Annotated in this window: 55 protein-coding genes (1 of these 55 running past the window's edge); 30 read left to right on the top strand and 25 right to left on the bottom strand. The window is 64.8% G+C overall.

The window, feature by feature from the left end; all coding sequences use genetic code 11:
- The first annotated feature begins 300 nt into the window (after positions 1–300).
- Together dbpA and OKB81_RS02035 are read left to right on the top strand one after the other, a co-directional pair.
- On the top strand, positions 301–1,680 hold the full coding sequence (gene dbpA, locus OKB81_RS02030) for an ATP-dependent RNA helicase DbpA (RefSeq protein WP_039039771.1): 1,380 nt from the start codon (positions 301–303) through the stop codon (positions 1,678–1,680).
- 86 nt (positions 1,681–1,766) lie between these two features.
- Positions 1,767–2,057: a YkgJ family cysteine cluster protein gene (locus OKB81_RS02035; protein WP_039039772.1), complete on the top strand. Its 291-nt coding sequence runs from the start codon at positions 1,767–1,769 to the stop codon at positions 2,055–2,057.
- Between the two features lie 9 nt (positions 2,058–2,066).
- Here OKB81_RS02035 and OKB81_RS02040 read toward each other — a convergent pair whose 3' ends face one another.
- Positions 2,067–2,459, bottom strand: a complete 393-nt coding sequence (locus OKB81_RS02040; protein ID WP_200164893.1) for a hypothetical protein — start codon at positions 2,457–2,459, stop codon at positions 2,067–2,069.
- Positions 2,460–2,743: 284 nt separating this feature from the next.
- Here OKB81_RS02040 and OKB81_RS02045 point away from each other — a divergent pair, with 284 nt between their 5' ends.
- Positions 2,744–4,138, top strand: a complete 1,395-nt coding sequence (locus OKB81_RS02045; protein WP_134997424.1) for a PepSY-associated TM helix domain-containing protein — start codon at positions 2,744–2,746, stop codon at positions 4,136–4,138.
- A gap of 206 nt (positions 4,139–4,344) precedes the next feature.
- Here OKB81_RS02045 and OKB81_RS02050 read toward each other — a convergent pair whose 3' ends face one another.
- Positions 4,345–5,250 carry a 1,4-dihydroxy-2-naphthoate polyprenyltransferase gene (locus OKB81_RS02050; protein ID WP_029313608.1) on the bottom strand — a complete coding sequence of 302 codons (906 nt, stop codon included), beginning with the start codon at positions 5,248–5,250 and terminating at the stop codon, positions 4,345–4,347.
- A gap of 210 nt (positions 5,251–5,460) precedes the next feature.
- Between OKB81_RS02050 and OKB81_RS02055 the strand changes: the two genes are divergently transcribed.
- The 8 genes from OKB81_RS02055 (at position 5,461) to OKB81_RS02090 (ending at position 16,530) form a co-directional block, all read left to right on the top strand.
- A complete protein-coding gene (locus OKB81_RS02055; protein ID WP_043154006.1) occupies positions 5,461–6,792 on the top strand; it encodes an isochorismate synthase in 1,332 nt (443 codons plus the stop codon).
- Positions 6,793–6,825: 33 nt separating this feature from the next.
- Complete coding sequence (menD, locus tag OKB81_RS02060; protein ID WP_160836792.1) at positions 6,826–8,571, top strand: 2-succinyl-5-enolpyruvyl-6-hydroxy-3-cyclohexene-1-carboxylic-acid synthase; 1,746 nt, start codon at positions 6,826–6,828, stop codon at positions 8,569–8,571.
- Positions 8,561–9,325, top strand: a complete 765-nt coding sequence (gene menH, locus OKB81_RS02065) for a 2-succinyl-6-hydroxy-2,4-cyclohexadiene-1-carboxylate synthase (protein WP_160836794.1) — start codon at positions 8,561–8,563, stop codon at positions 9,323–9,325. The genes menD and menH overlap by 11 nt, the downstream gene beginning before the upstream one ends.
- On the top strand, positions 9,318–10,178 hold the full coding sequence (gene menB, locus OKB81_RS02070; RefSeq protein ID WP_039039779.1) for a 1,4-dihydroxy-2-naphthoyl-CoA synthase: 861 nt from the start codon (positions 9,318–9,320) through the stop codon (positions 10,176–10,178). Before menH ends, menB begins: the two co-directional genes overlap by 8 nt.
- Positions 10,178–11,107 carry an o-succinylbenzoate synthase gene (gene menC / locus OKB81_RS02075; protein ID WP_041212276.1) on the top strand — a complete coding sequence of 310 codons (930 nt, stop codon included), beginning with the start codon at positions 10,178–10,180 and terminating at the stop codon, positions 11,105–11,107. Before menB ends, menC begins: the two co-directional genes overlap by 1 nt.
- A 3-nt stretch (positions 11,108–11,110) precedes the next feature.
- Positions 11,111–12,511 (top strand): o-succinylbenzoate--CoA ligase, encoded by a 1,401-nt coding sequence (gene menE, locus OKB81_RS02080; RefSeq protein ID WP_160836796.1) that lies wholly within the window; start codon positions 11,111–11,113, stop codon positions 12,509–12,511.
- Positions 12,512–12,687: 176 nt separating this feature from the next.
- Positions 12,688–15,435 (top strand): collagenase, encoded by a 2,748-nt coding sequence (locus OKB81_RS02085; protein ID WP_160836836.1) that lies wholly within the window; start codon positions 12,688–12,690, stop codon positions 15,433–15,435.
- Positions 15,436–15,591: 156 nt separating this feature from the next.
- A complete protein-coding gene (locus OKB81_RS02090) occupies positions 15,592–16,530 on the top strand; it encodes a SanA/YdcF family protein (protein WP_160836798.1) in 939 nt (312 codons plus the stop codon).
- Between the two features lie 53 nt (positions 16,531–16,583).
- On the opposite strand, the gene OKB81_RS02095 is transcribed toward OKB81_RS02090, so the two are convergent.
- Both OKB81_RS02095 and OKB81_RS02100 read right to left on the bottom strand, forming a co-directional pair.
- The gene (locus OKB81_RS02095) at positions 16,584–17,198 is read right to left on the bottom strand and encodes a superoxide dismutase (RefSeq protein ID WP_160836838.1); all 615 of its coding nucleotides are present in this window, start codon (positions 17,196–17,198) and stop codon (positions 16,584–16,586) included.
- A 23-nt stretch (positions 17,199–17,221) separates the two neighbouring features.
- Complete coding sequence (locus OKB81_RS02100) at positions 17,222–17,647, bottom strand: hypothetical protein (RefSeq protein WP_029313599.1); 426 nt, start codon at positions 17,645–17,647, stop codon at positions 17,222–17,224.
- A 293-nt stretch (positions 17,648–17,940) separates the two neighbouring features.
- On the opposite strand from OKB81_RS02100, the gene OKB81_RS02105 reads away from it, so the two are divergent.
- Together OKB81_RS02105 and OKB81_RS02110 are read left to right on the top strand one after the other, a co-directional pair.
- Positions 17,941–18,852: a lipase family alpha/beta hydrolase gene (locus OKB81_RS02105; protein ID WP_039039783.1), complete on the top strand. Its 912-nt coding sequence runs from the start codon at positions 17,941–17,943 to the stop codon at positions 18,850–18,852.
- A complete protein-coding gene (locus OKB81_RS02110) occupies positions 18,849–19,595 on the top strand; it encodes a lipase secretion chaperone (protein ID WP_160836800.1) in 747 nt (248 codons plus the stop codon). The genes OKB81_RS02105 and OKB81_RS02110 overlap by 4 nt, the downstream gene beginning before the upstream one ends.
- 54 nt (positions 19,596–19,649) lie before the next feature.
- On the opposite strand, the gene OKB81_RS02115 is transcribed toward OKB81_RS02110, so the two are convergent.
- From OKB81_RS02115 to sgrR, 3 genes are read right to left on the bottom strand one after another with little or no spacing between them, the layout of a single operon-like run.
- Positions 19,650–20,363 carry a hypothetical protein gene (locus tag OKB81_RS02115; RefSeq protein WP_160836803.1) on the bottom strand — a complete coding sequence of 238 codons (714 nt, stop codon included), beginning with the start codon at positions 20,361–20,363 and terminating at the stop codon, positions 19,650–19,652.
- A gap of 30 nt (positions 20,364–20,393) precedes the next feature.
- A complete protein-coding gene (locus OKB81_RS02120; RefSeq protein ID WP_103858697.1) occupies positions 20,394–20,789 on the bottom strand; it encodes an acyl-CoA thioesterase in 396 nt (131 codons plus the stop codon).
- Between the two features lie 50 nt (positions 20,790–20,839).
- Positions 20,840–22,558 carry an HTH-type transcriptional regulator SgrR gene (gene sgrR, locus OKB81_RS02125; protein ID WP_161957711.1) on the bottom strand — a complete coding sequence of 573 codons (1,719 nt, stop codon included), beginning with the start codon at positions 22,556–22,558 and terminating at the stop codon, positions 20,840–20,842.
- A 100-nt stretch (positions 22,559–22,658) separates the two neighbouring features.
- On the opposite strand from sgrR, the gene OKB81_RS02130 reads away from it, so the two are divergent.
- From OKB81_RS02130 to OKB81_RS02140, 3 genes are all read left to right on the top strand, one after another.
- The gene (locus OKB81_RS02130; protein WP_080988754.1) at positions 22,659–22,835 is read left to right on the top strand and encodes a hypothetical protein; all 177 of its coding nucleotides are present in this window, start codon (positions 22,659–22,661) and stop codon (positions 22,833–22,835) included.
- A 139-nt stretch (positions 22,836–22,974) separates the two neighbouring features.
- A complete protein-coding gene (locus OKB81_RS02135) occupies positions 22,975–24,243 on the top strand; it encodes an O-acetylhomoserine aminocarboxypropyltransferase/cysteine synthase family protein (RefSeq protein WP_052815620.1) in 1,269 nt (422 codons plus the stop codon).
- Between the two features lie 108 nt (positions 24,244–24,351).
- Positions 24,352–24,981, top strand: a complete 630-nt coding sequence (locus OKB81_RS02140; RefSeq protein WP_160836805.1) for a glutathione S-transferase family protein — start codon at positions 24,352–24,354, stop codon at positions 24,979–24,981.
- Positions 24,982–25,322: 341 nt separating this feature from the next.
- On the opposite strand, the gene OKB81_RS02145 is transcribed toward OKB81_RS02140, so the two are convergent.
- Entirely contained in the window at positions 25,323–26,498 is a 1,176-nt protein-coding gene (locus OKB81_RS02145; protein WP_270805115.1) for an iron-containing alcohol dehydrogenase, read from the bottom strand.
- Between the two features lie 185 nt (positions 26,499–26,683).
- Between OKB81_RS02145 and OKB81_RS02150 the strand changes: the two genes are divergently transcribed.
- Positions 26,684–27,268, top strand: coding sequence for a hypothetical protein (locus OKB81_RS02150; protein ID WP_041212267.1), 585 nt, complete (start codon positions 26,684–26,686; stop codon positions 27,266–27,268).
- Positions 27,269–27,368: 100 nt separating this feature from the next.
- On the opposite strand, the gene OKB81_RS02155 is transcribed toward OKB81_RS02150, so the two are convergent.
- The 4 genes from OKB81_RS02155 to OKB81_RS02170 all read right to left on the bottom strand — a co-directional run bounded on the left by OKB81_RS02155 (position 27,369) and on the right by OKB81_RS02170 (position 29,514).
- Complete coding sequence (locus OKB81_RS02155) at positions 27,369–27,794, bottom strand: hypothetical protein (protein WP_160836809.1); 426 nt, start codon at positions 27,792–27,794, stop codon at positions 27,369–27,371.
- A 224-nt stretch (positions 27,795–28,018) separates the two neighbouring features.
- A complete protein-coding gene (locus tag OKB81_RS02160; protein WP_052815614.1) occupies positions 28,019–28,765 on the bottom strand; it encodes an SDR family oxidoreductase in 747 nt (248 codons plus the stop codon).
- Positions 28,766–28,807: 42 nt separating this feature from the next.
- On the bottom strand, positions 28,808–29,044 hold the full coding sequence (locus tag OKB81_RS02165) for a DUF3624 domain-containing protein (protein ID WP_041212265.1): 237 nt from the start codon (positions 29,042–29,044) through the stop codon (positions 28,808–28,810).
- Positions 29,041–29,514 carry a GNAT family N-acetyltransferase gene (locus OKB81_RS02170; RefSeq protein ID WP_052815613.1) on the bottom strand — a complete coding sequence of 158 codons (474 nt, stop codon included), beginning with the start codon at positions 29,512–29,514 and terminating at the stop codon, positions 29,041–29,043. The genes OKB81_RS02165 and OKB81_RS02170 overlap by 4 nt, the downstream gene beginning before the upstream one ends.
- 187 nt (positions 29,515–29,701) lie before the next feature.
- Between OKB81_RS02170 and OKB81_RS02175 the strand changes: the two genes are divergently transcribed.
- Together OKB81_RS02175 and OKB81_RS02180 are read left to right on the top strand one after the other, a co-directional pair.
- On the top strand, positions 29,702–31,144 hold the full coding sequence (locus OKB81_RS02175; RefSeq protein WP_010672720.1) for a RimK family alpha-L-glutamate ligase: 1,443 nt from the start codon (positions 29,702–29,704) through the stop codon (positions 31,142–31,144).
- A 24-nt stretch (positions 31,145–31,168) separates the two neighbouring features.
- Positions 31,169–31,699, top strand: coding sequence for an MgtC/SapB family protein (locus OKB81_RS02180; RefSeq protein ID WP_160836811.1), 531 nt, complete (start codon positions 31,169–31,171; stop codon positions 31,697–31,699).
- Between the two features lie 55 nt (positions 31,700–31,754).
- Here the strand turns inward: OKB81_RS02180 and OKB81_RS02185 are convergent, their stop codons facing one another.
- Complete coding sequence (locus tag OKB81_RS02185) at positions 31,755–33,371, bottom strand: alpha-amylase family protein (protein ID WP_160836814.1); 1,617 nt, start codon at positions 33,369–33,371, stop codon at positions 31,755–31,757.
- A 117-nt stretch (positions 33,372–33,488) separates the two neighbouring features.
- On the bottom strand, positions 33,489–33,767 hold the full coding sequence (locus OKB81_RS02190) for a DUF2442 domain-containing protein (RefSeq protein WP_043154040.1): 279 nt from the start codon (positions 33,765–33,767) through the stop codon (positions 33,489–33,491).
- A 257-nt stretch (positions 33,768–34,024) separates the two neighbouring features.
- On the opposite strand from OKB81_RS02190, the gene OKB81_RS02195 reads away from it, so the two are divergent.
- Entirely contained in the window at positions 34,025–35,989 is a 1,965-nt protein-coding gene (locus OKB81_RS02195) for an LTA synthase family protein (protein WP_270805116.1), read from the top strand.
- A gap of 55 nt (positions 35,990–36,044) precedes the next feature.
- Here the strand turns inward: OKB81_RS02195 and OKB81_RS02200 are convergent, their stop codons facing one another.
- Positions 36,045–36,515: an Lrp/AsnC family transcriptional regulator gene (locus tag OKB81_RS02200; RefSeq protein WP_010672715.1), complete on the bottom strand. Its 471-nt coding sequence runs from the start codon at positions 36,513–36,515 to the stop codon at positions 36,045–36,047.
- Positions 36,516–36,664: 149 nt separating this feature from the next.
- On the opposite strand from OKB81_RS02200, the gene OKB81_RS02205 reads away from it, so the two are divergent.
- Entirely contained in the window at positions 36,665–37,183 is a 519-nt protein-coding gene (locus OKB81_RS02205) for a phosphatase domain-containing protein (protein WP_010672714.1), read from the top strand.
- 6 nt (positions 37,184–37,189) lie between these two features.
- Here the strand turns inward: OKB81_RS02205 and metA are convergent, their stop codons facing one another.
- Positions 37,190–38,137, bottom strand: a complete 948-nt coding sequence (metA, locus tag OKB81_RS02210; RefSeq protein WP_010672713.1) for a homoserine O-acetyltransferase MetA — start codon at positions 38,135–38,137, stop codon at positions 37,190–37,192.
- Positions 38,138–38,281: 144 nt separating this feature from the next.
- On the opposite strand from metA, the gene OKB81_RS02215 reads away from it, so the two are divergent.
- Entirely contained in the window at positions 38,282–39,526 is a 1,245-nt protein-coding gene (locus tag OKB81_RS02215) for an HD-GYP domain-containing protein (protein ID WP_160836818.1), read from the top strand.
- 28 nt (positions 39,527–39,554) lie between these two features.
- A complete protein-coding gene (locus tag OKB81_RS02220; protein WP_160836820.1) occupies positions 39,555–40,730 on the top strand; it encodes a CinA family nicotinamide mononucleotide deamidase-related protein in 1,176 nt (391 codons plus the stop codon).
- Here the strand turns inward: OKB81_RS02220 and OKB81_RS02225 are convergent.
- On the bottom strand, positions 40,727–41,242 hold the full coding sequence (locus OKB81_RS02225; RefSeq protein ID WP_010672710.1) for a metal-dependent hydrolase: 516 nt from the start codon (positions 41,240–41,242) through the stop codon (positions 40,727–40,729). The two genes, OKB81_RS02220 and OKB81_RS02225, sit on opposite strands and share 4 nt — an antisense overlap.
- 37 nt (positions 41,243–41,279) lie before the next feature.
- Here OKB81_RS02225 and OKB81_RS02230 point away from each other — a divergent pair, with 37 nt between their 5' ends.
- From OKB81_RS02230 to OKB81_RS02245, 4 genes are all read left to right on the top strand, one after another.
- Positions 41,280–41,519 (top strand): hypothetical protein, encoded by a 240-nt coding sequence (locus tag OKB81_RS02230; RefSeq protein WP_160836822.1) that lies wholly within the window; start codon positions 41,280–41,282, stop codon positions 41,517–41,519.
- Between the two features lie 157 nt (positions 41,520–41,676).
- Positions 41,677–43,341 carry a DUF342 domain-containing protein gene (locus tag OKB81_RS02235; protein ID WP_333562677.1) on the top strand — a complete coding sequence of 555 codons (1,665 nt, stop codon included), beginning with the start codon at positions 41,677–41,679 and terminating at the stop codon, positions 43,339–43,341.
- A 113-nt stretch (positions 43,342–43,454) separates the two neighbouring features.
- Positions 43,455–44,264 (top strand): sugar-phosphatase, encoded by an 810-nt coding sequence (gene yidA, locus OKB81_RS02240; protein ID WP_160836824.1) that lies wholly within the window; start codon positions 43,455–43,457, stop codon positions 44,262–44,264.
- Between the two features lie 363 nt (positions 44,265–44,627).
- A complete protein-coding gene (locus tag OKB81_RS02245) occupies positions 44,628–45,398 on the top strand; it encodes a gamma-glutamyl-gamma-aminobutyrate hydrolase family protein (RefSeq protein ID WP_160836826.1) in 771 nt (256 codons plus the stop codon).
- A 151-nt stretch (positions 45,399–45,549) separates the two neighbouring features.
- Here OKB81_RS02245 and OKB81_RS02250 read toward each other — a convergent pair whose 3' ends face one another.
- The 7 genes from OKB81_RS02250 to lptM all read right to left on the bottom strand — a co-directional run bounded on the left by OKB81_RS02250 (position 45,550) and on the right by lptM (position 50,926).
- Complete coding sequence (locus tag OKB81_RS02250; RefSeq protein ID WP_010672705.1) at positions 45,550–45,954, bottom strand: hypothetical protein; 405 nt, start codon at positions 45,952–45,954, stop codon at positions 45,550–45,552.
- Positions 45,955–46,025: 71 nt separating this feature from the next.
- Entirely contained in the window at positions 46,026–46,736 is a 711-nt protein-coding gene (locus OKB81_RS02255; protein WP_160836828.1) for an HAD-IA family hydrolase, read from the bottom strand.
- A gap of 95 nt (positions 46,737–46,831) precedes the next feature.
- The gene (gene xerC / locus OKB81_RS02260; protein WP_160836830.1) at positions 46,832–47,809 is read right to left on the bottom strand and encodes a tyrosine recombinase XerC; all 978 of its coding nucleotides are present in this window, start codon (positions 47,807–47,809) and stop codon (positions 46,832–46,834) included.
- Positions 47,802–48,482: a DUF484 family protein gene (locus OKB81_RS02265; RefSeq protein ID WP_010672702.1), complete on the bottom strand. Its 681-nt coding sequence runs from the start codon at positions 48,480–48,482 to the stop codon at positions 47,802–47,804. The genes xerC and OKB81_RS02265 overlap by 8 nt, the downstream gene beginning before the upstream one ends.
- A 79-nt stretch (positions 48,483–48,561) precedes the next feature.
- Positions 48,562–49,392, bottom strand: a complete 831-nt coding sequence (gene dapF / locus OKB81_RS02270) for a diaminopimelate epimerase (RefSeq protein ID WP_029313578.1) — start codon at positions 49,390–49,392, stop codon at positions 48,562–48,564.
- Between the two features lie 62 nt (positions 49,393–49,454).
- Positions 49,455–50,705 (bottom strand): diaminopimelate decarboxylase, encoded by a 1,251-nt coding sequence (lysA, locus tag OKB81_RS02275; RefSeq protein ID WP_039039806.1) that lies wholly within the window; start codon positions 50,703–50,705, stop codon positions 49,455–49,457.
- 20 nt (positions 50,706–50,725) lie between these two features.
- Positions 50,726–50,926 (bottom strand): LPS translocon maturation chaperone LptM, encoded by a 201-nt coding sequence (gene lptM, locus OKB81_RS02280; protein WP_010672699.1) that lies wholly within the window; start codon positions 50,924–50,926, stop codon positions 50,726–50,728.
- Positions 50,927–50,999: 73 nt separating this feature from the next.
- Here lptM and cyaY point away from each other — a divergent pair, with 73 nt between their 5' ends.
- Positions 51,000–51,314 (top strand): iron donor protein CyaY, encoded by a 315-nt coding sequence (gene cyaY, locus OKB81_RS02285; protein WP_010672698.1) that lies wholly within the window; start codon positions 51,000–51,002, stop codon positions 51,312–51,314.
- A complete protein-coding gene (locus tag OKB81_RS02290) occupies positions 51,311–51,964 on the top strand; it encodes an alpha/beta hydrolase (RefSeq protein ID WP_103259395.1) in 654 nt (217 codons plus the stop codon). Before cyaY ends, OKB81_RS02290 begins: the two co-directional genes overlap by 4 nt.
- A gap of 186 nt (positions 51,965–52,150) precedes the next feature.
- Here OKB81_RS02290 and OKB81_RS02295 read toward each other — a convergent pair whose 3' ends face one another.
- The gene (locus tag OKB81_RS02295; RefSeq protein ID WP_109112266.1) at positions 52,151–54,670 is read right to left on the bottom strand and encodes a class I adenylate cyclase; all 2,520 of its coding nucleotides are present in this window, start codon (positions 54,668–54,670) and stop codon (positions 52,151–52,153) included.
- Between the two features lie 322 nt (positions 54,671–54,992).
- On the opposite strand from OKB81_RS02295, the gene hemC reads away from it, so the two are divergent.
- Positions 54,993–55,571 carry the 5' portion of a hydroxymethylbilane synthase gene (gene hemC, locus OKB81_RS02300; RefSeq protein WP_160836842.1) on the top strand. 351 nt of this gene lie beyond the right edge of the window, so 579 of the gene's 930 nt are visible here — the first part of the coding sequence; its start codon is at positions 54,993–54,995; the stop codon falls past the right edge of the window.

Below are 55,571 nucleotides of genomic sequence, written 5' to 3' on the forward strand. Positions count from 1 at the left end.
ATGATCTCGCACCTCGATAACTGTACGTAAGATCAGTATAGTTCGTGGTAACTGACTGCTAATCATGGGTAATCAGGAAAACGTTTTCTCGCCATTCATCATGATCTGGCCATGACCACCCTGTTCCATTGTGATCTTTTTACATACCGCAAGCCCGTCAACGCAGACAGAAGCCTCCATCGGCAACCCATGACGCCAACCGTTCAAATATTCACCGCATCCGGCGGCACATTCTGGTATGATGCGCCCCCTTGCGCACCGCGCCCCCCCATTTCTGGTTTTCCGACATAGAGTCCTTTTGTGAACAACAGCGAATTTAGCAGCCTGAACCTCTCCTCCGCCCTGCAGGACAACCTCGCCAGCCTGGGCTATCTGCAGATGACCCCGATCCAGGCCCAGAGCCTGCCCCTGGTGCTCGACGGCAAAGATTTGATCGCCAAGGCGAAAACCGGCAGCGGCAAGACCGCGGCCTTCGGCCTGGGTCTGCTGGCCAAGCTGGACGTCAACCGGCTGGCCGTGCAGGCGCTGGTGCTCTGTCCGACCCGCGAGCTGGCGGATCAGGTGGCCACCGAGATCCGTCGTCTCGCCCGCACCCTGCCCAACGTCAAGCTGGTGACCCTGTGCGGCGGCACCCCGACCGCACCGCAATCCGCCACCCTGGGCTTTGGCGCCCACATCGCCGTCGGCACCCCGGGCCGGATCCTCAAGCACCTGGAGCAGGGCACCCTTGAGCTCGACGACCTCAAGACGCTGGTGCTGGACGAAGCGGATCGCATGCTGGACATGGGCTTTGGCGAAGACATCAACCGCGTCATCAGCCACGCCCCGCGGGATCGCCAGACCCTGCTCTTCTCCGCCACCTATCCGGAAGGGATCGCCCAGATGAGCCGCGGCGTGCAACGCAACCCGGTGGAGGTGAGCGTGGAGTCCCTGCACGAAGAGAGCGCCATCGAACAGAAGTTGTATGAAGTGCCGGCCGGCCAGCGCCTCGATGCCCTCACCTGGCTGCTCAGCCACTACCAACCGGGCTCCTGCGTGGTGTTCTGCAACACCAAGCGCGCCTGCAACGACGTGGCCGATCACCTGGCCGCCAAGGGCTTCTCGGCGCTGGCGCTGAACGGTGACCTGGAACAGCGTGAGCGGGATCAGGTGCTGGTGCGCTTCGCCAACGGCAGCGCCACCATACTGGTCGCCACCGACGTGGCGGCCCGCGGCCTCGACATCAAGGAGCTGGGGGCCGTCATCAACTACGAGCTCACCTACGACCCCGAGGTGCACGTGCACCGCATCGGCCGTACCGGCCGTGCCGGCCAGCAGGGCCTGGCCCTGAGCCTCTACCAGCCGAACGAGGCCCAGCGCGTCAACTTCATCGAGGAGTACCAGCAGGCCCCCATTCCCCAGGGCGACCTGGCCGGGATCGGCCGCGACATCAAGCCGATCGCGCCGCAGATGGTGACCCTCTCCATCGATGCGGGCCGCAAGAGCAAGGTGCGTGCCGGTGACATCCTCGGCGCCCTGACCGGCGAAGGCGGTATTGCCGGGGCCGATGTGGGCAAGATCCAGATTTCCGAGCAGTACTCCTACGTGGCGGTGAAGCGCCAGGTGGCGAGCGCCGCCCTCAAGCGGTTGCAGGAAGGCAAGATCAAGGGGCGCAGCTACCGTGCCCGCAAACTGGGCTAAGGTATTTCATACGCCCCAGCCAGACCACAGGCGCCTGACAGGCGCCTGTTTCATATAATTCGCCGCCATGCGGCAAGACAGGTGACATGACCCAAGCAATCCAGAGCGATGTGAGCTGCCAGAACTGCGAAGCCTGCTGCTGCCGCCTCGAGGTGATGCTCTTCACCGACACCGGCGTGCCGGACCGCTATATCGAGGAGCGGGAAGGAGAAGTGCCCGTGATGCACAGACTGGAAGATGGCTGGTGCGCCGCCCTCGACCGCAACACCATGATGTGTCGCATCTACGAGGTGCGGCCGCTTATCTGCCGTGAATTCGAGATGGGGGAGCCCGACTGCCTCGACGAGCGGGACAAGTGGTTCATCAGGCTGGAATGAACGGGAAGTTCAACCCGTGCTGACGTGGATCTCCTTACCTTGCAGCCCCTCGAGGCGCTGTGTCAGCCAGTGGATGGCCTGTGCTTCCTCCTCGAAATAGCGCACCTCCTGAAAGGGAAGCTCGCTGAAGACGTGATCCGCCAGATAACGTTTGAAATCCCCGATCATGACCACCGCCAGAAAGGCGCAGCCATGAGTGGCGCACCAGTTGAACTGGCGACGAAAACGGGCCAGCACCTCGGGGCCGGCGGCCTCGAACTCGGTCGCGACCTCGACGATGCCCCAGGGGGCTCCCTGCAAACGGCTTATCTGCTGGCTGAACTTGCCCTCATAGGCCATGGCGCCTGCCAGGTTGAAAGGGCCGCTCGGCCGACAGATCAGCAGTTGCCCTTGTCGCTGCATCTCAAAATGGCCGTGTGCTTGCACGTTCACCTCCTGCCTTGAGTCCTTCGCTGCGGCTGATATGCCCTGTGTTGCCACAAAGTAAGAATTTATCCCCGAAAAGTCCATGAAGCTCCCCGCATTGTGAACGGAAAGCTCCATTCAACCCCCTTTTTACCCCGATGGCGGAATGTACATTTCTTCGACATGTTCTGTTGCAGTTAACAAAACGTTGCTGTTATTATCCGCGCCACTCAAAACATTCCACCTACTGAAACCTTTTGGCGTTCACCCAGGGATCAACGATGAAGCAGCAAGACGCAAGTTATTACCAACGGATCTGGCGCTGGCATTTCTATGCCGGTCTCTTCGTCGCCCCCTTCCTGATCCTGCTCTCCCTCACCGGCATCGTCTATCTGTTCAAACCGCAGCTGGACAACCTGCTCTACCCCCAGCTGATGAAGGTGACGCCCGCCACCCAGACCCTGAGTGCCGACCAGCTGCTGGCCAAGGCAACCATCGCCATGCCGGACGCCAGCCTGCGCAAATACCTGCCCCCGGTGGCAGCAGACGCGAGCGCCCAGATAGTCGTGATGCGTGAAGGGCAGGAGCTGACCCTCTTCATGGATCCCGCGAACGGCGCCCTGCTCGGCACCATGGACAACAAGTGGAACCTGCAGGCGGTGGCGCGCGCTCTCCATGCGGAGCTGATGCTTGGCACCACGGGAGATCGCCTGATCGAGCTGGCCGCAGGCTGGGGAATCGTGCTCCTCGTCAGCGGACTCTATCTCTGGTGGCCCCGCAAGGGGCCGGGTGTGGGGGGCATCCTCTGGCCGAGAATGCACCAGCGCGGCCGTCTCTGGTGGCGTGATCTGCACGCCGTGGTCGGCTTCTGGGGCGCGGGTTTCCTGCTGCTGCTGCTACTGACGGGCATGACCTGGACCGGTTTCTGGGGCGGCCAGTTCGCCGATGTCTGGAACCGCTTCCCTGCGGCCATGTGGAACGAGGTGCCCAAGTCGGCCCCCCTCACCCGCAGCCTCAACCAGGCTCACGAACAGACCGTCTCCTGGGGGGCCGAGACCCTGCCCATGCCGAGCTCCCAACCCACGGCAGAGAGCCATGATCACAGCGCCATGACCCATGGCGGCGGACACGAGGGCATGGTCATGGCCAGCCATTGCATTCCGCTGCAACAGGTGGTCGACATCGCCAGCGAGCGGGGGGTCAGCCCGGGTTACAGCATCACCCCCCCGGTCGGTGAAACCGGCGTCTATACCATCGCCATCTTTGCCGATGATCCCCGCAACGACGCCACCCTGCACATCGACCAATACAGCGGCAAGGTGCTGGTCGACGTGCGTTGGCAGGATTACGGCCCGGTCGCCAAGACGGTGGAAACCGGCGTCATGCTGCACATGGGCAAGCTCTACGGCTGGCCGCACCAGCTCGTCATGCTGCTCATCTGCCTGATGATTCTGGCAAGCTCGGTGAGCGGGCTCTGGCTCTGGTGGAGCCGCCGTCCCAGTGGTCGCCTCGCCGCCCCGCCCCTGCCCGCCAAGCTGCCTCCCATGGGCGGTGCCATCGCGGTGCTGGTCGTGCTCGGGATCTGCTTCCCGCTGGTGGGGGCCTCCATGGTTGCCATCTGGCTGCTGGACAGTCTCTTCTTCTCTCGCCGCACGGCCGTGGCCCAGGCAAGCTGACCCGTCAGGGGCAAGCACGCCTCATGCACTCGAGGGCTCCCTGTCGGGGGCCCTCGTCGTCTGCATCACCTGGCACCATCCTTCGCCTGGCGGCATGCTCCTCCCCTGGCGATCATCACATCGGTCTGATGAAACAACAACGCATCGACACATCAGCAAAAAGGGCTCCCGTTCGGGAGCCCTTTTCATTGCCAAACGCGTCGGCCTCAGGTGAGCGCCAGCCCGGCAGAGAGCAGCAGGCTGAACAGAAATGCGCTGATGGCGGTCTTCTTGAGGGCGCCGGTCAGCACCTCGCCATCGAAACTCTCTCGCAGGGTGCGGGCGGCATCGGTGAGGGGCTTCATGGCGGGCAGGAAGATCCAGGGCCAGAGGCTCGCAGGCTGAGTCAGCAGGAAGGCGATGGTCGCCAGCAGCGCCGCCCCCAGCAAGACCCAGTGATAGGCGATGGCCCGGTTGCGGCCAAGGCGCACCGCCAGGGTGATCTTGCCGCTGGCGGCATCGGTCTCGATGTCCCGCACGTTGTTGATGTTGAGCACGGCAGTCGCCAGCAGGCCGCAGGCGGTGGCGGGCAGCAACAGGTCCCACTCCAGGCTATGGGTGAAGAGGTAGTAGGAGCCGAGCACCCCCAGCAGGCCGAAGAACAGGAACACCGAGATGTCCCCGAAGCCGCGATAGCCGTAGGGGCTCTTGCCCACCGTGTAGGTGATGGCCGCGACGATGGCCGCTCCCCCCAGCAGGATGAACGTCAGGATCTGCTGCCACGCCTCCCCGAAGGCGCAGACCAGCAGGGAGAGGCCGCTCACCACGGCCGCCAGGGCGGTCAGCCCCATGGCCACACACATCTGGTGCCGGGTGATGAGGCCGGAAACCACGGCGCGCTGGGGACCGATCCGCTCCCCGTTGTCGGCACCGGAGACCGCATCGCCATAGTCGTTGGCCAGATTGGAGAGAATTTGCAGCAGGATGGCGGTCAGCAGGGAGAGCCCCATGATGGTGCCGTCGAACGCTCCCCGGCTGGCTGCCAGCCCCGAGCCCAGCAAGATGGAGGAGCACGCCAGGGGCAGTGTTCGCAAACGCGCCGCCAGCAACCAAACAGAGAAGGTATTTGTCATATTGTGATGGCCAAACAATCAGATATTGATCGTGTTAAGGGTTATCGAACCGGATTTAGGTATACTTGGCTGCGCGGGGGCGTCGGCTCCCCCGGGCAATTTACATGGACGAATGGGCAGATAATATATAGGAAATCGTCGCCCTTTGGCATCAACCTGCGCCATCCTCCCCCGGAGCGATCGCGATTATCCGGCTCAGACTAGACATCCATGTTGGCTCAGACCCACCTCAAGCAACAACTGGACGCCCTGCGTCACAGCACTGTCAGCGGTTTCGTGCGACTGCGCGTGGCCGCTCACGTCGACGTCTTTCCCGGCTGGTTGGCGGCCCAGACGCTCTACCCCCGCATCTATTGGCACGCCAGAGGGCAACAGAGCCCCGAGTACGTGGCGCTTGGCGCCATTCACGAGCTGACCCGGCCGGAGGATATCCAGCGGGTCTGCGACCTTGCCGGCACGGCCAGTGAAGACAGCCCTCGCTACTACGGCGGTCTGGCGTTCGACCCGGATCTGCCCGGCTGGCAGGGGTTTGGCCCCTGCCGCTTCGTGCTGCCCCGCATCGAGCTGGTACGCCGGGGGGAGTGCACCAGCCTCTGCCTCAATCTCTGGCTGCCCGCCCGGGAAGAGGGTCACGCATTCGAAGCCGAACTCTGCGCCGCCGAGGCGGCGCTCGATGCCCTGCAACCCGAGGCCCCCCTGCCCGCCCTGCAAAAGCGGCCATGGCAGCGCCAGGACCTGCCGGGCCCTGCCCAGTGGCAGACCCTGGTGGAGCAGGTCACGGCCCCCGACTTCCAGGCCCGCACCCCCAAGGTGGTGCTGTCGCGGGAGAGCCTGCTCCAGAGCGAGGCGCACGATGCGCCCCTCTGCCCCTGGTCCCTGCTGACACAGTGGGCCCGCCACGCCCAGGAGTGCTTCCACTTCGGCTTTCAGTTCTCCCCCGAGCAGAGCTTCATCTCCTGCTCCCCCGAGCGCCTCTACCGCCGGGAGAAGGGCCACCTCTTTACCGAGGCGCTGGCAGGCACCATTCGCCGTTCCGGGGATGAGGCGACCGACGCGGCCCTGGCTGCCGAGCTGCTGGCCGACAGCAAGAACCGGCTGGAGAACCGGCTGGTTCACGCCGACATTCTCAGCCGCCTGGCACCCCTCACGACCGATGCCACCCTGACCGAGCCGCGCATTCTGAAATTGCGGCTGCTGCAACACCTCAAGTGCGACATCGAGGCCGAGCTCAAACCCGGCGTCTGCGACTGGCAACTGCTGGCTGCCCTGCACCCCACCCCCGCCGTGGGGGGCGCCCCCCGCGAGGCGGCGCTCGCCTTCATCCGTGAATGCGAGCCCCATGATCGCGGCTGGTATGCCGGTGCCTGTGGCATGCTGAGCCGGGAGACCTCGGAGTTCTCCGTCGCCATTCGCAGCGCCCGGATCAGGGGCCCGCGCATCAGCCTGTTCGCCGGTGCCGGCATAGTGGCGGGATCGGAGCCCGCCGCCGAGTGGGCCGAACTCGACAACAAGATCGCCAACGTGCTCTCCCTGCTGGGATAGCGTTTCTCACCGACTCCTCACTGCGAGAGCTTCATGTCCGCCAGCCACGTGTCCGCGCATCACGCCTTTGCCAGCCATCACGCCACCTTCAACCATGTCTGGTCCTCCCTCTTGCTGGAAGAGCTCTTTCGCCTCGGCGTGCGCGACATCGCTCTGGCCTCCGGCTCCCGCTCGGCGCCGCTCACCATGGCCGCCGCAGCCCACCCGGGCTTTCGCCGCCACCTGCACTTCGACGAGCGGGGTCTGGGCTTCATGGCGCTGGGGCTGGCCAAGGGGAGCGGCCGCCCGGTGGCGGTCATCATGACCTCGGGCACTGCGGTGGCCAACCTCTGGCCCGCGGTGGCGGAAGCCCAGCTCACCGGGGTACCGCTCATCATTCTCTCTGCCGACAGGCCACCCGAGCTCATCGACAACGGGGCCAACCAGGCCATTGATCAGCCGGGGATCTTCGGTCGCTACCCCGTCTATCAGCAAAATCTGCCGAGCCCCACTCCCGCCATTCCGGCGGCCTTCGTGCTGAGCTCGGTGGATCAGGCCCTGGCCCGACAGGCGCACACCCCGGGGCCGGTGCACTTCAACTGCATGTACCCCGAGCCCCTCTATCCCGGCGATACCTACCTGGACTTTGCCGACTACCTGGCGCCTCTCGGCGACTGGCTGCACTCGGCCAAGCCCTGGAGCCCCTGGCTGGCTGGCGAGCCAGGCTGCCCCGCCCAGCCGGACTGGGAGGAGCTGAAGGGCAAGTGCGGTGTCATCGTCGCCGGATGCATCCAGGATCCGGGGCAAGGCAAGGCGGTGGCCGAGCTGGCCGACCGCCTCGGCTGGCCCCTGCTGGCAGATCTGCAAAGCCAGATCCGCTTCGATGATCGCAACCTCGTCCACACGGATCTCGCCCTGCAACACAGCGACTTCGTGGCCGAGCTGGCCCGCGCCGAGGTACTGCTGCAATTCGGCGCCCGCCTCATCTCCAAGCGCCTCGGCCAGTTCATCAAACAACACCCCTGGCAGGATTACTGGCTGGTGGACCCGCAGCCGGCACGCCTCGACCCCGACTACCGGCTGCGTCGTCGTCTGGTCTGCGACCCCGCCGCCTTTGCGGCCGCCCATCCAATCCCCCATTCGCAGCAGCCCTGGCACCAGTTGGCCGCGCGCCAGCAGGCCATCAGCCAGCAGATCCGCACCGCCTGTGATCGCTTCTCGGAGCTAGGGGTGTGCCACCGCCTGAATCAGCTCATCCAGGGTCAGTTGTTCGTCGGCAACAGCATGCCGGCCCGGCTGATGGACATGCTGGGCGAGGTGGGCAAGGGCCCCAGCCGGGTGATGACCAACCGCGGCGCCTCCGGCATCGATGGCCTTATCGCCACCGCATACGGCTTCGCACAGTCGGTCCCGCCTGACAGTCGCGAGCCCACCACCCTGCTGCTCGGGGATCTCAGCGCCCTGCACGATCTCAACAGCCTGGCGCTGCTCGGCAAGGGGAGCCGCCCCCTGGTGGTGATCCTGCTCAACAACGACGGCGGCAGCATCTTCCGCATGCTGCCTGTGCCCACCCAGGAAGCGCTGCTGGAGACCTACTACTGCCTGCCCCACGGCCTGCACTTCGAGCACGCCGCCGCCATGTTCGGCCTGCACTACCGGACCCCCACCACCCTCGACGCATTTGAGCGGGACTATGCCGCAGCCCTGAAAAACGGGGTAACCCTGATTGAAATCAAGGTACCGAGCAGTGAAGTCGCCGAGGATCTCAAGGCACTGGGAGCCGCTATCCGTGGTCTCTGATCCCGCCGCGCCGCTGGTGCTGCTGCACGGCCTGCTGGGGGACGCCGACGACTGGCGACCTGTCATCCAGGCCCTGCCCGGCGTCCCGTGCCATGCCCTGGATCTGCCGGGCCACGGCCGCAACCGGGCACTGCGGGTGAGCGGCTTTGACGAGGCCCATCGCTGGCTCTGCCACGAGCTGGCCGCGCGGGATATCGCCCACTACCGGCTGGTGGGGTATTCGCTGGGGGGGCGGCTCGCGCTTCATCACGCCAGCCATTCCCCGGCGGGGTTGCAGGCCCTGCTGCTGGAGAACTGCCACCCCGGGCTGCCTGCCGGTGAACGTCCGGCCCGCATCGCTCACGATGAAGCCTGGGCCCGGCGTTTCGAGTGCGAGCCCCTGACCCGGGTGCTTGCCGACTGGTACCGCCAGGGCGTCTTCGCCGACCTGGACGACGATGCCCGCACCCGCCAGGCCGCACGCCGCCTTGGCAACGACGGCAAGGCCGTGGCCGCCATGCTGAGGGCCACGTCCCTGGGGCGGCAGCCGGATCTCGCCCCCTGGCTTCGGGATACCCGGCTGCCGGTGCAGTGGGTCTCCGGCAACCGGGATCACAAATTCCATGCCCTCGCTTGCCAGTTGGTAAAGCAAGGCTGCAATATCAAACACTTGGCTCTGGATGGCGGACACAATCTGCACACAAGCCAGCCCGATACCTTTGCCCGGCTCCTGCGGGAGTGGGCTCACCAACCAGAAGAGAAGATCCATGATTGAAGCAATGACGGAAGCCGAGCTCTATGCCCCTGTCGAGTGGCACGACTGCTCCGCCGGTTACGAGGACATCCTCTATCACAAGTCCCCAGAGGGCATTGCCAAGATCACCATCAACCGTCCCCAGGTGCGCAACGCCTTCCGCCCCCGTACCGTGAAAGAGATGCTGCAAGCCCTGGCCGATGCCCGCTACGACGACAAGGTCGGCTCCATCATCCTCACCGGCTTCGGCGAGAAGGCCTTCTGCGCCGGCGGCGACCAGAAGATCCGCGGCGACTACGGTGGCTACAAGGACGATGAAGGCACCCATCACCTCAACGTGCTCGACTTCCAGCGTGACATCCGTACCTGCCCCAAACCCGTGGTGGCCATGGTGGCTGGCTACGCCGTCGGTGGCGGCCACGTGCTGCACATGATGTGCGACCTGACCATCGCCGCCGACAACGCCCAGTTCGGCCAGACCGGCCCCAAGGTGGGCTCCTTCGACGGCGGCTGGGGCGCCTCCTACATGGCCCGCATCGTCGGCCAGAAGAAGGCTCGGGAGATCTGGTTCCTCTGCCGCCTCTACGACGCCAAACAGGCCCTCGACATGGGGCTGGTCAACACCGTCGTGCCCCTGGCCGAGCTGGAGCGTGAAACCGTGCGCTGGTGCCGCGAGATGCTGCAACACAGCCCCATGGCCCTGCGCTGCCTGAAGGCGGCCCTCAACGCCGACTGCGACGGCCAGGCCGGTTTGCAGGAGCTGGCAGGCAATGCCACCATGCTGTTCTACATGACCGAAGAGGGTCAGGAAGGGCGCAATGCATTCAACGAGAAACGCCGTCCCGACTTCTCCAAATACAAGCGGAATCCCTGATGACACTCGCCCTCTACCGCTACCAACTGCCCTTTACCCAGCCCCTGGCCTTTCACGGTCAGTTGCAGGTAGCGCGCGAGGGCCTGCTGGTACGCATCGACGATGGCTGGGGGGAGATAGCCCCCCTGCCAGGATTTTCCAAAGAGACCCTGGCCGACGCCCAGGCTGAGGCCCTCGACTGTCTGGCGCAGTTGGCGCGGGGACAGACCCCGACGCCACAGCTGCCCTCGGTGCAGTTCGGGCTCGACTGCGCCCGTCGTAGCTGGCCCGAGCAGGGTGCCCCCCTGCCCGAGCCCTATCCGCTGATCCAGGGCTCCCCCCAGGAGCTGCTCAAGAACTGGAAGCAGTGGCTGCACGAGACCCCCCTCAAGGCCAAGCTGAAGGTAGCCCGCTACCCCATGCGCGACGAGCTGGCGCTGATCCGGCTGCTGCTCGATCGGCGCCCCAACCTCAAGCTGGTCCTGGACGCCAACCAGGGCTGGACCCGCGAGGAGGCCTGGGCCTTCTGCGGCCACCTGGATCCGAATCGCATCGAATACCTCGAAGATCTGTGCGCCGACTTCGAGGACATCGCCTTCGTCGCCAGCCGCACCGGCATGCCGGTGGCGCTGGACGAACTGCTGGCCCAGGGCAAGCCCTGGGAGCCCATCCCGCAACTGCGCGCCCTGGTGCTCAAGCCGACCCTGCTCGGCGCCCTGGCCAACAGCGAGGCCCTGGTGGCCCGCGCTCGCGAACTGAAGCTCAAGGTGATCGTCTCCTCCTGTTTCGAGTCTGGTCTCGGCCTCGGTCAGCTCGCCCGCCTCGCGGGGGAGTGGGCGCCGGATCAGGCCCCTGGCCTCGATACCCGCCGCTGGCTGGCCAGGGATCTGCTGGACAAGCAGGGACAACCCGATCCGGGCAGGATGGACCCCCTGTTTCACCGTGACTGATCCATGGTGACCCGTCAGATCCCACGGCAGGAAACCTGCCCGGTACGACGCTGGGCGACACTGGCCCCTCATCGTATTGCCATCCACAGCGGGGAGCCTCTTAGCTACCAGCGCCTCGACCTGCGCCTCAACAGCCTGTGCAATCAGCTCGCCCGGGCCGGGCTGGAACGGGGAGATCATCTCGCCGCCGTGGTGCGCGGCGCCCTGGAGGATGTGTTGCTGGCCTGGGCCTGCGTGCGCAGCGGCATCGTCTTCTGCCCCCTCAATCCCGCCTTTCCGGCAACCAGACACAGCGAACTGGCGAGCCAGCTCGAGGCCCGGGCATTCTGGTCGGCAGGCGAGATCCCGGCGGGCGACTGGCAAGCCCTCAGCCTCGACTTCACGGGCGATCTGGCCGCAGATGGGGAGTCCCCGCTGGTACCCGACCAGCCGAACAACATGATCCTCACCTCGGGATCCAGCGGTACCCCCAAGGCGGTGGTCCACCGCCTCGCCAACCACCTCGCCTCCGCCCGGGGTTCCGCCACCCTGATCCCCCTGGACGAAGCCTGCGGCTGGCTGCTCTCCCTGCCACTGTTTCACGTCGGCGGTTACGCCATCCTGTTTCGGGTCTTCCTGGCGGGAGCCGCCCTGGTGCTGGACGATCGCACCCGGCCCCTCAAGGCGCGGCTCGAGGATCAGCCCATCACCCACCTCTCGCTGGTGCCGACCCAGCTCTGGCGCCTGCTGGCACAGGGGTTCGACCCATCCCGCACCCGGGTGCGAGAGCTGCTGCTCGGGGGCGCCGCCATCCCGGCGCCCCTGGTCAACCGGCTGACCGCTCTGGGGCTGGAGCCCAAGGTGAGCTATGGCCTCTCCGAGATGGGCAGCCAGGTCTGCACCGGGCAACCCTGCGCCGCCGGCGTGGTGGGTCGCCCGCTGCCGGGGCGGGAGGTCTGCATCCGCCAGGGGGAGATCTGCGTGCGCGGTGAGACCCTGTTTGCCGGATATTTCAGGGAGGGCGAGCTGGTGCGCCCCCTCGATGAAGAGGGCTGGTTCCACACCCGGGATAAGGGCCGCCTCACTCCGGGGGGCGATCTGGTGGTGGAGGGGCGGCTCGACAACCTCTTCATCTCGGGGGGGGAGAACATCCAGCCCGAGACCATAGAACAGCGGCTGGTGGATCACCCCGCCGTGGCCCAGGCCCTGGTGGTGCCGGTGCCGAGCGACGAGTGGGGGCATAGGCCCGCCGCCTTCATCGACTGGCACGACGAACCTGCCCCCCCTGCCGAACTGGCCGCCTGGATCAGGCTGTCGTTACCCGGCTTCATGGTGCCGGACCAGTGGCATCCCTGGCCGGATCTCGGCGGCAATCTGAAACCCTCCCGCACCCTGCTCGCCCGCAGCTTGCGACAAGAGGAGTGACACCTCCCCCATATGGGGCGGAGTCCTTGCTATCAACACAGCCCCTTTTGGGGCTGTTTTTGTGTTGTTTGCTCCCGAATGCATCATTCCGCTGCGCCATCTGGCCAATTAATATTCCTTTGGAGCCCAATACCCTCTCTGGTCCCCACGCCTCTCCATCCACCAAAGGGATCATGATGAAGCACCTCTCTCCCCGGCTGCTGCTCCTGGCAGCCCCAGGCCTGCTCGCCACTCCGGCGCTGGCCGACTACTCCCCCTCCGACTGGCAACAGTATCAACTCAAAGGCGAATCCAGCCGTCAGCTGGGGGATCGTCTCACCGAAGTGACCTTTGAACTGAGCGCCCGCAGCGGCGACGCCCCCTATCAGCAGCTGAGGGTGTATCGCCGCTTCGACTGGCGCGATGCCAACCTGGCTGCGCTGGCAGAGCAGCAGTGCAGCGAGCCGCAGCTCAAGATCGAGCAGGGCTGGCAGATCCGCTACCTCAGCTGTGAAGAGGTGGTACCGGCCGGCAAGGCCGTCCCGGCCAGCAGCTATGACTATGGCTACGGCATGAAGCAGGGCCGCTGGGAGCCGCTGGCGGGCACCCCGACCGCGCCGCGTCAGGATCGTCTGCCGCTGGCTGAGCGGGTCATCCTGGGTCACAGCGAGCAGGAGCTGGATCGCTGCGAGCTCAACGCCGAAGGTCGCTGCGCCGAGCAGGCATGGCAGTACCAGCCGCAAAACTGGCAGCAATTGAAGGTGCTGGAAGAGACCCCCAACGAACGGGATGGTCGCCTCGAGCAGATCTTCTTCCGCCTGCAGCCCATCGCGGGCAGCCAGGCCGCCAAACAGGTGAGCGAGCTGCACGTCTGGCGCCAGTACACCTGGCTGCTGGACGAGATCAAGGCCCAGCAGGGGTGCGATGAACCCCAGACCCGTCAGGAAGGGGACAAGACCATCAGCTACCGGGTATGCCGTCAGACCCTGCCTGCGGGCAGCGAAGTGCAGGTGGTCTTGAAGGACACCGGCTATCAATACCCGGTGGGGGGCAGCGAATGGCAGACCCTGCCGGAAACAACCGAGTGGCAGGAGAGCCGGGTGCTCAACCGCCCCATCGTGCTGGCCAGCAAGGAAGAGCAGCTCGACTGTCGCCGTGCCGACGGCCGCGCCTGCTCCGAGCCGGATCTGCCGGGCACCGAACTGCTGGACGCCGAAGCGGCCAAGATAGTGCAGGATGCCAGTGGCCAGCCCGCCCCGGTCTGGCAGGAGAACTATGGTCACGATGACACCAAGCTGCTGGCCGTGTCCCGCGGCATCCAGAGCCTGCTGGCGGCCAATCAGCAGGCCCATCCGGCCATGAAGCTGCTGCTGGAATACGTGCGAGCCCACAACTACCACAACTACGGCAAGCACAAGGAAGACGGCCCGGCCGCCGCCGAGGCACTGGCCGAGGCGTTGACCGCGCTCGGCGCCCATCCGCTGCTCTACCCGGAGCAGGCCAGCGACGAGGTTGGTGCCATCATGGGCGCCTGGAGCATCGCCCTGCACGGCCAGTTCAAGAGCCCGGCAGTACAGAGCCGCTTTGGTACCATGCTCGGCGAGTTCAACCAGATGCTGGCCTACGCCACCCGCCATGCCAGCGAGATCAACGGCCAGCACGCCTGGGCGACCGGCCTGTTCGATCTGCTCAACTTCCTCGACTTCGCCAGCGACTACAGCGATCCCTTCGCCAACGACTTCCGCCAGCAGGATGGCGAGCTGCGCAAGCAGCTGCACGCCCTCGGCATGAGCGAACTCGCGTTGTGGAAAGGGCGGGATGGCGCCGATCTGTTCTTGCTCAACAACGTGCTGGATGCCTACACCCGCCTCTACCGGGTCGCCCGCTATACCCGCCCGGACGAGCTCGACGGCTACCGCAAGCTGCTGGATGACTCCGTCATCGCCCTTGTTCGCCACCACGACCTGATCCCCGGTGGCCAGCAGAGTCAGGACCTGCTGGAAGACATGTCGCTGACCCTCTCCACCTACTACCTGACCTACACGGACCGCACCAGCGAAGCCTGCATCAGCGGCGACTTCGCCGGGCTCTGCACCCCTGTCCGGGTGGAGGACGTGCTGCCGTTCGAGCACACCTGCTCGCCGACCCTGCGCCTGCGAGCCCAGGATCTGACCATGAGCCAGGCCGAGGGGATCTGCCGTGAACTGGGCGCCGAAGAGCAGCAGTTCCACCAGCAGATGGAAACTGGCTGGCAGCCGGTGGCGGACGATCACAACGAGGCGCTGGAACTGGTGGTCTTCAACTCCTCCGCCGACTGGAAACGCTACGGCAGTGCCCTGTTCGGCGGCGTCTCCACCGACAACGGCGGCATCTACCTCGAAGGGGATCCGGCTCGCCCCGGCAACCAGGCCCGCTTCTTCGCCTACGAGGCGGAGTGGAAGCGCCCAGCGTTCCAGGTGTGGAACCTGCGCCACGAGTACGTGCACTACCTGGACGGCCGCTTCAACCAGTACGGCAGCTTCGGCCACTACCCGCTCAACCGCACCACCTGGTGGTCGGAAGGGCTGGCGGAGTTCATCGCCCACGGCCAGTGCTTCGCCCGCGGTCTGGACAACGTCGCCGGCCGCCCGGCCAGCGATCGTCCGACCCTGGCCGACATCCTGCATCTGGATTACGACAAGGGCGGCGAGATGGTCTACTCCTGGTCCTACACGGTGCACCGCTTCCTGAACGAGACCGGTCGCGGCGCCAGCTGGCTGGCCATGGCCCGGGCCCTGCGAGGCCCGGATCGAGAGCAGGCCATGAGCGCCTTCGAAGCCGAGCTGGACCAGCTGATTGCCAATGACAGCGAGGCCTACCAGCAGTGGCTCGGCCGCGAGCTGCTGCCCTGGTGGGAAGCCAACAAGGACTCCGACGAGTGCAAGGCCAACGACTCTTCCCACTGAGGACGAGACGACGATGACAAGGGGCGGCCATGGCCGCCCCTTGTTGATGGCGCCGTTTGATAAGCCCGGGATCCTGGCGCGCGCTGCGACAACCTCTGCCCGAGTGAGACCCTGCGCCGCCATCAAACCTGACGCGCCACAACAACTTGTAATAGAATGGCCCCCTGTCTTCTCTTACTTCAGACCCGAACCGCACCGCGCATGAAGAAGTTTGCCAAGATCCTGCTCGCCTGCCTCTGCCTGTTGCTGGCCTCCATCGCCGCCCTGCTTGGCTACAGCGAGTGGACCGTCTCGGACGCCCGTCACTACACCTACGACGACGTCAACGCGGTGCCCTACAACCGGGTCGCCCTGGTGCTCGGCACCTCCAAATACCTGATTGGCGGCAGCCCGAACCACTACTTCAAATACCGGATCAAGGCCGCCGCCGAGCTCTACAACAACGGCAAGGTGGACTACATCCTGGTCTCCGGCGACAACGCCACCGTGCAGTACAACGAACCGCGCCAGATGCGGCGGGCCCTGATCCAGGCCGGCATTCCGGCCAGCGCCATCTACAGCGACTACGCCGGTTTTCGGACCCTGGACTCCATCGTGCGTGCCAAGGAGGTGTTCGGTCAGGCCCACTTCACCGTGGTCTCCCAGGCCTTTCACAACGAGCGCGCCATCTTCATCGCCCGCCATTTCGGCATCGAGGCGGTCGGCTTCAACGCCGTGGATCCCAGCGCCTATCAGGGCATCAAGACCCGGGTGCGCGAGGTGTTCGCCCGCCTGATGGGGCTGCTGGACCTCTACGTGCTGGACAAGGGGCCCAAGTTCCTCGGCGAGCCCATCGTCATCGGCGGCCCGGTCCCCTGCCAGGCGTTGAGCACCATAGGGGCGAGCCAGCCCTGCCTGCCCATTGCACCGCCCCCTCATCAGCCGAAAGCCAAGCAGGCAGCGGCCGTGAGCGCGGCAACCACCACCAGTGCAGCGGCTGCAACCAGCAGTGCCTTGGCCACCAGCGCAGCCGTGCCGAGCGAAGCTACGCCCGTGGATAATCCGGCTGCCGCCAGTGCGGCAAAGCCAACCGGCAGCACACTGACTCCTCAATAGCAGAGACCCGCCAACAGGCGGGTCTCTTTCATTGGGCTCGGTATTTCCGGCGATCAGGCCAGCGCGGCCACATAACGCCGTGCCACCTCATCCCAGTCGATCACGTTGTAAAACGCGGCTATGTAGTCGGGACGCTTGTTCTGGTACTTGAGGTAGTAGGCATGCTCCCACACATCCAGCCCGAGTATCGGGGTGAGCCCCTCCATCAGGGGGCTGTCCTGGTTCGCGCTGCTCACCACCTGCAACTTGCCGCTCCCATCGACCACCAGCCAGGCCCAGCCGCTGCCAAAACGGCTCAGCGCCGCCTGAGTAAAGGCCTGTCTGAAGGCCTCCAGCCCACCCAGATCCCGCTCCATCGCTGTGGCCAGCTCGCCGCCCGGCTCGCCGCCGCCCTGTGGACTCATCACCTGCCAGAACAGGCTGTGGTTGGCGTGGCCGCCGCCGTGATTGCGCACCGACCCCTGAACCTGGGCCGGCAGGCTGTCGATACGGGCAAGCAATGCCTCCAGCGGCAGGGTAGCCAGCTCCGGCAGATCGGCCAGGGCGGCATTGAGGTTGGTGACATAAGTCTGATGGTGACGGCTGTGATGGATCTCCATGGTCTTTGCATCGATATGGGGTTCCAGTGCGTCATAGGCGTAAGGAAGGGCTGGCAGGGTATGGCTCATGTTCATTGTCTCTCCTGTTGGGCTCAATGCAGTTGATGGGCAGAGCCGGTCTGACACAGACATTGACCCAGGCTGCGCTGGATGCCGTCGTGATGACCGTGTTTGCCCAGAAAGGCGAGCAGCTCGGTACGGGTGCTGCGGGCGTGGCGAACAGCCGCCTCCCGCAGGGCAGCGGAACTGGTGGGGGACTGGCTGGTGGCCAGCAGGCAATCATGGATGTGACACAGCAGGTCGGCGGCCCGATCCGGCAGGGTCATGGCCACCAGCAGATCCGCCAGGTTGTGATGGGCCACCACCAGGGCCGCCACCGCTTCGTCGGCATCATGCCAGTCGGCAAACTGCTGGCGGGCAAGCCACAGCGCCTGCTGATAGCAGTCGAGCGCCCTGGCGTACTCCCCCGCATCGAAATGGCGGTTGCCACTCAGGGTCTGCGCTTTCCAGTGCGCCATGCTGCTGTCCGCTCCGGTGGTACCGACCCACCCCTTCACCCAGGTTCCCGTCATGACTCGACCACTCAAATGATAATAATTATTATTTAACTTATTTGATGAGCAGACACAAGGAATAGTTGGTGCCGCCTTTTTTGCCCATATGGGTAGGGTTTTTCTGCAATCCCCGGTTTAGTGATCCCACCCACAGATACATTTGAGTTCAGCTACCATGCTGCCGGTACTGGCATGAGGCCGGTGCCTGCCCCGGTGACGACCAGAATGCAGCCGGTTTTTTCACAAGGACGGTGAAGATGAAAAGATGGCTATTGATGCTGTTGTGCGCCCTGCCCATGCTGGGTCAGGGGGCCGGTTATACCCAGACCCGCTACCCCATAGTGCTGGTGCACGGTCTGTTCGGTTTCGACAAGCTGCTCGGTGTCGATTACTTCTACGGCATCCCCCAGGCCCTGACCCGGGATGGCGCCAAGGTCTACGTGGCCCAGGTCTCCGCCACCCAGAGCTCGGAGCTGCGCGGTGAACAGCTGCTCAAGCAGGTGCAGCAGGTGCTCGCCATCACAGGGGCGGAGAAGGTGAACCTCATCGGCCACTCCCACGGCGGCCCCACCATTCGCTACGTCGCTTCTGTCGCCCCCGAGCTGGTCGCTTCCGCCACCAGCGTGGGCGGGGTCAACCATGGCTCGGAGATCGCCGACCTGGTGCGGGCCAAGGTGACGCCGGGCTCGGCGGCCGAAGGTCTGGCGGTGGCCGCCGCCTCGGCCCTGTCCGGGGTCATCTCGCTGCTCTCCGGGGGCAGCCAGCTGCCGCAGGATCCCCTCGCCGCCCTCGACGCCCTCACCAGCACCGGCGCCCAGCGCTTCAACCAGCGCTATCCGGAAGGGCTGCCTAGCCAGCATTGCGGTGAAGGGCCCATGCAGGCCGCCAACGGGGTCTACTACTTCTCCTGGAGCGGGCGCGGCACCATGACCAACATCCTGGATCCGGTGGATCCGGCGCTGGCGCTGACCGGCAGCTTCTTCAAGGAGCCCAGTGACGGCCTGGTCGGGGTGTGCAGCAGCCACCTCGGCAAGGTGATCGGCACCCACTACCGCATGAACCATCTGGACGAGGTGAACCAGTCGTTCGGCATTCGCCACCTGTTCGAGACAGACCCGGTCAACCTCTATCGCCAGCACGCCAACCGCCTGCAGAGGCTGGGACTATGAACAGGGCATGGCTGATGGCCGCTCCGCTGGCTGCGGCCCTGCTGCTGGGGGGCTGGCAATATTGGCCCTCCGCTGACGCAACCGCCCCTTCTCCTTCGCCGCAACATGCCGGGCCCGCGTCCCCTCTGGTCAGGCAGGCCGCACCGCCGCCGGACAAGGGCTCGCTGCAGGCCCGCCATGAAGCCTTTCTCGCGGCTGAGGGCAGCCTGACGGTGCCGACGGATCCGGGCCTGGCCAGCTTGCAGAAGCTGTTCGACGAGCGCGAACAGTTGCGCAGGCAGCGTTTCACCCCGGTCGAGCAGGAGCAGCTGTTTGCCGAGGACAGGCTGATGGAGCAGTGGACCCTGCGCCGCAAGGCGCTGGCGGAGGCCAGCGATGCCGACAAGCCGCTGCTGGCGAGTGAGCTGGAGCTCTGGCTGGCGGAGCAGCCCCAGTGGTTTCGGGAGGCGGAGGCCAACAGCCGCCTGCTCGGCGATCTGCAGGCTCTGGAGCAACTCCCCGCAGCCGGGCGTGACGCCGCACTGCGCGAACAGTTGGGACCGGAGGCGGCAGACCGGTTGCACCAGCTGGCAGAGAGCCAGCAGGGGTTCGAGCAGCAGCTGGCCGGCTATCTGGACGAGATCAGGCCCCTGCCTGCCGAGGCCCGGGTCAGCCAGCAGCCGGAGATCCTGGCACGCTGGTTCGAGCCCGGTCAGTGGCGACGGGTGGAGGCCCTCACCCGGCTCACCCTGGACGAGCAGTAACCGGCATGAAAAAGGGGCCCGCAAGTGGGCCCCCATTCTTTGACGCTGCCGCCCTTACTGCGGCTTGTTGGCACCCGGCAGCGGCTGCCAGATGAGGCGAGTCACCCGGTTGCCCTGCACCTCGCAGGTGAGGCAGAGATCCTGCCACCCCTTCTCCTGGCGCAGGGAAACTTCTCCCTTGATGCCCTCTGCACTCCTCTTGAGTTTGGCCGGCTCGAAGGTCACCTTGTCACCTCCGGCGAGCGCCATCAGCTTGCCATTGCAGAGCCACTGGGCGAGCTCGGCCCCCTTGAGCTTGACGCCCCCCTTGTCAGCCTTCTCCTCGGCGGTGCTCGGTGCAAACAACCCGCCCAGCTCGGCCGCCCGTCTGGCCAGCCAGGCTTCCCGCTGCTGCATGCTCATCTTGCTGACAAACTCCGCAGGCTGCCCCTTGTCGTCCAGCCATTGGGTCAGCTTGCCACTGTCATCGAAGGCGAACTGGGCGGCGGGCTCCTTCACCCCGAACAGCTTGCCGCCCTTGAAGTAGTAACGGCTCTCCCCTTCCTGTTTGCCCTGCTCGTTCAGGATGGGTACGGCGATGATGACAGGCGTGCCGTCGACCCAGGCCTTGATGTCAACGCCATCGTGGCTGAACAAGCGGGTATCGAGGGCGCTGTCGGCCCCCTTCTCCATCAGGGTGAACTGCTCGGCCAGGGAGGCGGCAAATGAAGGCAGGGAGCAGAGTCCCAGTCCCAAGCCGAGGCTCAGGGCGATCGCGGTTGTGCGCATAAGTGTCCTGTGGTGGGCCCGAAGGCCGGATTAACTCTCTACCAGCCAGACCCTCAGTCCCTCCCGGTGAGTCTCGCTCAGGGGGATGGATTGGCGTGCCCGATAGTCAAAATGGATCAGGGTCGTCTCGCCAGTGACGGCCAGCTCCCCCTGCTGCCAGGCTTCCTGCCAGATGGTGAAGGAGCTGCTGCCAATGCGGCGCACACCGGTCTTGATGGTGACCGGCTGGCCGTAGAACAGCTCCCGTTTGAACTGCACCGTGTAGCCCGCGATGATCAGGTGCCAGTCATGCACATCCAGCTCGGGCGAAAAAATCCGGAACAGGGGATCCCGCGCCGACTCAAACCAGACCGCCGGCACCGTATTGTTGATATGGCCGAGGGCATCTGTCTCCTGAAAGCGGGGTTGGATCTGCATTTCCAGCATGGCTGGTGACTCCTTGTCGTTGAACCGCGCTCAGGCTAACGCGCCCCGCATCAGGACTCAAGCTCCCCGCCATCGCCCTGTGCCTGACCAACCAGCTCGGGTCGCAGCCAGGCGCTGCGAAAATCGAACCAGCCGAGCGCCGTCATCCGCACCCCGTGCACGCCAGTACGGCTCTCCAGCTCCAGCCAGTGGTGAAACAGCGGCACAAACCAGCTCTGGCGCTGCACCTCGGCCAGCAGGGCGCGGGGGCCGGGCTCTTCACCATGGGCGCGCCACTGCGTCAATCCCTGCCACAGGGCCTGCTGGCTGGCCCACACCCGGCGCAACAAGGGGGTGCCCTGCAACCAGCCGTAGGGGGCAAAGGGCCCCTCATGTTCAAGGTTGAGGGTACCAAGCCAGAGATCCACATCCTCGTCCTCACCGCTCACCCAGCGACCGTAGTCGAGGGTACGCACCTCCAGCTCAATTCCCTGCGACCCGAGCAGATCGGCCATGGCACCGGCACACTCATTGAACTCGATATGCTGGTTGAAGCAGGCGAGCACCAGCCGCTGTGGCAGGCTCTGTGGCCGGGGCGGCGGCGGTGGCAGCGCCTCGCGCCAGTGGGGCAGCATGCCGAGGGCGCTGGTCCAGCCCCGTTGCAGCTCGGGGGAAACCCGTGCCATCAGGGCCACCGGACTGAGCAGCTGAATGATCCAGTAGCGCAGAGCAGGATCCTGCAAGGCGCGGGAGCGCTCGTCCTGCAGCAGGAAGTAGCAGCCCGATTCGAGCTCCGACTCGCCGCGCATGGTGCCAAGCTCGGGGCTGTCGCGACCCAGCTGCAGGTGGCTCTCCAGCCGCTCCGCCAGCTCCGGCAACATCCAGATGTCGATCTCGTCGAGCAGGGCGCGCAGGCCGAAATAGTCGTCAAAGGCGGCGAGGCGCAGCTGCAGCGGGTCGTTGGCGATCACCCGATAGGGGCCGGTACCCACCGGTTGCAGGGCAAAGCCCGCCTCCCCCTTGAGCTCGCGCGGCAAAATGGCCGCCACCGGCTCGGCCAGCAGGTCGGGCAGCAGAGGATCCGGGCTGTCGAGATAGAGATCCAGGGTGCGCGGCCAGGGGCTCTCCAGCCGCGCCAGATGGGCGAACAACGGGCGATCCCGCAAGGCCAGCAGACTCTCCATCACATCCTCCACCACCAGCTCACGCCCGTGGTGAAAGCGCACCGCCGGGCGCAGGTAGAAGCGCCAGTGACAAGGGCCGACCTGCTCCCAGTGGTGAGCCAGATCGCCCTCGATTTCCCCATTTTCCTCATTTCGCCGGGTGAGGCCGTTGAAGATCTGGCGGCTCAGGTGAATTTCGGAGCGGCGCAAGGGCGCGGTGGGCAGCAGACTGGGCAGGGGCCGGTAGTAGGGCACCCTCAGGATCTGGCGCCCCTCCCGGGTGGCCTGGCCGAGCTGCTCGATAAGCAGCGGGGTGAGCAAATCCAGGCGATCTTCGGCCAGCCGCACCGCCTGCGCCAGCTGGCCCTGACTCAGCAGATCCCGCAATCGGCGCCGGGTCAGGCTCTCCTGGTTGTCGAGCAGGGTGAGGCGGGAGCGCCGCCCCCGCCCTGCCTCCGCCGTCCAGCACAGCCAGCCCTGCCCTTCCATGCGGCGCAGCAGCAGGCGGGCATTGCGCGTGGTGCAGCAGAGCAGATCCGCCACCTCGGCGAGGCTGATCTCCCGCTCATCGCAGCCAAGCTGCTGGGTGAGCCGTTGAAATTGCTGATAAAGGCGGGTGGTAGGCATAAAAGAGGAAATCCTGTCTCTGAAAGTCATCAGTTTTTACTTCCGCATTTTAGCTCAATACTGCTGGCGAACGTGAGAACCACTGCACAGGAGCACCATCATGAGCCATGCCAACCCCCTCAAACCGAACCGGATCCAGCAAACCCTTCGTCGCTACTTCCTGAGGATCCTGCCCCGCCCTCTGACGCTGGTCGAAGATCCCATGGTGCAGCTCAACCGCCTGATGCAGTGGGATATGCACCAGATAGACGACAGGGAGTATCGCCGCCGTCTCTGAGGTTGCCGTCACCGACGCCATCCGGTCACCCCCATCCCCCGGCATTGCTTTGCCGGAATGGGTGGTTTACATCGGCGCCAGGACTGCTAGATTGGACGTCTATCCATCCATAATGGTGACATCCAACAAGGAGTGTGTGATGAAAGATGCGACCCTGGCCCTGCACCACGGCTTTGCCAACGACCCCACCACCAAGGCCGTTGCCGTGCCCATCTACCAGACGGTGGCCTACGAGTTCGAGAGCGCCCAGCACGGGGCGGACTTGTTCAATCTGGCGGTGCCGGGGAACATCTACACCCGCATCATGAACCCCACCAACGATGTGCTGGAGCAGCGGATGGCCGCGCTGGAAGGGGGCATCGCCGGCCTGGTGGTCTCGGCGGGCTCCGCCGCCATCACCTACGCCATCCAGGCGCTGACCGCCGCCGGTGACAACATCGTCTCCACCCCCCAACTCTATGGCGGCACCTACACCTTGTTCGCCCACATGCTGCCGAGCTTCGGGGTCGAGGTACGCTTCGCCAAGGATGACAGCGCCGAGGCCATCGCCGCCCTCATCGATGACAAAACCAAGGCGGTCTACTGCGAGAGCATCGGCAACCCGGCCGGCAACATCGTCGACATCGCCGCCCTGGCCAAGGCCGCCCACGCCCGCGGCGTGCCGCTCATCGTCGACAACACGGTCGCCACTCCGGTCTTGTGCAAACCCATCGAACACGGCGCCGACATCGTGGTGCACAGCCTGACCAAATATGTCGGCGGCCACGGCAACTCCCTGGGGGGCGTCATCGTCGACTCGGGCAAGTTCCCCTGGGCGGATCACGCCGAGCGCTTCCCCCAGCTGACCCAACCCGAGCCTTCTTATCACGGGGTGGTCTACACCGAGGCCTTCGGCCCGGCGGCCTTCATCGGCCGGGTGCGCACCGTGCCGCTGCGCAATACCGGCGCAGCGCTGGCGCCGATGAACGCCTTCCTGCTGCTGCAAGGGCTGGAAACCCTTAGCCTGCGCATGGAGCGCCACGTGGACAACGCTCTGCGGGTGGCCCACCACCTCAAGCACCACCCCAAGGTGGCCTGGGTCAGCTACGCCGGTCTGCCGGGTCACCCCCACTACCCGCTGGCGGAGAAGTACATGGCCGGTCGCCCCTCGGCCATCCTCTCCTTCGGCCTGAAGGACGGCTACGAGGCGGGCGTGCGCTTCTACGATGCCCTCAAGATCTTCAAGCGGCTGGTCAACATCGGCGACGCCAAGTCCCTGGCCTGCCACCCCGCCTCTACCACCCATCGCCAGTTGAGCGAAGAGGAGCAGGCCAAGGCTGGAGTGAAACCTGAGATGATCCGGCTGTCAGTGGGAATCGAAGCCATCGAGGACATACTGGCGGATCTGGATCAGGCGCTGGAGGCCTGAGTCAATCGACAAAGGAGCGGGCACCACGCCCGCTCTTTTTCATCCATAAGTGAACCTGCTGCCGGGGCGCTGCGTATCACCGCCTTCCGTCACTGCGTCGAGGTTTCCATGATAGTCCTGCACCACCTGAACAAATCCCGCTCCCAGCGCATCATCTGGCTGCTTGAAGAGCTGGGCCTGCCCTACCAGATCAAGGCCTACCAGCGCGATGCCGCCACCTTCCTGGCGCCGCCCGAGCTCAAGGCCGTCCACCCCCTCGGCAAGTCGCCGGTCATCGAGTTTGACGGCCGGGTGCTGGCGGAATCCGGTGCCATCACCGAATACCTGATCGCCCGCCACGCTCCGGAACGGCTGGCACCGGCCACTGACAGCCCGGAGTATCCCGAATACCTGCAGTGGCTCCACTTCGCCGAGAGCTCCGGTATTCTGCCGCTGCTGCTCGATATGTTCGTGCGCAAGGATGGCAGCCCGATGCGCTTCCTGCCGGACTACGCCAAAGCCGAGTGTACCAAGGTGCTGGGCTACCTCGATGAGGTGCTGGCAAGCCGCCACTACCTGGTGGCCGATCGCCTCACCGGCGCCGACATCCTGAACTCCTTCCTGGTGGATCTGCTGGCCCAGAGCGGCCAGCTGGCCCAGTTCCCGCATCTGCAAGCCTACTGGCAGCGCCTCAATACCCATCCGGCCCGCCAGAAGGCGGCGGCGCTGGAGCGCGAGCTGGACCGCAGCGCCGAATAAACGGCAGTGCCCGGCGACACCACGCAAAACGCCCCGATGATCGGGGCAATGCTGTTCAGATAAGCACATTTTTGACTAATTATTCATAAATGCGACTTGAGTTGGGGGAGCAAGGCTGTTTCCAGTCGATGTTCCTTCAGCCTTTATCCAGCGTGGCTTGCAATAGAAAGAGGGAGGCATCATGCCTCCCTCATTTTTTAGCCCTGATACTACGTGGACTGGAACTCAAATTCTCTTAAGTGAACAGCATTGCGATGATCGGGGCGCTTTCTTTTCCGTTGGCCAGCCGGTGATCAGAGGGCGAGGGAAAGGATCCGCGCCACTATGGTTGCCAGGATGACTTACAGCGCGTGGGACAGGATCCTGGCTACCTTGTCGGGATCAATGTCCTGCTGCTCCCCGAGGGCGGTCAGCCCGAAACGCTTGAGGTTGGAGCAGATACCGGGGATGCAGCTCTCGCTCAGCCCGTAGTCGGCAAGCCGGGTACCCACCCCCATCTGCTGGAAGAACTGCTCGGTGCGGATGATGGCCTCCTCGATGCGCAGCGCCTTGTCCTCGCGGCTGGAGTGCCACACCCGCTCGGCGAACTGGGCCAGCTTCTCCTGCTTCTGGGCCGATTGCTCCCGCAGCAGGGAGGGCAACACCACAGCCAGGCTCTGGGCATGATCCAGCCCGTGCAGGGCGGTGAGCTGGTGACCGATGGCGTGGGTGGACCAGTCCTGGGGCACGCCGCGACCGATGAGGCCGTTGAGCGCCAGGCTGGCCGCCCACATCAGGTTGGCGCGCACCTGGTAGTTGGTGGGCTCCGCCAGCGCCCGCGGACCGTTGTCCACCAGCACCTGCAGCAGCCCCTCCGCCAGCCGGTCCTGCACCTCGCCCCCCACCGGGAAGGTGAGGTACTGCTCGAGGATGTGGACGAAGGCATCCACCACGCCATTGCCCACCTGGCGCGGCGGAAGGCTGTAGGTAGTGGCGGGATCCAGCACCGCAAACACCGGTTGCACCAGCGGATTGTAGAAGGAGAGCTTGGCCTCCCCCCGGCTCACCACGGCGGCGGGGTTGCTCTCCGAACCGGTGGCCGGCAGGGTCAGCACACAGCCGAGCGGCAGCGCCCCCTTGATGGAGGCCTTGTCCCGCAGGATCTCCCAGGGGTCGTCCCCCTCGAAGCAGGCCGCGGCGGCCACGAACTTGGTGCCATCCACCACGGAACCGCCACCTATCGCCAGCAGGAAGTCGATGCGCTCGCGCTTGACCAGGGCCACCGCCTCCATCAGCTGATCGTACTGGGGGTTGGCGCCGATGCCGGGAAACTCCAGCCACTCCCGGCCCGCCAGCGCCTGGGTCAACTGCTCATAGACCCCGTTCTGCTTGATGCTGCCACCCCCGTAGAGCACCAGCAGACGGCTGCCGGCCGGGATCAGCTCGGGCAGCCTGGCGATCTGGCCTTCACCAAAACAGATGCGGGTGGGATTGGCATATTGGAAGTTGTACACGGCAGAGCCCTCGGTTGATTGCATGCCGGGGAATTGTGCGCCTGCCGTGCCATCAGGTCAAAAACGGGAGCCTGTCGTCAAAAATACGATGCCAGCCTGCCGATGCCGGGCGCTCCTGCCCGGCTTTGCTATGGTGATAGCGGGAAGACGAGTTCGTCGCCCCCTCAAGCCCCTCCCGGGGTCCCTTTCCCACTCACAGGGTCTCTATCATGAAACTGAAGCACGCCTGGATTGCGGGTGCCCTCACCCTCTGTGCCCCTCCCCTGCTCTATGCCGCCGAGGTCACCACCCATGTGGCCGTGGCCCCCGGACAAGCCAGCCTGGCCGAAGAACTGACCGCCAGAGCAACCGTCACCGCCATCGACCTGGCCACCCGCAAGGTCAGCCTGAAAAATGCCGAAGGGCAGACCCTGGATCTGATCGCCGGGGAGGAGGTGACCAACCTTCCCCAGCTCAAGGTGGGAGATGTCGTGGCCCTGAGATATCTGCAACTGCTGGACCTGACCCTGCTCAAGGGCACCGCCGGGGTGAGAAAACGGGTGGTGGAAGTGGAAGGGGGCAAGGCGGCCGCCGGGGAGAAACCTGCTGCCGGCGCCGGCATGCAGGTAACCATCTATGCCGACGTCATCGACGTGGACAAGGCGCACCAGACCATCCGGGTCAAGGGGGTTGACCATACCCTGACCCTCAAGGTGCAGGATCCGGCCCAGTTCGCCCTCATCGCCAAGGGGGACCAGATCAAGGCCGTGCAGACCACCGCCATCGCCATCGGGATCGCCCCCCAGAGTCCCTGAGCCCTGACCACGGCAGGCCGTGCCTCCCACTGCCTGCCGGCCCCGTGGCAAGGGGGCAACCCCTTGCCTTTAACGCCCAAAGATTGCCGTTTGAATCACATCATGCCTGGGAGGCGGATTTGCCGGTGAGGCGATCCATGGCCTCCTTGAGCATGGCATCGCGCTGCGCGGACAGGTCCTTGCTCTGCGTTTCGCGCTCCTCGGCAGAGAGCGTCTTGTCATCCGCTGTCCCCTTGAGCTGACGCTCGAGATCGTCAAATTTTTTGCGATCAAAGCCCAGGGCCTTGTCCACCATCTGCTGCACCCGCGCATCCTTGACGCCACCGGTCAGGACTGTGTTCTTGCCGTTCCTGGCCAGATGCTCGTAGGTCAGCGCCTGCTGCGCCTTGCCGGTCAGCACCTGACTGGAGAGGCTGACCTGCTGAGACCAGCCGCTCTGCTTGTCGTCGCTGTCGCTGAGGGTCGCCAGGGCACGGTTCTGGGACGCGCTCTGGGCAAGTTGATGACCATAGGGTTTGATATCCATGAAGGCTCCACGCTCACTGCCGGCCTCGCCGGCTCCGGGGACGAGTTCCCCGCCATGGGCCGGAGACAGCAAATTGCAGGCCAACTTGAGTACCCCCCTCTTCCGATGGTTCAGCACGGGGTCACAGCACGCCTCCTTCTGCACTCCATGACGAGTGCGACCAGATCCATCAAAAAAGGCGCCCGAAGGCGCCTCTTGTGGACAGAAGTCGGCTCGTCATGACATCAGCGACGGCTGATGTGGAGCGGACCGAAGGTCTGGGCCACCGGCATGATCTCGATGCTGTTGATGTTGACGTGGGCAGGCTGCTCGCTGATCCAGAGTACGGTATTGGCGATGTCTTCCGGCAGGATGGCCTGCACCCCCTGATAGACGGTGGCCGCCTTGGCGTCGTCGCCGTGGAAGCGCACGTTGGAGAACTCGGTGCCGCCACACAGGCCGGGCTCCACGTTGGTGACACGCACCGCCGTGCCCGCCAGATCGGCACGCAGGTTGAGGCTGAACTGCTTCACGAACGCCTTGGTCGCGCCGTAGACGTTGCCGCCCGGATAGGGGTAGGTCCCTGCGATGGAGCCGATATTGATGACGTGGCCGCAGTTGCGCGCCACCATGCCCGGCAGCAGCAACCGGGTGATCAGGGTCAGGCCGCTGATGTTGGTGGCGATCATCTGCTCCCAGTCCTCAAGGTCTGCCTTGTGGGCAGGCTCCAGCCCCAGTGCCAGGCCGGCGTTGTTGACCAGCAGGTCCACCTGTTGCCATTCGGTCGGCAGCCCCTCGATGGCGGCGCGGGTGGCAGCCTTGTCCTGGACGTCGAACACCAGGGGCAGGAACTGCTCGCCCAGATCCTCGGACAGGGCGGCCAGCCGTTCGCCGCGGCGCCCGGTGCCGATCACCCGGTGGCCAGCGCTCACCAGCAGGCGGCTGATGGCCTCACCAAAGCCGGACGAGGCGCCCGTTACCATTGCAATCATGTGAACCTCCATTGTTATTTGTCTTCTTGAAAAATCAGCACGTTATATGTCGCGTTTGCCCAGCTTTCGCCATGCGAACACCGCCAGATGCAGCAGGAAGAGACCCGAGCCCCCCAGCGCAAACAGCAGGCCGGTCAGGGCGTTGACCGAGGTATCGGCGCCGCACCACCACCAGACCAGCCAGCCGACGACCCCGATGAGAAAGGTCTGGGCGGCACAGACCGGGCAGCGCCCGAGCTTGGCCCTGATGGCCGTAGCCAGGCAATCTTCGCAACTCATGATGGCGCCTGCCGCTCATTCCCCAGCGCCAGCACCAGGCGGTGGGCATGCTGGCCGGGCCCGTAATAATCGGGCAGCCGTACCCCGGGGCGAAACCCCAGCCCCTGATAGAGGGTCCTGGCTTCTGGGTTGGCGTCGGCGACCTCGAGGCGAATCGCCCCCCAGCCGGCCTCGCGCCCTTCCCGGATCACCTGCTCCAGCAGGCGGCGTGCCCACCCCTGACGGCGGATGGTCCAGCGGATGGCGAGGGTCTGGATGATGAGACGATCCCAGCCTTTGTGCTCCAGCACGCTCACATAGCCCATCACCTGCGCCTTCTCGTCTTGCAGCAGCAGGGTGCGCCCCTTGGCCTGATTGAGCAGATAGTGCCAGCGGCTGCGGCCGAAGGCGACCTCGGGGGGAAAACAGTAGCGTTCCAGCTTCACGATGGCGCCCAAATCATCGGCTCGGGCGGCGCGCACGGTCAACACGGGGAGTCCTTGTTCGGTTATTTATCCTCAGCACCAGAAATGCGACTTGTATCACAAGTTACCAAGGCAGAATATTAGGCACTGTAACCTCTTGTTTCCCCTCGCGCCATTGTCGTGCTTGTCGGTGCATCGAAGCCCACTGGGGATCCTGCCGTTTCTGGCAGTCCTTTCTGTGGAGCCTGAAAATATGAGTACCTATGTCATCGTCGAGGAGCCGGGCGACTGGCCCTGCCATGCCGACTATCTGCTGACCGCCCGCACCTACCTGCAACACGGTCTGCCCACCACAGGGGGGCGTCCGCGCATCATCAACCTCTGCCGCAGCCTGGAACACCTGGGGGCCGGTTATTACTGCTCCCTGCTGGCCCAGGCCCGCGGCCACCACTGCCTGCCGGGATTGCAGGCCATCAGCAGGCTGCAACCCCAGCAGCCTCCCGCCAAGCTGTGGCGCAAATTGCAGGGCTGGCTGGCCCAGCAGAGCGAGGACAGGATCCGGGTGCGCGCCATCTTCGGCCAGTGCGAACAGAGCGAGCTGGCGGGGCTCGCCCGCTATTACTACGGCCTGAGCCAGTTGCCGCTGCAGGAGCTGACCCTCAAGCGCGGTCGCCACGGCTGGTCGGTGCGCCAGCAGGAGAGCCTGTCACCGCTGGCGCTGAGCCCGAGCGAGAAGGCGCTGATGGTGCAGCACGCCCAGGCGCTGGTGGGCACGGGGGACGAGGAACAGACGGCGCCACGCTACCAGCTCGCCATCCTGGTCGACCCCAACGACGGCCGCGCCAGCAGCGATGCCCTGGCGCTGGAGCGTTTCATCAAGGCGGCCGCTGCCCAGGGGATCCAGGCCGAGATCCTGCCTCCCTCGGCCATCGAGCGGTTGCCGGAGTTCGACACCCTCTGGCTGCGCGCCGAGACCGCGGTCGGCCACTACACCTTCGAATTTGCCCGCCGTGCCGAGCAGCTCAAGATGCCGGTCATCGACAGCTCCCGTGCCATCCTCGCCTGCAGCAACAAGCTCTATCTCTACGAGCTGATGGTGCGCAGCGGCGTGCCCATGCCCCCCACCACCGTCGTGACCCGCCGCGGCCGCCAGCATGTGGACGAACTGGTGCAGCGCCTCGGTCTGCCGCTGATGGTGAAGATCCCCGACGGCGCCCAGGGGCGCGACCTCGCCATGGCCAGCGATGACATCCAGCTCGCCCGCCTGCTGGACGAGGGGCTGGCCCGCTCCGCCCTGCTGCTGGTCCAGAGCCGGATCCCTGCCGAGTTCGACTGGCGCATCGGCTTTCTCGACGGCTCGCCGCTGTTCGCCTGCCGCCGCTACCGACCCGAACCCGGCAACCGCATCCGTCGCCGCAAACACCCCCTCGACATGAGCCGCATCGAGGCGCTGCCCCTCAGCGACGTGCCGGAGCGGGTGCTGCAAACCGCCCGCCGCGCCGTGCACCAGCTCGGCAACGGCCTGTTCGGGGTGGATCTGCGCCAGCAGGGTCAGGGCTGCGTGTTGCTGGAAATCATCGACAACCCCTGGATACGTGGCGATATTGAAGACAGGGAGGCAAAGGACCTCTACGAGCGCCTCGCCCGGGCCTTCCGCCAGCGGCTGGAGAACCGGGGGCAGAGCGCGACAGGATAACAAGCATCGCGAGCAGAGGTGGATATGATGACAATGCAGTGGTGGGACATCGCGCCCCTTGGCTGGGAGAACATCCTGGTCTGTCTGGTGTGTGGCACCCTGGTGGGGCTGGAGCGGCAGCTTCGCGGCAAGCCGGTGGGGATCCGCACCTCTTCCCTCATCGTGCTCGGCACCTACTGTTTTCTCGCCATCGGCGCCGCCGTCAGTCCTCAGGGCGCCGATCAGGCGCGGGTGCTGGGTCAGCTCATCACCGGGGTCGGCTTTCTCGGGGCCGGGGTCATGATGACCCGGGATGGTCAGGTGCTGGGGGTGACCTCCGCCGCCGCCATCTGGATGCTGGCCGCCCTCGGCGCCCTCATCGGCATGGACATGCTGCATCAGGCGCTGCTGCTCACCGGCGTCACCCTCTCCATCCTGGTGGGGGTGGACTACTTGGAAGCCAGCTTCAAGAGCCTGCGCCGCGGGGTGCACAATCGGCTGGAACACTGGCGCCACGGGGCCGAGCCCTCGGTCTCTTCCCGCCGGGACGATCTGGGCAGCGGCATCGAGAAGTAAGCCGCCACCATGAAAAAGGGCTCCACTATGGAGCCCTTTCTGTTGTCTGCCTCCCTCAGCGCACCAGCAGGAAGCGGCCGGTGAGGGGCGGCAAGTCCACCGTCACGCTGCTGCCACCGATGGCCAGGTTCTCGCCGCTCTGCAGATCCACCAGGGCGCTGCCGCTGCGCAGCTTGCCGACCGGCACGGCGTAGCTCTGAGGCGTGGTGGAGACATTGAGCAGGTAGACTACTTGCTCGCCCGCCGTCTGCTTGATGTCGCCATAGACGCTCCCCTCGGCCACCAGCTTGACCCGCTCCCCCTGATAGAGGGCGGGGTGGGCGGCGCGCAGGGCCAGCAGAGCGCTCAGCCACTGCTTGAGCTCGGCCTGCTCGCTGCTCGGCACGAAGCCGGTGACACCGGGGACCTTGCCATCGCTGCGGGCCACGTGATCATCGCAGAGCCCCTGGGCCGCACAGTCGCCCCCCACCTGACTGGCAAAGCCAGGCACCTCGTCGCCAAACTCCTCGCCATAGTAGAAGGTAATGGGACCGGAGCGGGCGGCCATGAAGCTGAAGGCCGCCTTGTGGCGCTGCCAGTAGTCCGCCCCATTGAAGTTGCCCCGCTCCAGCAGATCGCCGAAGCGCACCAGATCGTGGTTGCCCAGCATCAGGTTGGGCATGGCATGGTCCGGGTAGTTCTCCACCTTGTTCCAGCTGGCGTCGAGCACGCTGGCCCCCTGCCCGCCCTTGCCGGACTCTTCCACCGCCAGCGCCTGTACCAGACCGTAGCGCAGGGGGAAGTCGAACGCCGAAGAGAGCGCCGGGTTGTCGCTCGGGCCATAGGCCTGGGCGCGGATCTCGTCGGCGCCCTTCCACACTTCCCCCACCATGTAGCCGAGGGTGCCCCACTGCTGGCCGGCGGCCTTGCGCGCTGCGCTGGCCTGGGCCACCTCGCTGCGAATGGCGCGCCAGTCATCCAGCCCCAACTGATAAGCCTGATCGAGGCGCCAGCCGTCGATGCCGTACTGCTCGACCCAGTAACGGGCCACCTCCTTGAAGTAGGCCAGACTCTCGGGCTGGCCGTAATCCACCAGTTGACCCGGGTAGCCTGCGCCGCCGCTCTTGAGGGCAGGCAGCCGCCCCTCTGGTGAAGGCTTGCTCACCCCCACCTTGTTGACGTGGCCGAACACCCCGTCGAGGAAGACATAGAGCCCGCGCTGGTGCGCCCCGTCCACCAGTTTTTTAAGCTTGGCGTTGCTGCCGAAGTTGGGATCCACGTTGAAGAAGTCGCAGGCGAAGTAACCGGTGGCATCCAGCCGGTCGTCCCCGGCCTGGCCGGCGCAGGAGTCAAACACCGGCGTGAGCCAGATGGCGTTGACGTTGAGGCTCTTGATGTGGTCGAGGCTGTCGATGATCCCCTGCAGATCGCCGTTGTGCCGGGAGGGGCCGTAGCCGACGCCGTAGTTGGCGCTGCCATCGCCGTCGACGAAGGACTCCACCATCACCTGGTAGGTGCGCAGGTTGCAGGCTGGCTGATCATTGCCGTAGCAGGCGCGGCTGGCCGACGCGGGGGGCGGATTGACCACCGGAGGCTGGGGGTCACTGCTGCCACCGCCTCCCCCGCTGCCGCAAGCCGTCAGTAACAGGGCGGCCCCGATGAGGCCGCCACGACGCAACGTTCCTTGTTTCATTGTTATGTTCCCGCTGTGGTGGATGGGCGCCCAAAGCGCCGCACTGGGGTCATGATAACGACCTGACCGACGCGGGTCTGTGACTGAAAACGTTACCTGACTCAACGAGTTAGCATGTCAGAAGCGATGCATGTTGCGATCGGGGAAGGCGGCGCGCTCGTCGATGGGCAGGATCAGGTGGTAGACCTCGTGGGCCGCCAGGGTGAAGCCCGAGGGCCACGCCAGTTGATGGCGATGATCGATGAAGACACGGGCGAAGCGACGCTCGGTCTCCATGGCCGCAAACAGCGGCTGGCCGCGCCAGGGGGTGAGATCCAGCACGCCTGTGGTGCCGTCGGAGAGCACCACGAACAGAGACCAGCCCTGCATATATTCCACATCGATGAAGACCGGCATCCCTTCGGCTCCGATTGAGAAATCCGGCGCCATTATAGGCACGACCATTGTCTCGATGTGCCAGCAGGATCACAGTTTCCCCAGCGTTTTATGCTCTCTTCGAACCCTGCATCCCGTCACAAAAAATCATAAAACGTGCCAGCTTCTCCATTTATACCTCACCCCCATGCAACCTTTGCCAGGCGCCACTGTCATACTCCTGCACCATAACAACAATGCGTCCGGGGACTGGGCGCAAACAGGTTTGCAGGAACAATATGACCACCATCAAACAATGGCTGGGACCGGTTTGGCCCATCGCCGTCTTTTCATTGATCGCGCTCATCTCCCTGACCGTCAGCCGCCTTGGCCTGGGCCTCTGGCAACTGGAACGGGTGGATGCCGTCTCTGGCTGGCAGGAGATGCTGCTGCAAGGCATTCGCGTCGACGTTGCCACCCTCTGCTGGGTCTGGGGCGTACCCGCCGTCTTGACCCAGTTGCTGGCCGGGCCCCACGCGCCGGGGCGGCTCTGGATGCAGCTGATCCGGATCTGGCTCACCCTGGGGCTCTGGCTGATGCTCTTTCTCGAGATCTCCACTCCCGCCTTCGTCACCGAATACGGGGTGCGCCCCAACCGTCTCTATGTGGAGTACCTCATCTATCCGAAGGAGGTGCTCTCCATGCTGTGGGCTGGCCGCAAGGGCGAGCTGCTGCTGGCCGTGATCTTCAGCGGTGCAGTGCTGGGCGGTGGCTGGTGGCTGAGCGGCCGCCTGGTGCGTGACCTAAGCTTCCCCCGCTGGTACTGGCGCCCCGCCTTCGCCCTGCTGATCCTCGCCGTCGGCTTCCTCGGCGCCCGCTCCAGTCTCGGCCATCGCGCCCTGAATCCGGCCATGGTGGCCTTTGCCGACGATCCCCTGGTCAACGCTCTCACCGTCAACTCCGCCTACTCCCTCTTCTTTGCCATCAAGCAGATGGGGGCCGAGGAGGACGCCAGCCAGTTTTACGGCAAGATGGCTGACCATCAGGTACTCGACATAGTCCGCGAGGAGAGCGGTCGTCCTCTCGGCGATTTCACCTCTGCCGATCTGCCGAGCCAGACCTTCAACACGGCCAGCTACCAGGGCAAGCCCAAAAACCTGGTGATCCTGCTGCAAGAGAGTCTGGGGGCCCAGTTCGTCGGCTCCCTCGGCGGCCTGCCGCTCACCCCGAACATCGATGCCCTGTCGAAAGAGGGTTGGGCGTTCGAGCAGCTCTACGCCACCGGTACCCGTTCGGTACGCGGCATCGAGGCGGTGCTCACCGGCTTCACGCCGACCCCGGCCCAGGCCGTGGTCAAGCTCGGCAAGAGCCAGACCAACTTCTTCACCATCGCTGACCTGCTCAAGCAGCGAGGCTATGACACCAGCTTCATCTATGGTGGCGAGAGCCACTTCGACAACATGCGCAGCTTCTTCCTCGGCAATGGCTTCACCACCATCGTCGAGCAGAAGGACTTCAAGAACCCGGTGTTCGAGGGATCCTGGGGCGCCTCGGATGAAGATCTGATGGCCAAGGCCAACGAGACCTTCGCGGCGCTGCACAAGAAGGGCAAACCCTTCTTCAGCCTGGTGTTCAGCTCCAGCAACCACGATCCCTTCGAATTCCCCGACAACCGCATCGCCCTGTACGAGCAGTCCAAGCAGACCCGCAACAACGCCGCCAAGTACGCGGACTACGCCGTCGGCGAGTTCTTCAAGAAGGCCAGGGCATCGGACTACTGGCAGGACACTCTGTTCCTGGTCATCGCCGATCACGACAGCCGGGTCGGGGGAGCCAGCCTGGTGCCCATCCCCCGCTTCCACATCCCGGGGGTCATCCTGGGGGACGGCATAGCACCGAGAAAGGACCCCCGCATCGTCAGCCAGATCGACATGGCCCCGACCCTGCTCTCCCTCATGGGCATCAGTGCCGACTACCCCATGCTGGGCAAGGATCTCACCCGCATGCCCGCCGACTGGCCTGGGCGCGCCATCATGCAGTACGACAAGAACTTCGCCCTGATGCGTGGCAGGGATGTGGTGATCCTGCAGCCCGAGCGGGCGCCGGAAGGCTTCATCTACGAGGATGCGACCGAAACGCTCACCCCGGCGCAGCAGCCGGACACCATGAAGGATGCCGCCCTGGGGCTGGTCCTGTGGGGCAGCCTGGCCTATCAGCAGGGGCTCTACCGGACGGCGCAGGACTGCCGGCTGGCTCTCAACTGAGGAACCGCCCACAAAAAAACCGCCCTCGGGCGGTTTTTTCTTGCGGCTCGCCCCGTCAGGGGTGGGGGAAGCAGGGAAGCGAGCGGCTGAACCTGTGCTCGAACACCAGGGAGGTCTCGAGGTGCACCACCTCTTCCCGGGAGGTGAAGTGATCGAAGACGAAATTGCGCAGGTGTTCGGTATCGGAGACGCACAGGTGCACCAGGAAATCATCCTTGCCGCCCATGTGGAACAGGCTGATCACCTCGGGCAGGGCCAGGATGGCGTCGCGAAACGCATCGATGATCTGGCGGCTGTGACGGGCCAGTTGCAAGGAGACCATGGCCTGGATGTGACCGCCCAGGGCCTGGTAATCCACCTCGCAGTGCGCCCCCTTGAGCACGCCATCCTGCTGCAGCTTGCGCACCCGCTCCAGACAGGTGGACGGCGCCACCCCGACCAGGGCCGCCAAATCCTTGTTGGTCATGCCCGCATCGCGAAACAGATGGGCCAGGATGTCCAAGTCCAGTTGATCCAGGTTTCTCATCTTTACTCCTTGCATCGCTCGATTTTTTTAGACTCTGCCCGTAAACCGGGCCGAACACAACGCAGATTGACATCGCCTCCGGCCCCTCTATGCTGTGCCGCACCCGCGGGATGCCGATCCCGTTGACCCCGACCACCACGAGGAACCCCATGCTCAGTGCCCATCCCTTCTGGAGCCTGGACGTTCCACGGCTCGACGGCCAGCTCCTGCTCACCCCCTGCCCCGGCAGCCAGCAGGTCCCCATGGCCGACGCCCTTGCCCAGTTGCAGTTGGCCGGTGCCGGCGGGGTGCTGACCCTGATGACGGTGGAGGAGCTGGCCCTGTGCGGGCCCCTCTCTCTCGGGCAGCTGGTGCAGGCCAGAGGCATGAGCTGGTTCCATCTGCCCATTGCGGATGACGAGGCACCGGATGCCGCCTTCGAACAGGCCTGGCCCGGGGTGCAACCCCGACTGCTCGCCCTGCTGCGCGAGGGACGGCACCTTGCCATTCACTGCCACGGAGGAAGCGGGCGTACCGGGCTGGCGGCCGCCCTGCTGCTGATGACCCAGGGGCTGCCCCAGCAGGAGGCCATGACCCTCATCCGGGCCAGACGGCCACGGGCCTTCACCCTGGCCTGCCACCGTCACTGGCTCGATACCCGTGGGCGGCGGCTGGCCGGAGCGGACTGATGGGCTCTATCCCTTGGGCTGCTGGTAGGTAAACACCTTGCCGATGTCTTCCACCTTGTAGCTGGTCAACTGGTAGACGTAATAGTTGAGCCAGTTGGAAAACAGCAGGTGACCGTGGCTGCGCCAGGTGGCGCGCGGGGTCTGGCTTGGGTCGTTGTTCGGGTAATAGTTAACCGGAATGACGGGGGTGAGCCCGGCCGCCAGATCCCGCCGGTATTCCCCATCCAGGGTCAGGGCGTCATATTCCGGATGGCCGGTGACGAACACCTGGCGACAATCCTTGGTGGCGGCCAGATAGACGCCCGCCTCTTCCGACTCGGCGAAGATCTGCAGATCGGTGTGGGCGCGGATGAGATCCCCGTCGAAGGCCGCATAGCGGGAGTGGGGCGCCACGAATTCATCATCGAAGCCGCGCAGCAGCGCCTCGTGCTCGTCGAGGCGGTGGTGGCGATAGACCCCGGAGAGCTTCTCGCCGTGGGTCTGCTTCTCCATGCCGTACAAGGCTTTCAGCGCCGCCTGCACCGCCCAGCAGAGGAAGAGGGTGGAGGTGACATGCTGATGGGACCACTCGATGATCTCGACGATGCGTGGCCAATAGACCACCTCCTCGAACTCCACCAGCCCGAGCGGCGCCCCCGTGATGATCATGCCGTCGTAGTTGTTGCCTCTCACCTGCTCGAAGTCGTGATAGAAGTTCTCCAGGTGCGCCTGGGGCGTGTTTTTCGACTCCCGATCGTCGATGCGCAACAGATCCACGTCCACCTGCAAGGGCGAGTTGGAGAGCATCCGCATCAGCTGGATCTCGGTTTCTATCTTCTTGGGCATCAGATTGAGGATGAGCACCCGCAGCGGGCGGATGTTCTGGGTGACGGCCCGGGATTCCGTCATCACGAAGATGTTCTCCTGCCCCAGCACTTCGGCGGCGGGCAACTGGTCCGGGATCTTGATCGGCATGCTGACTCCCTGTACTGCATCGGTAAATATGTCTGGACATCTAGAAGCCTATAATAAAGCGCTCCCGCTGTCATCAGATACCTTTTGTATTCACCCCGCCCTTTGACTAGCATACGGCTCAGTGTGTCCCTCGTGCCCAACCCCATGACAGGAATCAAGATCTCCGTAGAACGGCTGCAAGTCGGCAATTATGTCTCCCTGCCTTTGGGATGGCGTGAGCACCCGTTTCTGTTCTCCAGCTTCAAGCTCAAGAGCGAAGAGGAGATCGAGCTTATTCGTCGCCTTGGCCTCAAGCTGGTGACCATCATTCCCGACAAGAGCGACACGCCGCCCAAGCCCCTCGGCCAGACCCAGCCCCAGGCAGATGAGGTTGAGGGGGAGGGTCTCGTCGCCCGCCAGGAGGAGATGCAGCAGGAGAAACTGCGGCGCATCGAGCAGTTGCAGGGCTATCGCCGCGACCTGCAGCAGTGCGAGAAACAGTTCCGCCAATCCCTGGCCCAGGTGCGCAACCTCATGGGCAAGATCCAGTCCCGCCCCCTCAACGCCATCAGCGAGGCCCAGGAGCTGATCAACGCCATGACGGAGCAGCTCCTCTCGGTGGACGAGATGGTGCTGCACCTGGTCTCAAACAGCGATGATGGCAACAGCCTGCAGTTTCACTCCCTCAACGTCAGCGTGCTCAGCATGCTGCTCGCCCGGGAGTGCAAGTTGCCGGCCGAGGCGATCCGTCAGGTCGGCATGGGGGCCCTGTTCCACGACATCGGCAAGCTGAGGATCCCGAGCCAGATCCTGCGCAAGACGGAGCCGCTGACCAAGCCGGAGCAGAACCTGATGGCCCAGCATCCCCGCTACGGCCTGGAACTGCTGGGGCTGGTCAGCGATTTTCCGGAAGCGGCCAAGCAGATAGTGCAGAACCACCACGAGTATCTGGACGGCACCGGCCCCCAAGGGCTCAAGGGCGATCAGCTCGATTCCCTCACCCAGATCGTCTCCCTCATCAACGAGTACGACAACCTCTGCCACCTGGAGGCCAAGGTGCCCTACGCAGCCCTCGGCAGCCTCTACAAGCAGCGCAAGTCCCAGTTCAACGCCGATCACCTCGGCATGCTGATCCGGCTGATGGGGGTCTATCCCCCGGGCAGCGTGGTGCAGCTCTCCAACGGCCAGGTGGGGCTGGTGATGTCGGTCAACGCCTCCCGCCTGCTCTACCCCGCAGTGCTGGTATACGACCCCCGCATTCCGCGCCAGGAGGCGGCCATCATCGACCTCGACGCGGCCGGGCTGACCATCGCCAAGGTGATCCAGCCCAAACGCCTGCCCCCGGCGGTGTTCGAATACCTCAACCCCCGCACCCGGATCAGCTACTACTTCGAACACGGCAAGCCCTGAGAGGGCTGGCCCCACCCAAGGAGTCCCCATGCGCATCGAGATCATCAGCACAGGCGACGAGATAGTGACCGGCCTGGTGGTGGACACCAATGCCGCCTGGCTCAGCGCCCTCTTGCTGGAGCAGGGCTGGCAGGTGCGCCGCCGCGCCACCGTGGGGGACAACCTCGCGGATCTGACAGCCGTGCTGCAGGAGAGCGCCAACCGCGCCGAGGTGGTACTGGTGTGCGGGGGGCTCGGCCCCACGGCGGACGACCTCACCGCCCAGGCCGCGGCCGAGGCGTTTGACCAGCCCCTGACCCTGTTCCCGGACTGGCTCGCCACCATGGCCGAACGCTATGCCAGCCGGGGCCGCACCATGGCCCGGAGCAACACCAAGCAGGCCTGGCTGCCCCGGGACTGCGAGATCCTCGACAACCCGGTGGGCACCGCCTGCGGCTTTGTGGTCCGCCACCCGGCCAGCCACGGCCAGAGCCGGCTTTTCTTCACCCCGGGCGTGCCGTTCGAGTTCAAGCAGATGGTGCGCGAACAGATCATGCCCCGCCTCAAGGCGCTGGCCGGGGAAGAGACCGACACCGAGCTGCGCCGTTTCTACACCTTCGGCGTCTCGGAGTCCGCCCTCAGCGACATGCTGGATGCGGCCCCCTGGCCTGCCGGCATCGAGCTGGGTTACCGCTCCTCCATGCCCCTCATCGAGCTCAAGCTCATCGGCCACGGTGCCAGCACCGCCGACATGGACGCCGCCGAGGCGAGGCTGCTTGCGGCCATCGCCCCCTGGCTGGTGGGGCGTGGCAACGAGGCGCCTGCCAGCCAGATCCTGGCCTTGCTGGGGGAGCGGTCGCTGCACCTGCAAGAAGGAGAGAGCCGGGGCGCCCTGCTGACCATGTGTCACGGGCACCCGGCACTGACCGCCGGCTTCAGCCACACCCTGAGCGACGACCTCACTCAACTGGCAGTGCCCGACGCCCCCCTGAGCCTCACCATAGGCCGTGCCGGGCCGGACGGCGTGCCGCTGCTGCTCTGCGCCGACGGGCAACTGCACGGCCAGACGCTCAGGGTCAGCCACCCGGATCACGCGAGCGGTCGCCGGATCCTCGCCTTCGCCGCCCTCGACATGCTGCGCCGCCACCTGCTTGGGCTGCCGGTGCTCGCCGATTACCTCACCCTGACCCGAACGGCCAAGTGCCAGGAGGGCGCCCGGGGCTAGAAGTGAGCCAAGCCTGCACCGCCATGGACCCAGTACCCGGCGAGCGCCAGGGTCAGCAGGCAGAAGGCCCTCTCGTAACCCCCGCCGCTCTTGAGGGGCAGGCCGGGCAGGCGAAAGCGCCGACGCCAGGGCCAGAGCAGGGGAATGCCCATGGGGGTGAGCCAGTCCCCCAGCAGATGGCTGAGATAGCCCACGATGAGGGCATCCTTCACCGCCCCCGACAGCAACCAGGGGGCTTCCACCTGGGCCAGCCCCCAGACCCCCATCCCCACCGCCAGCAGGCTGTGGGTGAAACCGCGATGGCCGAACAGCCGGGAGAGCGGCCCCGAGATCCAGGGCAGTTGCCGCCCGAGCAGGGAACGGGGGTGATCGAGATCCGGCAGCAGGGCGCTCGCCAGGGCCATGGGGACGATGTGCCACAGGCTGGCATCGGCCAGGGCCGGAGTCAGTTCGACCTTGTGGGCAAGCAGGACGCAGGTGACGGAAAACAGCAGGTGGCCTTGGGCGGTCATGGGGCTCGTTCGGTTGGACAGAAAAAGGGGCTGATCGATGGCGACCAGGGTCCTCGCCCTGGGGCGGCGGCAGATTAAAATCCTTCTCTTCCTGCCTGGCAAGGTGATTTGCATCGCCTCCCTCAACGTGATGGACACTCTGGATAGCGAAAGAATAAAAAGTCAGCATATTGCGCTAAAAAACCGCAATGGAGCCCATGACATGGCCGGCTCCGCCCCTCTCCCGTCAGCCGATATTTCCTCAACCCGGCTCACCCATTTGCATTCAGATCATTGACCCGGAAGGAAAAATACCCGAATACTGCGCGTTGGATCCGCCCCGGCGGCATTGGATGCCGGCAAGGAGAGGCCCCGGCATGGGGCAAACCGGACAGGGACAACGAAGGAGGGCCCGGCATGGGGCAAACCGGACAGGGACAACGAAGGAGGGCCCGGTGTTAAGCAAAGCGTGGTTTCAGCTGTCGGCCGACATGAGCTATGTCTGCCTGCGCATCACCCCGGGCCTCACCGAGCCCATCCAGGAAAGCGACGTCCTGGCCCTGCTGCGACTCTCCAACTGTCGGCGCTACGAACCCCTCGGCGAGGGGATCCGTGAAGCCGTCACCCTGCTCAACGCCCTCATTGCAGAGCCGGATGCCCCCGCGCATCCGCCAGTCCCCATTGCCCGGCGCCAGGATGCCAGGCTGCTCATCCAGGTGGACAAGGACCAGATGAGCGCCAGGGCGCAGATCACCGCGGACTGGGGTGGTCAGCCCCTGACCCTGGCCCGGTTGCAGGAGGCCCTGGCGGCCAGCACGGTCAAGCAGGGGGTGAGCGAGCGGCTGCTTGCCGCCGCCATCCAGGCAGCGGGTGAGGCGGCACCCGGTGCCCAGCTCAATCCCGTCATCGCCCTCGGCAAGGCCGCCAGGCACGGCCTGGATACCCGCCTGGAGCGGCTGGTGGAGACCGCAGCCGAGCGGATCCTCAAACCCCAGGAGCGGGATCACGGCAAGGTGGACATGCGCGACCTCGGCACCCTGCTCACCGTCAAGGCGGGGGAGTTGCTGATGCGCAGGCACCCCGCCACCCAGGGCATCGACGGCTTCACCGTGACGGGCCAGACCCTGACCGCCCGCCACGGCAAGGAGAGCGCCATGACGCCGGGTGACGGCACCTGCCTCTCCCCCGAGGATCCGGACCTGCTGCTGGCGACACGCCCGGGGCTCCCCTGTCAGGAGCGTGCCGGGATGCGGGTCGATGAGGTGCTCAACGTCAAGCAGGTCGACATCCGCCACGGCCACGTCGAGTTCGAGGGATCCCTGCTGGTCACCGGGGACGTCATGCCCGGCATGCGCGTCAAGACCAGCGGGGACGTGGTGATCGGCGGCTTCGTCGAGGGTGGCTACATCGAATCCGGCGGCACCATCACGGTGCGCAACGGCATCATAGGGCGCAAGCTGGCGGACGACGAATACCTCTGCCACCTCAACGCCGGAGGGGAGATCCACGCCAGCTATGCCCAGTACGCCAGGCTGGAGGCCGATGGCGACATCCATATCCTGAGCCAGCTCAGCCACTGCTATTGCCGCAGCGGCCAGGATCTCAAGGTGGGGGACAGCGCCATGCGCAAGGGGCACCTCATCGGCGGCATCAACATCGCCAACCGGCTCATCATGGCACCGGTGCTCGGAGCCTCGGCGGCCAACCGGACCCGGTTGCAGATCCTCGGTGGCTATTTCAGCCAGAAGGAGCAGGAGCTGGCGCTGCGCCAGCGCAAACAGACCTGCGCCGAGCAGATAGACAAGCTGCAGGATCTCATCCTGCGGCTGCTGCAACTGCCCCGTGACAAGCGCAATCCCGAGACCCTGCAGAAGATCAAGGCGCTGCGCACCCGCCAGTTCGACGAGAGCAAGAGCCTGGACGAGCAGCTCGCCGAGGCGCAGCGGGAGCTGCAGGCGCTCATGGCCAACATGGACATCATCGCCACCCAGCGCCTCTTCCCCGGCGTCGAGGTGGAGATGGCCCACCACCACAACAGGGTCGACATCGAGCACGGCCCCATCCACTTCGCCATCCGGGAAGATCAACTGCAACTGACCCCCTACCAGGGCCAGCGCTGAGGGGCAACGTGCCCCCGCTTCGGCAGGCGGCGTGATCCCGGCGGCGATTTTCGCTACACTCAGCCTCCCCATGGCCCCATCGGGCGGGCCGGCCAGACTCAGGTAGTGAGAAGATGTACAAGCTGATCGCATTGGATATGGATGGCACCCTGCTGACCCCAGAGGGCCGAATCTCCCCCCGCACCCAGGCCGCCATCGCGGCAGCCCGCGCCAGGGGCGTGACCGTGGTGCTGGCCTCCGGCCGCCCGCTGGAAGGCATGACCTCCGCCCTGACCGAGCTGGGCCTCACCGGCCAGGATGACTACGTCATCTGCTACAACGGCGCCCTGGTGCAGCAGGTATCCGAGCAACGCATCATCCGCAGCCAGTTGCTGACCGGCAGCGATGCCCGTGCCATCGCCCACCTGGCCTGTGAGCTGGGGGTGAACATCCACGGCTTCTCCGTCCGCCAGGGGCTCATCAGCCCCAGGATCAGCCCCTACACCGAGCACGAATCCCGCCTCATCGGTCAACCCATCAACCTGGTGGACTTCGCCACCCTGCCCGACGACGAGCAGATCATGAAGGTGATGATGATTGACCCAGAGCCCCTGCTCTCCCGTGCCATCGCCCAGCTGCCCGCCGAACTCCACGAGCGCTATACCGTGGTGCGCAGCGCCCCCTACTTCCTCGAGTTCATGAACAAACGCAGCAACAAGGGCACCGGCGTCGCTGCCCTGGCCGAGCACCTGGGGCTGGATGCCTCCCAGGTGATCGCGGTGGGGGATGCGGGCAACGATCACCACATGATCGCCTACGCCGGACTCGGGGTCGCCATGGGCAACGCCACCGACGAGATCAAGGCGCTGGCACAGCACACCACGGGGCGCAACGATGAAGACGGGGTCGCCCAGGTGATCGAGCGTTTCATCCTGAACGCCTGAGTCGACAAGGGGCCCTGTGGGCCCCTTCTGCTATCCGGCCGCCCGGCCAGATGTTTAATATATCCACCATCAAATCGCTCGCCGCGCCAGGCATTCCCCCTCAAGCCCCTTTAAATAGGACTAAGAGCCGTATCCCGGCATCAACGGTTAACATAATTGCATCATTTTGTTTGACATATTGAACGGCCTTGGCAGACTGGAAGCAGGATCCAGGCTGTCGTTGCCAAGGCTGACCGACGATTCTGGCACTCTGGCGCGACCCTGATCCCACGACCATGCCTTGAGGCATGCCCTTGCGAGCCGAGGCGGCAAGGGCCTTCCCAAGGCGCAGGATGAGACCGCCAAGGATAGCCAAGGTGACCTATGCCCAACCTCAGTTCCCATAACAAACCCGTCGTGCTGATGACCATGGGGGCCCAGGCCCGCAGTGGCCACGCCTACCAGGTCATGACCCACAAATACATCAAGCCTCTGGTGGAGATCAGCGGCTGCGTGCCGGTGCTGGTGCCCACCTGCTGTGGCACCGAGGATCTGGAGCAGTATCTGGACCTCGCCGACGGGGTCTATCTGAGCGGTGCCGGATCCAACATCGATCCTGCCCTCTATGGCCAGGAGAACCTCACCCCGGAGAAGCCCCAGGACAGGGACAGGGATCTGTTCGATATTCCCCTGGTGCGCGCCGCCCTCGACCGTGGCCTGCCGATCCTCGGGATCTGCCGCGGCATGCAGGAGATCAACGTGGCCCTGGGAGGCGACATTCACCAGAAGGTCTATTGCGAGCCGGGTTATGACGATCATCGGGAGGATGCGGATGACCCGGTGGACGAGCAGTATGGCGAGAGCCATCAGGTCGAGCTGGTGCCCGGTACCTGGCTGGCCGAGCTGATGGGGCAGCCGTCGATTCCGGTCAACTCCCTCCACGGGCAGGGGATCAAGACGCTGGCCAAGGGGCTGGCCCCCCTGGCCCATGCCGAAGACGGGCTGATCGAGGCGATCCACGCTCCCGCCCTCTCCCCCTTCCTGCTGGCGGTGCAGTGGCACCCGGAGTGGAAGGCCAGCGAGAACCCCCACTCCATCAAGCTCTTCACCGCCTTTGGCGACGCCTGTCGCCGGTTCAGGCAGCAGGTCGGCTAGTCGCCGACCCCTTGCCCTTGAGCCTGGGCAGGGCCTCGTACATCGGGGGCTACCCAGAGGCATCCGACGTGACGGGCCTGTGACCCCCCCACGCCATCAAGCTGCCCACTGCTTTCGGCGACGCCTCCTGCCCGTTCAAGCAGCAGAAGTGCTAGTCGCCAAATCCCTTGCCCTTGAGCTTGGGCAGGGCCCCGCGATCAGGGCGCAGGGTTCGGCAGACATCCAGCCCCTTGAGGCCCCGCTGGATATGGTCCGGGGCCTGCCCGAGCACCATGCCGTTGCCGCGATAGAGACGGGCATCCTCCAGCTCGAACAGCTCGCCGCCGATGAGCAGTTGCTCCCGGCCATTCACCACCTTGCCCCGTTTCAGGGGCAGGGTCATGTCCACCTGGATCTCGCCGGTGGCACACCCCTCGCGCCAGCGCGCCTCGTCGGAAAACGGGGAGATGGCGATCTCCCGCCAGGATCCGTCCCTGAACTCCATCCGGTAACGGTCTTGCACCAGATCGCATCCCGCCAGCATCACGGGGATCGCCAGCCAGATGACACCCTTCATTCCCTTCACGCCCTTGCTCCCTTGTTATTATTGCCAGATATACATCACGGAATCTGTCCCTCATCCCCAGCTCAGAGCAGCAGGGTGGCCAGATCCTGCAGCTGCCCCAGCTCCACATCCGGCAGCAGCGACAGCGACTGCCAGGACTGACCGCTCTCGTTGAGCCAGGCGGCCCGAAAGCCGTGCAGCCTGGCCCCCAGCACGTCGGTCACCGGGTGATCCCCCACATGAAGGATGCGGCCGGGGGCCAGCCTCAGGGCCTCTTGCACCTGCACGAACATGTCGTGCGCCGGTTTCATTCTGGCTCCCGCTCCCGCCTTGCAGACCAGGGTGAAGTAGCCAGCCAGACCTGCCTGCTCCAGATCCAGGTTGCCGTTGGTGATCACCGCCAGCGGGTAGCGCGCCGCCAGACGAGCCAGCAGGGCGTGAGTCGCCTCGCTCACCTCTATCTTCGAGCGCTCGGCCATGAAGCCGGTGAACACCGCCCGGGCCTGCTGCTCCGCCAGCCTGGGCTCCATGCCCCCCTGCACCAGGGCCTCGCGAATGCCACGCTGGCGCGTCAGGCTGACGTCGTGGCTAAGCGCCGGGTGGTCCAGCAGCAACTGGCGCTTGAGCGCGAGCCAGCGCGGCTTGTCCAGCATGGCGGTAGCCAGGTATTCGCTGCGCAGGTGGTCCAGCATCCACTGTTCCGCCCGCGCGATGGCGGGGCCGTTGTCATAGAGGGTGTCGTCCAGATCGAACGAGATGGCGGCCACCGGCTGCCAGCGACGGTAAAACTGCATGGCTGTTCCTCTTTACTCCTCATCCTCTAGCGTTGCGGGCTCCCGCCTGACCCGGGCGACGTGGAGATTGTCATCCCCGCAGATCGCACACCACATCACTCATCCTCCGGCGTTTCCGGATCTCGCTTCGCCCGCGGGTGGGCACTGTCATATACCTTGGCCAGATGCTGGAAGTCGAGGTGGGTATAGATCTGGGTGGTGGAGAGATCCGCATGCCCCAGCAGCTCCTGCACCGCCCGCAGGTCGCCGGAGGATTCCAGCATGTGGGTGGCGAAGCTGTGGCGTAGCTTGTGGGGATGCACGTGGGCATTGAGAGCCTGCTTGTTGCCCCAGCCGTCGAGCCGCTCCTGTACCGAGCGGGCCGAGAGCCGCTGCCTGCGCTTGGAGACGAACAATGCCTCCCCCTCGTCACCGGCCAGCAGGGGGCGTACCTTGAGCCACTTGTGCAACCACTCCACCGCCATCCGCCCGATGGGCAGCACCCGCTCCCGTGAGCCCTTGCCGATCACCCTGAGCTGGCGCTCGTCGAGCTTCACGTCCGCGAGGTTGAGCCCCACCAGCTCGGCAAGGCGCAGGCCGGAGGAGTACATCAGCTCCATGATGGCGCGATCCCGCACCGCCAGCGGATCCTGCTCGTCGGTGATGTTGAGCAGCTGGTACATCTCGTCCACGTCCAGGTTCTTGGGCAGGGGCCGCCCCTGCTTGGGGGTGACGATGCCACGCGCCGGGTTGGCGGTGAGCCGCCCCTGGCGCACCTGCCAGTCGCAGAAGCTGCGCAGGGCCGACATCTTGGTGGCAAGGGAACGGGGCGCCAGCCCTCCCTTGTGCATCCGGGTCACCAGACTGCGCACCTGGCTCGCCTCGAGCCGGGCCCAGTCGTCGACCCCGAGCTTCACCAGCTCGGCGGTCATGGCTTCCAGGTGGGCCTGATAGTTGCTGCGGGTGTGGGGGCTGAGCTGGCGCTCGACCCTCAGGTATTCGATAAAGGCGTTCAGCTCCCCCGCCAGTGCGACCGGCAGGGGGTCGGCGGCAGGGGGCGTCCTGGCAGGGGATCGGGTCGTTGCCTTAGCCACGGGCCAGCTCGGGCAGACGCAGCTGCAACAGACGCCCCAGCTGACCCAGCAGCAGGGTGTCGTTGTGGGGGGTGAAGTGGCTGGGATCCGAGCTCGCGAAGGCCAGCACGCCGAGCTCCCCGAGCCGCATCAGGGCCACCGAGTTGACCAGCACATCATTGCCAAACAGCGCCTGCTTCTCGCTCTGGTTGAGGCGACCGAAATAGTAGTCCGTGCCGGGCAGGCGCTGCCCCAGCAGTTGTTCGAGCTGTTTGCCCTGCGCCAGGAAACGCTGCTCGGGGCCGCTCAGCTGGAAATGCCTGGGATTGAGCCAGAGCCGCAGGCCGGTGAGTCGCAGCCGCTGGACGAAGGCCTTGCCCATCACGGCGCTCAGCTCGAACAGGGTCTGGCAGCCGTAGATCTCCCCGTAGAGATCCGCATAGACCCGGAAGATCCGCTCGTTCTCGCTGGCGACCCCCATCAGTTCGGTGATCTCCTGCTCCAGCTGCTCGATGCGCTCCCGCTGTCTGTCCAGCTGGCGCTCCACCAGGGAGATGGTGCCCTTTTGCGCATGGGGAATGCGGATCTTGTCCAGCATGGCCCCGTGACGCAGGAAAAACTCGGGATAACGGGCCAGGTACTCCAGCACTGTGGCTTCATCCACCAGTGATTCCTGCCGTTTGAGTTCGCTCATAACTTGGTTGATCCATCCGAAAAAGGGGCCAAGGGCCCCGATATGATCCGTTGATGGAGCGGGATCACCCGCTCCTTGTCTACAACTCTATCTGGCCGTCAAAGACGTGCTCGGCCGGCCCCGTCATGTAGACGGGCTGACCCGGTCCCTTCCAGGCGATGGTCAGCTTGCCACCCGGCAGGGTGACGGTGACCCGCTCCTTGAGCTTGCCCTGGCTGATGCCTATCACCACGGCCGCACAGGCCCCGGTCCCGCAGGCCAGGGTCTCCCCCACCCCGCGCTCGAAGACCCGCAGCTTGATCTCGCTGGCGTTGACCATCTCCATGAAGCCGACGTTGACACGCTCGGGGAAGCGCTCGTGGCGCTCCATGATGGGTCCCAGGGTCTCCACCGGCGCATCGGCCACCGAGGGCACCTCGATGACGCAGTGAGGGTTGCCCATGGAGACGGCACCGCACATCACGGTGTGATCCTGGGCCCGCAGCAGATACGTCTTCTCCGCCTTCTGGGCACGGAACGGGATCTTGCCCGGCTCGAACTGGGGCACCCCCATGTTGACCGTGACCTGATTCTCCCCTTCCAGCTGCAGGGTGATGCGGCCCCGGGCGGTACTGACCGCGATGCGATCCCGGTTGACCAGCCCCTTGAGACGCACGAAACGGGCGAAGCAACGGGCCCCGTTGCCGCACTGTTCCACCTCGCTGCCGTCGGCATTGAAGATGCGGTAATGGAAGTCGAGCTCGGGGTCATAGGGCGGCTCCACCAGCAACAGCTGGTCGAAGCCGATACCGAAGTGACGATCCGCCAGCTTCTTGATGATGTCGTTGCTGAAGAACACCTTCTGGGTGACGCCATCCACCACCATGAAGTCGTTACCGAGGCCGTGCATTTTGGAAAACTCAATCAACATCGCGCGTTCCTGTCTCACCGTTAATCACGCTCTCACATGGAGGAACGCTGAAAATCCATCCATCACGGCAACAGGTGCTCGCCACGCCAGAGATCCGCCAACTGCTCCCGCTCACGGATGAGGTGCGCCTGGTCACCGTCCACCAGCACCTCGGCCGCACGGGGTCGGGTGTTGTAGTTGGAGGACATGGTAAAGCCGTAGGCACCAGCGGAACGCACCGCCAGCAGGGAGCCCTCGGCAATCGCCAGGGTACGCTCCTTGCCGAGGAAGTCGCCGGTCTCGCACACCGGGCCCACCACGTCATAGAGTGCCTTCTCGTGGGTCGCCCGGCTGTCCACCTCGATGATGTTCATCCAGGCGCCGTAGAGGGAGGGGCGCAGCAGATCGTTCATGCCGGCGTCGATCAGGGCGAAGTTGCGAGTCTCGCCGGGTTTGAGGAACTCGACCCGGGTCAACAGCACACCGGCGTTGGCGACGATGGCGCGGCCCGGTTCGAACAAGAGGGTCAGATCCCGTCCCGCCAGCTTCTGCTTGAGCGCCTCGGCATACTCGGTGGGGTGCGGCGGCTGCTCGGCGCCGTAGTTGACCCCCAGGCCGCCGCCCACGTCCAGGTGATGGATGTGGATGCCTTCCGCCGCCAGCTCGTCGATGAGCTTGAGCAGCTTGTCCGCCGCCTCCATAAAGGGATTCAATTCAGTGAGTTGCGAGCCGATGTGGCAATCCACCCCCTTGATCTCGATGTGGGCCATGGCCGCTGCCTTGCGGTAGATGGCGGGCGCCTGTTCGATGGGGATGCCGAACTTGTTCTGCTTGAGGCCGGTGGAGATATAGGGGTGCGTGCCTGCGTCGATGTCCGGGTTGACCCGCACCGAGACCCGCGCCTTCTTGCCCATGCTGCCTGCGACCCGGTTCAGGCGCTCCAGCTCGGCTTCGGACTCCAAGTTGAAGCAGAGGATCTCTTTTTCCAGCGCAAGGCGCATCTCGGCTTCGCTCTTGGCGACGCCGGAGAAGACCACCTTGGCCGGATCACCGCCCGCCGCCAGCACCCGGGACAGCTCGCCGCCGGAGACGATGTCAAAGCCCGAACCGAGGCGTGCCAGCAGATTGAGCAGGGCCAGGTTGGAGTTGGCCTTGACCGCATAGCAGATCAGGTGGGGAATGTCGCCAGCCGCCTGGTCGAAGGCATGCCAGTGGCGTTCCAGGGTGGCGCGGGAGTAGACATAGAGCGGAGTGCCGTACTGGTCGGCAAGCTGTTGCAGGGGAAGCTGTTCGGCCTGAAGCTGACCGTCTGCGTCGTAGTTAAAGTGATCCAAGGGGGCGGTTCCTTCCTAGATTATTGCGGCGCGGCCTCTGAGGCCGGTGTAGCGGTCGCAGGCGAGGCGGCTTGCGGTGTACTCTCTGTCTTGGGCTGTGTCTGCTCTGCAGGTGCGGGCTGTTCGGCCGGCGGCATGTAGAGCGGCCCCGTCAGGCCACAGGCGGCCAACCCGAGCGACAGCGACGCGGCAAACAGGCACTTGGTGAACTGGGTAATCATAATGGTTCGCTGCGAAAAAATTTTTGGCCCTCTATAATCGCACTCACATTGTTAAAAGCAACAGGATAAACCGATGAAGGATCACGAGTATCACGCCCTGACCGACGCCTTTTTCCAGTATGTGGAAGACACCATCGACGAGGGGTATCCGGATATCGACTGCGAACGCGCCGGCGGGGTGCTGACCCTGAGCTTCGAGAACAAGACCAAGGTCATCATCAACAAGCAGGAGCCCCTGCATCAGATCTGGGTCGCCACCCGGGAGAACGGCTTCCACTTCGAGCTGCGCGGTGACAGCTGGATCGACAACCGCTTCGGCGACGAGCTCAAGGCCCTGCTGACCCGGGCCTGCACCACCCAGGCCGGCGAGCCCGTGGTCTTCTCATGACGGATCTGCATCCCGAAGGTGCCCGCCATGCGGTGATCTGGCTGCACGGGCTGGGGGACTCCGGCGCAGGCCTCGCCCCCCTGGTGGAGGCGCTGGCCCTGCCCGCCGACCTGCCCGTCCGCCATCTGCTGCCGGATGCGCCCGAACGCCCCATCACCATCAACATGGGCTACCGGATGCGCGGCTGGTACGACATCAAGAGCTTCGAGGATCCGGCGGATCGCGCCGTGGAGTCCCATGTCAGGGAGTCAGCGGCCCGTATCGCCTCGCTGATCGAACAGTTGGTGGCCGAGGGTTTCGCCCCCGAGCGCATCGTGCTGGCCGGCTTCTCCCAGGGGGGCGTCATCGCCTCCTTCACCGCCCTGCGCCATCCGGTGCCATTGGCAGGCCTGCTCTGCATGTCCACCTACCTGGCTGCGCCCAACACCCTGCCCGGCGAGATGAGCGAGGCGGCCCGCGCCCTGCCCATCTGCTACATGCACGGCATCTATGACGACGTGGTGAACCTCTCCATGGGCTGGGACGCCAAGAACCGGCTGGAAGCGGTGGGACTCAGCCCCGAGTGGCACGAATACCCCATGCGCCACGAGATCTGCCGCCCCCAGCTGGGCGACATTCGCAGCTGGTTACTGGCCCGCCTCGGCGCCTGATTGTCGGCTCACGGGTAAGACAACGGCCTGCATCAGCAGGCCGTTTGCTTTCATCTCTGACGGCGATGCTCGACGGCATCCCCCACGGGCTGCGGCCCCCTCCACGCCTGATTCCCGTACCACGGATAGGACAACGGCCTGCATCAGCAGGCCGTTTGCCATCTTGCCGGTGCTGTTATCAGCACATCACCCTACTTCCCGCGCCGCGCCTGGGGTGTCCCGCTGCGGGCTCTGGCTGCGGTAGGGGATCACATCGAGTTTGTCACCCACCTGCACGATTTCGTAGTACTGGGGCAGGTTGAAGTTGCTGAACTGACCCGCATTGCTGAATCGCTCGTGACCCGAGGTGTAGAACCGGTTCACCCCCTGTACCAGTTCGTCCTTGTTGCCGGCGAAGTGCTGGTAGATCTCCACCCGGTTCGCCTCGTCCAGGATATAGATGTTGGTGCCTGCATCCCGGGTATCGAAGAAGAACTGCACCAGCCCTTCGCTGGCGTAGGCGTCGACAATGCCGGGCAGGTGCTGGCTGTGAGTCTTGTCGAGGCGCAGCGGCAGGTGATCCAGCTTGTTGTGGGAGATGTGACGGTAAAAATCGATGGCGTTTTCCAGCTTCTTGACCGACACCCCGCGCCGCTCGAAGAAGATGCCGTACTTTTCCTTGCCGAGCGCCAGCGTCTTGACCAACTGCTGCTTGTCCCGGGCCAGGCGCAACTCGATGCATTCAGCCACAAGCTGCTGGAAGCGGGTGCGCACCAGGGAGCGGAAGTGCTGGCTGTAGCAGAACACCTCGATCATCTCGGGGGCCGCAGCGTCTTGGTGCATCTTGCCGAGGATGGTGGTGAGGGCGTCCACCACGGCTTCCTCCCCCTCGAAGTGCAGGGTGCGGATCTCGCTCCAGGAGTTGCGATAGACGAGATCCACGGATCCCACCAGACACTCCTGGTTGCGACCGAACGAGAAGACATCGGCGGCGTTGGCATCGAACTCGATCACCTGCCCCACCCAGTGGCTGGACGGGTCCGTCTCCAGGTTCAGGAAGATGGAGAGCTGGCGGATCTCGCACGGCCGGCTCAGGGCCAGGTTGGTCGCGCGGGGATACTTGACCGGGAAGGTCCCGGAGAGATCGCGACAGAACTGATGCAGGTTGTCGATGTGCAGATCCGAGCCCTGGTTGAACAGGTGCACCCGGGACTGGGGCGTCAGCAGGCCGTTGAAATAGGCCCAGGCCACCAGCTTGCTGATGTAGCCGTTATATTCGAGCGGCGCCCGGCCGATGATGTCGGCGGGTTCGAGAGAATGCTTGTAGAGATACCAGCCGGCGCGATTCAGGCGGCCGTGGGGTACCTGTACCAGGCTGAGATCCGGCTCGCCGAGATCCGGCGCAATCTTGAGGTTGATGCGCTGCACCTTGCCCGGCAGGCTCTCGAATGCGGCATAGAGCTTGCGCGACAGGATGCCGATGTCTTCCGGGTTGATGGACTCGCTGATGTTGTTGCGCCGGGCGAACTGGATGAGATTGCGGTAGCTCTGCATCAGAGCCTCCAGCAACTCGGCGTAGGCCACCTTGACGTCCTCCACCTTCCACTCCTGGCGGTGATCAAGGTGGTAAAGGCGCTCCGGACTCCAGCCCCAGTAGGCCACCAGCTGGGCCATCTGCTCCCGGCGCCAGTCCGGGGAGTGATCTTCCTTGGGATGGCTCAGCCCGTCGCACACCTTCAGATAGAAGCAGCGACGCACCAGATCGAGGCGCTGCATGTCGCCGATGGACTTGAGGTAGTTGGTCACCTTGTCCAGCATCAGGCAGTAGTTGTCGAGGCGGTAGTGCATCCCCTCGTTGTGCTGGAACCAGTCGCGACTGGTCACCGACAGCAGCCGGGTGTTGGGATACTCGTGGGAGTAGGCCTCCATCAGCACCGACTTGAGCACCGCCTTGTAGGGGGAGTCGATCCCCTTGTAGAGCTGCCACAGGGCGGAGCCGAAATACTCCTCGGCAGGAATGCGATCAAAGCCGCCGAGATCGAGCCAGTCATCCTGGCTCAACTTGCCGTGGGCAAACAGGCCGTTGACGTAGTCGTCGTAGTGGTCGTCATACTCGCTGGGCACCAGATACCAGAGCAGCCGCTTGCCGGCGATGTGCATGGCGCTGCGGTAGAACTCGTCGAGAAGCAGCAGGTGCTGGGCGCTGCCGCAGCTCTCCCCCTGCATCTGGGCATCGTTGCGCTGACGGAACTTGTCTTCGGGGATCAGGAAGAAGTTGAGATCGACCCCCCGCTGCTCCGCCCACATGGAGAGGTGCTGGCACTTCTGTTCCAGCAGGGCGAGGCGCTCGCTCGACAGACCGGCCACATGACAGACCCAGATGTCGAGATCCGAGTGGCAGCACTGACCGATGGAGGAGGTGCTCCCCATGGAGTAGAGGCCCTGAATGGACTTGTCGTGGGTACTGAGACCGCCCTGGCAGTTGGCGTTCTGGCAGAGATCCTGGATGAAGGCCTGCTGGGCCTCGTTGGCGACAAAACTCCAGATACCATGAGGCACATCCCCTGCCACATAACCGGGCAACAGGGGGTGATTGAAGTGCAGCATGACAGGCAGCAAGTGGAAAACCTGCTGCCCGTAGCGACTCATGAGATCCAGCGCTCGTTGCGTCTTGAGACGATTGAGTTCGTCGTAGCGCGCCACCAGCGTGTCGAGTTTAACCAGCAATGCCCTACCTATGGGGAAGAGAAATGACGCACCAAAACGGGGAGACGTCAAAAAAGTGTGATCATGTTAACAATGCAAACAGCAGTGGTAAACAAGCCCGCACACAATCACCGGATTATTTCTGACCCCGTTCGTAACGGTATCAGCGGAAAGCAATAAAATTACTTGTTTTCAATAACTTAAAATCAATTATTGGCTGAATGAAAATAATTTTCAGCCCCCGTTTTTGAGCTTGGCCCCGCTTTTGCGGGCTGCGCCATGAAAGCCCCTGCAAAGGGTGGTAAGATCGTTTTCCTCTCAAAAGATGAAACAACTGATTGATATGGCAGCCCGAACCCTGAGAATTGCCACTCGAAAGAGCCCACTGGCCCTGTGGCAGGCCAATTTTGTGAAAGATCGGCTGGAGGCACTCCATCCGGATCTGCAGGTCGAACTGGTGCCCATGAGCACCCAGGGTGACAAGATCCTCGACACCCCCCTCGCCAAGGTCGGCGGCAAGGGGTTGTTCGTCAAGGAACTGGAGACTGCCATGCTGGAAGGGCGTGCCGACATCGCTGTCCACTCCATGAAAGACGTACCTGTGGAGTTCCCCGACGGACTCGGCCTGCACACCATCTGTGAGCGCGAAGACCCGCGTGATGCCTTTGTTTCCAACTATTTCAACCAGATAGACGAGCTGCCTCAAGGGGCCGTGGTCGGCACCTCCAGCCTGCGCCGTCAGTGCCAGCTGCGCGCTGCGCGCCCTGATCTCGTGATCCGCGACCTGCGGGGCAACGTCAACACCCGCCTCGCCAAGCTGGATGCCGGTGATTATGACGCCATCATCCTGGCCGCCGCCGGCCTGAAACGACTGGAGATGGCCCATCGTATCGCCGCCTTCATCGAGCCCGAGCAGAGCCTG

Origin of the sequence: Aeromonas sp. QDB56 (assembly GCF_027705505.1) — a bacterium.
GTDB lineage: Bacteria > Pseudomonadota > Gammaproteobacteria > Enterobacterales > Aeromonadaceae > Aeromonas > Aeromonas caviae.

Excerpts from the sequence above, each read along its gene's own strand:
- OKB81_RS02120 (WP_103858697.1), bottom strand. The coding sequence starts at position 20,789 with ATGCTGGAAATGCAGATCCAACCCCGCTTTCAGGAGACAGATGCCCTC.
- OKB81_RS02175 (WP_010672720.1), top strand. The coding sequence starts at position 29,702 with ATGAGTACCTATGTCATCGTCGAGGAGCCGGGCGACTGGCCCTGCCAT.
- OKB81_RS02145 (WP_270805115.1), bottom strand. The coding sequence starts at position 26,498 with ATGCAATCAACCGAGGGCTCTGCCGTGTACAACTTCCAATATGCCAAT.
- OKB81_RS02160 (WP_052815614.1), bottom strand. The coding sequence starts at position 28,765 with ATGATTGCAATGGTAACGGGCGCCTCGTCCGGCTTTGGTGAGGCCATC.
- OKB81_RS02135 (WP_052815620.1), top strand. The coding sequence starts at position 22,975 with ATGAAAGATGCGACCCTGGCCCTGCACCACGGCTTTGCCAACGACCCC.
- OKB81_RS02155 (WP_160836809.1), bottom strand. The coding sequence starts at position 27,794 with ATGGATATCAAACCCTATGGTCATCAACTTGCCCAGAGCGCGTCCCAG.
- OKB81_RS02225 (WP_010672710.1), bottom strand. The coding sequence starts at position 41,242 with ATGACCGCCCAAGGCCACCTGCTGTTTTCCGTCACCTGCGTCCTGCTT.
- OKB81_RS02180 (WP_160836811.1), top strand. The coding sequence starts at position 31,169 with ATGATGACAATGCAGTGGTGGGACATCGCGCCCCTTGGCTGGGAGAAC.
- OKB81_RS02140 (WP_160836805.1), top strand. The coding sequence starts at position 24,352 with ATGATAGTCCTGCACCACCTGAACAAATCCCGCTCCCAGCGCATCATC.
- OKB81_RS02130 (WP_080988754.1), top strand. The coding sequence starts at position 22,659 with ATGAGCCATGCCAACCCCCTCAAACCGAACCGGATCCAGCAAACCCTT.
- OKB81_RS02105 (WP_039039783.1), top strand. The coding sequence starts at position 17,941 with ATGAAAAGATGGCTATTGATGCTGTTGTGCGCCCTGCCCATGCTGGGT.
- OKB81_RS02245 (WP_160836826.1), top strand. The coding sequence starts at position 44,628 with ATGCCCAACCTCAGTTCCCATAACAAACCCGTCGTGCTGATGACCATG.
- OKB81_RS02165 (WP_041212265.1), bottom strand. The coding sequence starts at position 29,044 with ATGAGTTGCGAAGATTGCCTGGCTACGGCCATCAGGGCCAAGCTCGGG.
- OKB81_RS02035 (WP_039039772.1), top strand. The coding sequence starts at position 1,767 with ATGACCCAAGCAATCCAGAGCGATGTGAGCTGCCAGAACTGCGAAGCC.
- OKB81_RS02095 (WP_160836838.1), bottom strand. The coding sequence starts at position 17,198 with ATGAGCCATACCCTGCCAGCCCTTCCTTACGCCTATGACGCACTGGAA.
- OKB81_RS02215 (WP_160836818.1), top strand. The coding sequence starts at position 38,282 with ATGACAGGAATCAAGATCTCCGTAGAACGGCTGCAAGTCGGCAATTAT.
- OKB81_RS02045 (WP_134997424.1), top strand. The coding sequence starts at position 2,744 with ATGAAGCAGCAAGACGCAAGTTATTACCAACGGATCTGGCGCTGGCAT.
- OKB81_RS02190 (WP_043154040.1), bottom strand. The coding sequence starts at position 33,767 with ATGCCGGTCTTCATCGATGTGGAATATATGCAGGGCTGGTCTCTGTTC.
- OKB81_RS02220 (WP_160836820.1), top strand. The coding sequence starts at position 39,555 with ATGCGCATCGAGATCATCAGCACAGGCGACGAGATAGTGACCGGCCTG.
- OKB81_RS02230 (WP_160836822.1), top strand. The coding sequence starts at position 41,280 with ATGGCGACCAGGGTCCTCGCCCTGGGGCGGCGGCAGATTAAAATCCTT.
- OKB81_RS02055 (WP_043154006.1), top strand. The coding sequence starts at position 5,461 with ATGTTGGCTCAGACCCACCTCAAGCAACAACTGGACGCCCTGCGTCAC.
- OKB81_RS02100 (WP_029313599.1), bottom strand. The coding sequence starts at position 17,647 with ATGGCGCACTGGAAAGCGCAGACCCTGAGTGGCAACCGCCATTTCGAT.
- yidA (WP_160836824.1), top strand. The coding sequence starts at position 43,455 with ATGTACAAGCTGATCGCATTGGATATGGATGGCACCCTGCTGACCCCA.
- OKB81_RS02050 (WP_029313608.1), bottom strand. The coding sequence starts at position 5,250 with ATGACAAATACCTTCTCTGTTTGGTTGCTGGCGGCGCGTTTGCGAACA.
- dapF (WP_029313578.1), bottom strand. The coding sequence starts at position 49,392 with ATGTTGATTGAGTTTTCCAAAATGCACGGCCTCGGTAACGACTTCATG.
- cyaY (WP_010672698.1), top strand. The coding sequence starts at position 51,000 with ATGAAGGATCACGAGTATCACGCCCTGACCGACGCCTTTTTCCAGTAT.
- menD (WP_160836792.1), top strand. The coding sequence starts at position 6,826 with ATGTCCGCCAGCCACGTGTCCGCGCATCACGCCTTTGCCAGCCATCAC.
- OKB81_RS02085 (WP_160836836.1), top strand. The coding sequence starts at position 12,688 with ATGAAGCACCTCTCTCCCCGGCTGCTGCTCCTGGCAGCCCCAGGCCTG.
- menB (WP_039039779.1), top strand. The coding sequence starts at position 9,318 with ATGATTGAAGCAATGACGGAAGCCGAGCTCTATGCCCCTGTCGAGTGG.
- OKB81_RS02195 (WP_270805116.1), top strand. The coding sequence starts at position 34,025 with ATGACCACCATCAAACAATGGCTGGGACCGGTTTGGCCCATCGCCGTC.
- OKB81_RS02040 (WP_200164893.1), bottom strand. The coding sequence starts at position 2,459 with ATGCAGCGACAAGGGCAACTGCTGATCTGTCGGCCGAGCGGCCCTTTC.
- lptM (WP_010672699.1), bottom strand. The coding sequence starts at position 50,926 with ATGATTACCCAGTTCACCAAGTGCCTGTTTGCCGCGTCGCTGTCGCTC.
- OKB81_RS02185 (WP_160836814.1), bottom strand. The coding sequence starts at position 33,371 with ATGAAACAAGGAACGTTGCGTCGTGGCGGCCTCATCGGGGCCGCCCTG.
- OKB81_RS02150 (WP_041212267.1), top strand. The coding sequence starts at position 26,684 with ATGAAACTGAAGCACGCCTGGATTGCGGGTGCCCTCACCCTCTGTGCC.
- OKB81_RS02110 (WP_160836800.1), top strand. The coding sequence starts at position 18,849 with ATGAACAGGGCATGGCTGATGGCCGCTCCGCTGGCTGCGGCCCTGCTG.
- menE (WP_160836796.1), top strand. The coding sequence starts at position 11,111 with ATGGTGACCCGTCAGATCCCACGGCAGGAAACCTGCCCGGTACGACGC.
- OKB81_RS02200 (WP_010672715.1), bottom strand. The coding sequence starts at position 36,515 with ATGAGAAACCTGGATCAACTGGACTTGGACATCCTGGCCCATCTGTTT.
- OKB81_RS02115 (WP_160836803.1), bottom strand. The coding sequence starts at position 20,363 with ATGCGCACAACCGCGATCGCCCTGAGCCTCGGCTTGGGACTGGGACTC.
- OKB81_RS02265 (WP_010672702.1), bottom strand. The coding sequence starts at position 48,482 with ATGAGCGAACTCAAACGGCAGGAATCACTGGTGGATGAAGCCACAGTG.
- OKB81_RS02290 (WP_103259395.1), top strand. The coding sequence starts at position 51,311 with ATGACGGATCTGCATCCCGAAGGTGCCCGCCATGCGGTGATCTGGCTG.
- OKB81_RS02250 (WP_010672705.1), bottom strand. The coding sequence starts at position 45,954 with ATGAAGGGTGTCATCTGGCTGGCGATCCCCGTGATGCTGGCGGGATGC.
- OKB81_RS02205 (WP_010672714.1), top strand. The coding sequence starts at position 36,665 with ATGCTCAGTGCCCATCCCTTCTGGAGCCTGGACGTTCCACGGCTCGAC.
- sgrR (WP_161957711.1), bottom strand. The coding sequence starts at position 22,558 with ATGCCTACCACCCGCCTTTATCAGCAATTTCAACGGCTCACCCAGCAG.
- OKB81_RS02255 (WP_160836828.1), bottom strand. The coding sequence starts at position 46,736 with ATGCAGTTTTACCGTCGCTGGCAGCCGGTGGCCGCCATCTCGTTCGAT.
- metA (WP_010672713.1), bottom strand. The coding sequence starts at position 38,137 with ATGCCGATCAAGATCCCGGACCAGTTGCCCGCCGCCGAAGTGCTGGGG.
- OKB81_RS02090 (WP_160836798.1), top strand. The coding sequence starts at position 15,592 with ATGGCCCCCTGTCTTCTCTTACTTCAGACCCGAACCGCACCGCGCATG.
- menC (WP_041212276.1), top strand. The coding sequence starts at position 10,178 with ATGACACTCGCCCTCTACCGCTACCAACTGCCCTTTACCCAGCCCCTG.